General features: G+C 60.1%; 61 protein-coding genes (2 of these 61 cut by a window edge). 8 read left to right on the forward strand and 53 right to left on the reverse strand.

The annotated features are described in order from the left end of the window. From KP701_RS03700 to KP701_RS03715, 4 genes are all read right to left on the reverse strand, one after another. Positions 1-242 carry the 5' end (the start) of a DNA methyltransferase gene (locus KP701_RS03700; RefSeq protein WP_011251930.1) on the reverse strand. The gene continues 844 nt to the left of window position 1, outside the view, so 242 of the gene's 1,086 nt are visible here — the first part of the coding sequence; the start codon lies at positions 240-242; the stop codon falls past the left edge of the window. Beyond that, a complete protein-coding gene (locus KP701_RS03705) occupies positions 239-862 on the reverse strand; it encodes a ribonuclease HII (protein ID WP_215745788.1) in 624 nt (207 codons plus the stop codon). Before KP701_RS03705 ends, KP701_RS03700 begins: the two co-directional genes overlap by 4 nt. A 146-nt stretch (positions 863-1,008) precedes the next feature. Continuing rightward, complete coding sequence (locus KP701_RS03710) at positions 1,009-1,644, reverse strand: DUF4339 domain-containing protein (RefSeq protein WP_215745789.1); 636 nt, start codon at positions 1,642-1,644, stop codon at positions 1,009-1,011. A gap of 76 nt (positions 1,645-1,720) precedes the next feature. After that, the gene (locus KP701_RS03715; RefSeq protein ID WP_011251933.1) at positions 1,721-2,011 is read right to left on the reverse strand and encodes a CsbD family protein; all 291 of its coding nucleotides are present in this window, start codon (positions 2,009-2,011) and stop codon (positions 1,721-1,723) included. A 282-nt stretch (positions 2,012-2,293) separates the two neighbouring features. Between KP701_RS03715 and KP701_RS03720 the strand changes: the two genes are divergently transcribed. The 4 genes from KP701_RS03720 to KP701_RS03735 are packed head-to-tail and all read left to right on the forward strand — an operon-like array spanning position 2,294 to position 11,696. Continuing rightward, positions 2,294-3,637: an efflux RND transporter periplasmic adaptor subunit gene (locus KP701_RS03720; RefSeq protein WP_215745791.1), complete on the forward strand. Its 1,344-nt coding sequence runs from the start codon at positions 2,294-2,296 to the stop codon at positions 3,635-3,637. A 39-nt stretch (positions 3,638-3,676) separates the two neighbouring features. Further along, entirely contained in the window at positions 3,677-6,877 is a 3,201-nt protein-coding gene (locus KP701_RS03725) for an efflux RND transporter permease subunit (RefSeq protein ID WP_215745792.1), read from the forward strand. Beyond that, a complete protein-coding gene (locus tag KP701_RS03730) occupies positions 6,874-10,152 on the forward strand; it encodes an efflux RND transporter permease subunit (RefSeq protein WP_215745793.1) in 3,279 nt (1,092 codons plus the stop codon). The genes KP701_RS03725 and KP701_RS03730 overlap by 4 nt, the downstream gene beginning before the upstream one ends. Beyond that, positions 10,152-11,696, forward strand: a complete 1,545-nt coding sequence (locus KP701_RS03735) for an efflux transporter outer membrane subunit (RefSeq protein WP_215745795.1) — start codon at positions 10,152-10,154, stop codon at positions 11,694-11,696. Before KP701_RS03730 ends, KP701_RS03735 begins: the two co-directional genes overlap by 1 nt. Before the next feature lie 63 nt (positions 11,697-11,759). Here the strand turns inward: KP701_RS03735 and KP701_RS03740 are convergent, their stop codons facing one another. The 48 genes from KP701_RS03740 to KP701_RS03975 all read right to left on the reverse strand — a co-directional run bounded on the left by KP701_RS03740 (position 11,760) and on the right by KP701_RS03975 (position 54,164). Next, the gene (locus KP701_RS03740) at positions 11,760-11,930 is read right to left on the reverse strand and encodes a DUF1328 domain-containing protein (RefSeq protein ID WP_011251938.1); all 171 of its coding nucleotides are present in this window, start codon (positions 11,928-11,930) and stop codon (positions 11,760-11,762) included. A 61-nt stretch (positions 11,931-11,991) separates the two neighbouring features. After that, entirely contained in the window at positions 11,992-12,216 is a 225-nt protein-coding gene (locus KP701_RS03745; protein WP_215745797.1) for a hypothetical protein, read from the reverse strand. A gap of 106 nt (positions 12,217-12,322) precedes the next feature. Continuing rightward, on the reverse strand, positions 12,323-13,633 hold the full coding sequence (locus KP701_RS03750; RefSeq protein ID WP_215745798.1) for an MFS transporter: 1,311 nt from the start codon (positions 13,631-13,633) through the stop codon (positions 12,323-12,325). A 337-nt stretch (positions 13,634-13,970) separates the two neighbouring features. Further along, the gene (gene rplQ, locus KP701_RS03755; RefSeq protein WP_011251941.1) at positions 13,971-14,393 is read right to left on the reverse strand and encodes a 50S ribosomal protein L17; all 423 of its coding nucleotides are present in this window, start codon (positions 14,391-14,393) and stop codon (positions 13,971-13,973) included. A 27-nt stretch (positions 14,394-14,420) separates the two neighbouring features. Beyond that, a complete protein-coding gene (locus tag KP701_RS03760) occupies positions 14,421-15,440 on the reverse strand; it encodes a DNA-directed RNA polymerase subunit alpha (protein WP_011251942.1) in 1,020 nt (339 codons plus the stop codon). A 132-nt stretch (positions 15,441-15,572) separates the two neighbouring features. After that, positions 15,573-15,965 (reverse strand): 30S ribosomal protein S11, encoded by a 393-nt coding sequence (gene rpsK / locus KP701_RS03765; protein ID WP_011251943.1) that lies wholly within the window; start codon positions 15,963-15,965, stop codon positions 15,573-15,575. Between the two features lie 57 nt (positions 15,966-16,022). After that, positions 16,023-16,400 carry a 30S ribosomal protein S13 gene (rpsM, locus tag KP701_RS03770; protein ID WP_141351563.1) on the reverse strand — a complete coding sequence of 126 codons (378 nt, stop codon included), beginning with the start codon at positions 16,398-16,400 and terminating at the stop codon, positions 16,023-16,025. A 216-nt stretch (positions 16,401-16,616) separates the two neighbouring features. Continuing rightward, complete coding sequence (locus KP701_RS03775; RefSeq protein WP_062457593.1) at positions 16,617-17,198, reverse strand: adenylate kinase; 582 nt, start codon at positions 17,196-17,198, stop codon at positions 16,617-16,619. Further along, positions 17,195-18,568, reverse strand: coding sequence for a preprotein translocase subunit SecY (gene secY, locus KP701_RS03780; protein ID WP_011251946.1), 1,374 nt, complete (start codon positions 18,566-18,568; stop codon positions 17,195-17,197). The genes KP701_RS03775 and secY overlap by 4 nt, the downstream gene beginning before the upstream one ends. 97 nt (positions 18,569-18,665) lie before the next feature. Further along, positions 18,666-19,154: a 50S ribosomal protein L15 gene (gene rplO / locus KP701_RS03785; RefSeq protein WP_062448930.1), complete on the reverse strand. Its 489-nt coding sequence runs from the start codon at positions 19,152-19,154 to the stop codon at positions 18,666-18,668. 1 nt (position 19,155) lies between these two features. Continuing rightward, positions 19,156-19,344 carry a 50S ribosomal protein L30 gene (rpmD, locus tag KP701_RS03790; protein WP_011251948.1) on the reverse strand — a complete coding sequence of 63 codons (189 nt, stop codon included), beginning with the start codon at positions 19,342-19,344 and terminating at the stop codon, positions 19,156-19,158. Then, positions 19,337-19,912, reverse strand: a complete 576-nt coding sequence (gene rpsE, locus KP701_RS03795; RefSeq protein WP_011251949.1) for a 30S ribosomal protein S5 — start codon at positions 19,910-19,912, stop codon at positions 19,337-19,339. The genes rpmD and rpsE overlap by 8 nt, the downstream gene beginning before the upstream one ends. Before the next feature lie 12 nt (positions 19,913-19,924). After that, on the reverse strand, positions 19,925-20,287 hold the full coding sequence (gene rplR, locus KP701_RS03800) for a 50S ribosomal protein L18 (protein ID WP_011251950.1): 363 nt from the start codon (positions 20,285-20,287) through the stop codon (positions 19,925-19,927). Next, positions 20,287-20,823 (reverse strand): 50S ribosomal protein L6, encoded by a 537-nt coding sequence (gene rplF, locus KP701_RS03805; RefSeq protein WP_011251951.1) that lies wholly within the window; start codon positions 20,821-20,823, stop codon positions 20,287-20,289. The genes rplR and rplF overlap by 1 nt, the downstream gene beginning before the upstream one ends. A gap of 10 nt (positions 20,824-20,833) precedes the next feature. Continuing rightward, entirely contained in the window at positions 20,834-21,232 is a 399-nt protein-coding gene (rpsH, locus tag KP701_RS03810) for a 30S ribosomal protein S8 (RefSeq protein WP_011251952.1), read from the reverse strand. 12 nt (positions 21,233-21,244) lie between these two features. Beyond that, the gene (gene rpsN / locus KP701_RS03815) at positions 21,245-21,550 is read right to left on the reverse strand and encodes a 30S ribosomal protein S14 (RefSeq protein WP_011251953.1); all 306 of its coding nucleotides are present in this window, start codon (positions 21,548-21,550) and stop codon (positions 21,245-21,247) included. Positions 21,551-21,682: 132 nt separating this feature from the next. Continuing rightward, positions 21,683-22,246, reverse strand: coding sequence for a 50S ribosomal protein L5 (rplE, locus tag KP701_RS03820; RefSeq protein WP_011251954.1), 564 nt, complete (start codon positions 22,244-22,246; stop codon positions 21,683-21,685). 11 nt (positions 22,247-22,257) lie between these two features. After that, a complete protein-coding gene (gene rplX / locus KP701_RS03825) occupies positions 22,258-22,578 on the reverse strand; it encodes a 50S ribosomal protein L24 (RefSeq protein ID WP_011251955.1) in 321 nt (106 codons plus the stop codon). Continuing rightward, positions 22,578-22,946: a 50S ribosomal protein L14 gene (gene rplN, locus KP701_RS03830; protein WP_011251956.1), complete on the reverse strand. Its 369-nt coding sequence runs from the start codon at positions 22,944-22,946 to the stop codon at positions 22,578-22,580. Before rplN ends, rplX begins: the two co-directional genes overlap by 1 nt. 12 nt (positions 22,947-22,958) lie before the next feature. Continuing rightward, on the reverse strand, positions 22,959-23,231 hold the full coding sequence (gene rpsQ, locus KP701_RS03835; RefSeq protein ID WP_024717239.1) for a 30S ribosomal protein S17: 273 nt from the start codon (positions 23,229-23,231) through the stop codon (positions 22,959-22,961). A gap of 13 nt (positions 23,232-23,244) precedes the next feature. Next, on the reverse strand, positions 23,245-23,478 hold the full coding sequence (gene rpmC, locus KP701_RS03840) for a 50S ribosomal protein L29 (RefSeq protein ID WP_225198434.1): 234 nt from the start codon (positions 23,476-23,478) through the stop codon (positions 23,245-23,247). Further along, positions 23,478-23,894: a 50S ribosomal protein L16 gene (gene rplP, locus KP701_RS03845; protein WP_011251959.1), complete on the reverse strand. Its 417-nt coding sequence runs from the start codon at positions 23,892-23,894 to the stop codon at positions 23,478-23,480. Before rplP ends, rpmC begins: the two co-directional genes overlap by 1 nt. 57 nt (positions 23,895-23,951) lie before the next feature. Further along, positions 23,952-24,629, reverse strand: coding sequence for a 30S ribosomal protein S3 (gene rpsC / locus KP701_RS03850; RefSeq protein WP_011251960.1), 678 nt, complete (start codon positions 24,627-24,629; stop codon positions 23,952-23,954). 3 nt (positions 24,630-24,632) lie between these two features. Then, a complete protein-coding gene (gene rplV, locus KP701_RS03855; RefSeq protein ID WP_011251961.1) occupies positions 24,633-25,061 on the reverse strand; it encodes a 50S ribosomal protein L22 in 429 nt (142 codons plus the stop codon). 2 nt (positions 25,062-25,063) lie between these two features. Next, positions 25,064-25,342 carry a 30S ribosomal protein S19 gene (gene rpsS / locus KP701_RS03860; protein WP_011251962.1) on the reverse strand — a complete coding sequence of 93 codons (279 nt, stop codon included), beginning with the start codon at positions 25,340-25,342 and terminating at the stop codon, positions 25,064-25,066. A 16-nt stretch (positions 25,343-25,358) separates the two neighbouring features. Then, positions 25,359-26,189: a 50S ribosomal protein L2 gene (rplB, locus tag KP701_RS03865; RefSeq protein WP_011251963.1), complete on the reverse strand. Its 831-nt coding sequence runs from the start codon at positions 26,187-26,189 to the stop codon at positions 25,359-25,361. A 16-nt stretch (positions 26,190-26,205) separates the two neighbouring features. Beyond that, positions 26,206-26,502, reverse strand: coding sequence for a 50S ribosomal protein L23 (locus KP701_RS03870; RefSeq protein WP_172492046.1), 297 nt, complete (start codon positions 26,500-26,502; stop codon positions 26,206-26,208). Positions 26,503-26,543: 41 nt separating this feature from the next. Continuing rightward, positions 26,544-27,158 (reverse strand): 50S ribosomal protein L4, encoded by a 615-nt coding sequence (rplD, locus tag KP701_RS03875; RefSeq protein WP_011251965.1) that lies wholly within the window; start codon positions 27,156-27,158, stop codon positions 26,544-26,546. A gap of 11 nt (positions 27,159-27,169) precedes the next feature. Continuing rightward, positions 27,170-27,853 (reverse strand): 50S ribosomal protein L3, encoded by a 684-nt coding sequence (gene rplC, locus KP701_RS03880; RefSeq protein WP_215745800.1) that lies wholly within the window; start codon positions 27,851-27,853, stop codon positions 27,170-27,172. A gap of 10 nt (positions 27,854-27,863) precedes the next feature. Next, positions 27,864-28,172: a 30S ribosomal protein S10 gene (gene rpsJ / locus KP701_RS03885; RefSeq protein WP_007282720.1), complete on the reverse strand. Its 309-nt coding sequence runs from the start codon at positions 28,170-28,172 to the stop codon at positions 27,864-27,866. 119 nt (positions 28,173-28,291) lie between these two features. Beyond that, positions 28,292-29,482 carry an elongation factor Tu gene (tuf, locus tag KP701_RS03890; RefSeq protein ID WP_062368211.1) on the reverse strand — a complete coding sequence of 397 codons (1,191 nt, stop codon included), beginning with the start codon at positions 29,480-29,482 and terminating at the stop codon, positions 28,292-28,294. Between the two features lie 115 nt (positions 29,483-29,597). Then, positions 29,598-30,074, reverse strand: coding sequence for a 30S ribosomal protein S7 (gene rpsG / locus KP701_RS03895; RefSeq protein WP_011251968.1), 477 nt, complete (start codon positions 30,072-30,074; stop codon positions 29,598-29,600). Positions 30,075-30,086: 12 nt separating this feature from the next. Continuing rightward, positions 30,087-30,458: a 30S ribosomal protein S12 gene (gene rpsL, locus KP701_RS03900; protein ID WP_011251969.1), complete on the reverse strand. Its 372-nt coding sequence runs from the start codon at positions 30,456-30,458 to the stop codon at positions 30,087-30,089. A 375-nt stretch (positions 30,459-30,833) separates the two neighbouring features. Next, positions 30,834-35,153 carry a DNA-directed RNA polymerase subunit beta' gene (gene rpoC / locus KP701_RS03905; RefSeq protein WP_215745802.1) on the reverse strand — a complete coding sequence of 1,440 codons (4,320 nt, stop codon included), beginning with the start codon at positions 35,151-35,153 and terminating at the stop codon, positions 30,834-30,836. Between the two features lie 80 nt (positions 35,154-35,233). Then, entirely contained in the window at positions 35,234-39,406 is a 4,173-nt protein-coding gene (rpoB, locus tag KP701_RS03910; RefSeq protein ID WP_215745967.1) for a DNA-directed RNA polymerase subunit beta, read from the reverse strand. A 239-nt stretch (positions 39,407-39,645) separates the two neighbouring features. Beyond that, on the reverse strand, positions 39,646-40,020 hold the full coding sequence (rplL, locus tag KP701_RS03915) for a 50S ribosomal protein L7/L12 (protein ID WP_041110858.1): 375 nt from the start codon (positions 40,018-40,020) through the stop codon (positions 39,646-39,648). A 67-nt stretch (positions 40,021-40,087) separates the two neighbouring features. Continuing rightward, a complete protein-coding gene (gene rplJ / locus KP701_RS03920; protein ID WP_215745803.1) occupies positions 40,088-40,612 on the reverse strand; it encodes a 50S ribosomal protein L10 in 525 nt (174 codons plus the stop codon). Between the two features lie 309 nt (positions 40,613-40,921). Next, positions 40,922-41,614, reverse strand: coding sequence for a 50S ribosomal protein L1 (gene rplA, locus KP701_RS03925; RefSeq protein WP_011251974.1), 693 nt, complete (start codon positions 41,612-41,614; stop codon positions 40,922-40,924). 4 nt (positions 41,615-41,618) lie between these two features. Next, the gene (gene rplK, locus KP701_RS03930; protein ID WP_008852418.1) at positions 41,619-42,053 is read right to left on the reverse strand and encodes a 50S ribosomal protein L11; all 435 of its coding nucleotides are present in this window, start codon (positions 42,051-42,053) and stop codon (positions 41,619-41,621) included. Between the two features lie 99 nt (positions 42,054-42,152). Then, positions 42,153-43,823 carry an efflux transporter outer membrane subunit gene (locus tag KP701_RS03935; RefSeq protein ID WP_252345372.1) on the reverse strand — a complete coding sequence of 557 codons (1,671 nt, stop codon included), beginning with the start codon at positions 43,821-43,823 and terminating at the stop codon, positions 42,153-42,155. Next, a complete protein-coding gene (locus KP701_RS03940; protein ID WP_215745804.1) occupies positions 43,823-45,115 on the reverse strand; it encodes an efflux RND transporter periplasmic adaptor subunit in 1,293 nt (430 codons plus the stop codon). Before KP701_RS03940 ends, KP701_RS03935 begins: the two co-directional genes overlap by 1 nt. Beyond that, positions 45,112-48,279, reverse strand: coding sequence for an efflux RND transporter permease subunit (locus tag KP701_RS03945; RefSeq protein WP_215745805.1), 3,168 nt, complete (start codon positions 48,277-48,279; stop codon positions 45,112-45,114). Before KP701_RS03945 ends, KP701_RS03940 begins: the two co-directional genes overlap by 4 nt. Before the next feature lie 170 nt (positions 48,280-48,449). Beyond that, positions 48,450-49,880, reverse strand: a complete 1,431-nt coding sequence (locus KP701_RS03950; protein WP_215745807.1) for a HAMP domain-containing sensor histidine kinase — start codon at positions 49,878-49,880, stop codon at positions 48,450-48,452. After that, the gene (locus KP701_RS03955) at positions 49,867-50,592 is read right to left on the reverse strand and encodes a response regulator transcription factor (protein ID WP_371818884.1); all 726 of its coding nucleotides are present in this window, start codon (positions 50,590-50,592) and stop codon (positions 49,867-49,869) included. Before KP701_RS03955 ends, KP701_RS03950 begins: the two co-directional genes overlap by 14 nt. 69 nt (positions 50,593-50,661) lie before the next feature. Then, on the reverse strand, positions 50,662-51,894 hold the full coding sequence (locus KP701_RS03960) for a DNA recombination protein RmuC (protein ID WP_215745810.1): 1,233 nt from the start codon (positions 51,892-51,894) through the stop codon (positions 50,662-50,664). A 46-nt stretch (positions 51,895-51,940) separates the two neighbouring features. Then, positions 51,941-52,186 carry a hypothetical protein gene (locus tag KP701_RS03965; protein ID WP_024717246.1) on the reverse strand — a complete coding sequence of 82 codons (246 nt, stop codon included), beginning with the start codon at positions 52,184-52,186 and terminating at the stop codon, positions 51,941-51,943. A 122-nt stretch (positions 52,187-52,308) separates the two neighbouring features. Continuing rightward, positions 52,309-53,484, reverse strand: a complete 1,176-nt coding sequence (locus KP701_RS03970) for an aminoacetone oxidase family FAD-binding enzyme (protein WP_215745970.1) — start codon at positions 53,482-53,484, stop codon at positions 52,309-52,311. An 11-nt stretch (positions 53,485-53,495) separates the two neighbouring features. Then, the gene (locus KP701_RS03975) at positions 53,496-54,164 is read right to left on the reverse strand and encodes a glutathione S-transferase family protein (RefSeq protein ID WP_215745812.1); all 669 of its coding nucleotides are present in this window, start codon (positions 54,162-54,164) and stop codon (positions 53,496-53,498) included. 77 nt (positions 54,165-54,241) lie between these two features. Here KP701_RS03975 and minC point away from each other — a divergent pair, with 77 nt between their 5' ends. The 4 genes from minC to KP701_RS03995 all read left to right on the forward strand — a co-directional run bounded on the left by minC (position 54,242) and on the right by KP701_RS03995 (position 56,660). After that, on the forward strand, positions 54,242-54,970 hold the full coding sequence (gene minC, locus KP701_RS03980) for a septum site-determining protein MinC (RefSeq protein WP_215745813.1): 729 nt from the start codon (positions 54,242-54,244) through the stop codon (positions 54,968-54,970). Between the two features lie 148 nt (positions 54,971-55,118). Next, on the forward strand, positions 55,119-55,931 hold the full coding sequence (gene minD, locus KP701_RS03985; RefSeq protein WP_215745815.1) for a septum site-determining protein MinD: 813 nt from the start codon (positions 55,119-55,121) through the stop codon (positions 55,929-55,931). Between the two features lie 4 nt (positions 55,932-55,935). Beyond that, complete coding sequence (gene minE / locus KP701_RS03990) at positions 55,936-56,214, forward strand: cell division topological specificity factor MinE (protein WP_215745816.1); 279 nt, start codon at positions 55,936-55,938, stop codon at positions 56,212-56,214. Positions 56,215-56,252: 38 nt separating this feature from the next. Beyond that, positions 56,253-56,660 (forward strand): YidB family protein, encoded by a 408-nt coding sequence (locus KP701_RS03995; protein WP_371818886.1) that lies wholly within the window; start codon positions 56,253-56,255, stop codon positions 56,658-56,660. A 79-nt stretch (positions 56,661-56,739) separates the two neighbouring features. Here KP701_RS03995 and KP701_RS04000 read toward each other — a convergent pair whose 3' ends face one another. Next, positions 56,740-56,836, reverse strand: the final stretch of a protein-coding gene (locus KP701_RS04000; protein WP_215745820.1) for an L-dopachrome tautomerase-related protein. Its footprint extends 1,100 nt past the window's final position; the window shows 97 of its 1,197 coding nt (coding positions 1,101-1,197); its start codon lies beyond the right edge, outside the window; the stop codon is at positions 56,740-56,742.

Below are 56,836 nucleotides of genomic sequence, written 5' to 3' on the forward strand. Positions count from 1 at the left end.
CGGCGCGCTTCACTCAGCCACTCGCGCGTAAAATTGTCGTAGGTCGCGTAATCCGCGAACTTGTCCCAGTCATCGTCCACGCCATCCACGACGGTCTCGTCCGGGCGACGCAGTTCACCGCGCAACTGAAGGTTATACGGTGGGTCGGCGAAAATGCAGTCCACGCTCCCATCAGGAAGCGTCTTCATCGTCTCGATGCACTCTCCACGCAGGATCTGGTCGACGGGAAATTCACCGCTCATGCTGCGTGTGCCTCTGCTTCAATCATGTTTCGTATCGGCGCGAACCCGCGCCTGTGATGGGGTGTCACCCCCCGGAGCTTCAGTCCCTGCAGATGCGCGGCCGTGCCGTAACCGGCATTGCGCTCCCAGCCATAGGCATCATGCCGCACGGCCAGACGCGCCATCAGACGGTCCCGCGTCACTTTTGCGATGATGGAGGCTGCGGCGATGGACAGGCTGATCCCGTCTCCACCGATCACCATTTTTATGGGGCATGGCAGCTTCGGGGCATGTTTGCCGTCCACAAGCGCCAGATCGGGAGTGCGTCCCAGACGGGACAGAGCGCGCCGCATGGCCAGATAACAGGCCTGGGCGATGTTGATCCGCTCGATTTCCGCGACGGATGCGGCGCCGACACCAATCAGGGCCTGCTCATCGGCCATCAGGGCCTCATAGGCCAGCATCCGGCGTCGGGCCGTCAGCTTCTTGGAATCATCAAGGAGAGAAGACAGGGTTTCTGACGGGGGAGCCGTAAATGCTACGGCAGAAGCCACCACCGGCCCTGCCAGAGGACCACGCCCGACTTCGTCGATCCCGACGACCAGCCCCCCATGGGCAGCTTCCAGGGCGTAATCCGGCATTTCTGAGCATTCTCCCCGACAGACACCCCGAAATCAGGTGACCGAATCGGTTTTGAATCATGGCGACTCGAAAGGGAAGCCCCAAAATGCACATTCTCCAAGTTTAATCTGTCAAGTGTGGTGGGAAAGACTCTTTCCCATCGCCGTCAGAGTTCTTCCTGTTCGTTGTCCTGACCCGAGGCTGGCGGGGTTGAAGGAGCATGCTGATTCAGCTGTCCCTGCCGGGTCTGAAGCTCGGTTTCGATCTGTGGCAGCTGATAGATTTTTTCCGTCACGTTGGCTGCCAGCAGCACGAGACTGACGATCAGGAGCGACAGTCCGCGCCCGACAATCTGCCGCCGTCTCCAGAAATATCCGGGCAGAAACAGCCACCACCAGAAGCCCGGCGGGGTCTGTCCACTTTCACGGATGGAGTTCCGGTCCAGCATGAAGGACGTAAAGAACAAGGCAAGCGCCATCATTCCGACAATGGAAAAAGTCCCCATCCGCTCGCTGTCAGGGATATGTCGCCAGTCCAGGACGAGAAGCGCCAGGCGCTGGATCAGCCATGGCCCGACCAGCAGGACCCAGGCCCAGTGCTCCGAGATCCCGGCCGACATGCGCAGCAGCCCCGTAAGCGGAGACACCAGCCCCGCCGCACTGGCCGGCTTCCAGACGTCTCCGAATTCCGACGTCCAGACAAGCGTCTCAGGTCTGATGCGCTGCTGCATGATCAGACGCAGAATTTCTTCACGGGAGACGGGACCGGCCTGCTGCCCGTTATTCTCGTAAAACCATTCCATGCAAAAAGCCTCCCGGATTACTCCGGGAGGCTTCTAGCACAAAGACGTCGTTGTGGTCGAAGCGCCTCTTGCTCCCTCAGGAGCTTTTGCGGCCGAACATCAATCCGCCCACGATCATTCCCACGACCGTCGCGATCACCAGCGAGATCAGGGGGCGATCCTGAACGAATGCCGTCGCGGCTTCGAGCTTGGTTTCACCCTCGTCGTACAGGTCAGCGAAATCCTGCTGCGCCATGCCGGAAAGCTGGTCGAACTTGCCTTCGGCCTGAAGCTTCGCATCGCCCGTCAGACCGCCGAAACCGTCCTTGACCTTGCCCTTGGCTTCGTCCAGGAGGCCCTCGGCCTTCGTCTCAGTTGTATCAGCCATCTTGTTCTCCTCTGTCCGGATAGACCTGTGTCTGCATTCAAACGCGCGACGGGAGCATCCGGTTCCTGTCCGATATGATCCCTGAGCACAGAAGAGACAAGCCCCGGGAAAAGGTAACGAAGCGTATCATTTTGCGTTCTTTTTGATTTTCATTGTCAAAACTGAACAGGATTTAAGGTCGCGTCATGGCAGGCGTTGGCCTCCTGCCTTATAGGTATGAAAACACACAGCATCGCCGCCTGAGAGCCCTGTGCTCTGGTATACGGGAAAGACAGAACCACCATGGATCAGCAGACGGCCGGCTCAAACGACCGCCTTACGAACAGCACAGCCCAGTCCTCCCCCCCCCCCGCACGCTCCCGTCGGCGCTGGGTCCTCTGGGGAATTGTCGTTCTGGTCGCTCTTCTGATCCTGTTCGCAGTTTTCCGCCCCCATGGCGCAACGCACAAGCATGCCCGCGGGGCAGCCGCTGACGGAAGCGTGCAGCCCGTCGCCGTCGCAACCGCCCATATCGGCGACATGCCCGTCATTTTCCAGGAAATCGGCACGGTCGTCCCGGTCACCAATGTGACGATCACACCGCGCGTCAACGGCCATATCGCGGCCGTCTATTATCAGGAAGGCCAGCACGTCCATAAGGGTGACGAGCTCGAACTGATCGATCCGCGCCCCTATGAGGCCACGCTCGCCCAGTATCGCGGCACGCTCGCAGCCGACATCGCGCAGCTTGAAAAGGCCCGCGTGGACAACGCCCGTTATCAGCGCCTGATCAAGCAGAACTCGACCTCGGCGATGACGGCCCGGGATCAGGAATTCACGGTACAGCAGCTTGAAGGACAGGTCGAATATGATCGTGCCAATGTCCGCAATGCCGAGCTGAACGTGATGTACTGTCATATCATCGCGCCGGTCGATGGCCGTGTCGGTATCCGCGTGCTTGACGCAGGCAACTATGTCACCGCAGGTCAGTCCGGTGGCCTGACGATCCTGACTCAGATGCAGCCGATCTCCGTGATTTTCACGGTCCCGCAGAACCAGCTTGGCGAGGTCGCGACCCATCTGCGTGAATCCGGCGAACTGACGGTCGAAGCCTGGAACAGCGACAACACCCAGAAACTCGCCACCGGCACGGTGAAGGCCCTCGACAGCCAGATCGATACCTCGACCGGAACGGTCCGGATGCGTGGCATTTTCGCGAACGAGGATGAACGCCTCTTCCCGAACCAGTTCGTCAATCCGCATCTGCTGGTCACGACGCTGCATAATGCCCTGCTCGTCCCCGGAAATGCACTGCAGACCGGTCCGGACGGACGCTTCGTCTACCGCGTCAAATCCGACATGACCGTGGAAACCGTTCCCGTTACCGTGGGCGCCACCGACAGCACGAACGCGGTGATCCAGAAAGGCCTGAACGACGGTGACCGTGTCGTGACGGACGGCGTCAGCCATCTGCGCCCCGGCCAGAAGGTCTCGATCCCCGATACGTCTTCGGCAGCAAAGCAGACCTCGGAAGCCGAACAGCAGACCGCTGGTCAGCACCGCCGTCACCGCAACGGACAGCAGAGCTCCGAAGCACCGCAGAAATCCAACGATCCGTCCTCGCCCGCCGATACCGGCAACCACTGATCGCCGACCAGAACAGCAAGATTAGGGAACAGCAAGACCGTGAATCCGTCCCGCCTGTTCATCGAGCGCCCGGTTGCCACCAGCCTTCTGATGTTCGCCATCCTGCTGAGCGGCCTGCTCGGTTATCACTTCCTGGCCGTATCAGCCCTGCCGCAGGTCGAATACCCGACGATCACGGTCTCGACCTTCTATCCGGGCGCCGGCCCGGACGTGATGAGCACGTCCGTGACCGCTCCTCTGGAAACCCAGCTTGGCCAGATGGCCGGGCTGGACCAGATGACGTCCCAGTCCTCGGGAGGCGCTTCGGTCGTAACCCTGCGTTTCGGGCTCGACATGTCGATGGACGTGGCCGAACAGGAAGTCCAGGCGGCGATCAACAACGCCACCTCCCTGCTCCCCAGCGATCTGCCCGCACCGCCGATCTATGCGAAGGTCAATCCGGCGGACACCCCCGTCCTGACGCTCGGCATCACGTCCAAGACGCTGCCGCTTCCGGAGGTCGAGGATTACGTCAACACGCGCCTTGAGCAGAAGATCAGCCAGATTTCCGGCGTCGGCCTCGTCACCCTGTCGGGCGGCAACCGCAAGGCCTACCGGATCCAGGTCAACATCCCGAAGCTGACCTCCTACGGCATCGCGATTGACACGCTGCGCACCATCATCAGCACGGTGAACGTCAATTCGCCGACCGGTACGTTCGACGGCCCCAAGCGCTCCACCTCCCTGCGCATCGACGGCCAGATCCAGTCCGTCGAACAGCTCATGAACCAGGTGATCGCGTACCAGAACAACGGTCCGATCCGCGTGCGTGACATCGCGACCGTCGTCGAAGGTGCCGAGAACGCACAGCTCGCTGCCTGGGCCAACCGCACGCCCGCGCTGATCCTGAACGTGCAGCGCCAGCCCGGCGCAAACGTCATTGGTGTCGTGGACAACGTGCTGCGTGTCCTGCCGCAGCTCAAGCTCGATCTGCCCCCCGGTATTGACGTCACGCCCCTGACCGACCGCACCACGACGATCCGCGCCTCGGTCAATGACGTGGAATACGAACTCGCTCTGGCCATGCTGCTGGTTGTGGGCGTGATCTTCGTGTTCCTGCGGAATATTCCGGCGACGATCATTCCCAGCCTCTCCGTTCCGCTGTCGCTGATCGGCACGCTGGCGGCGATGTATCTGCTGGGCTTCTCGCTCGACAATCTCTCGCTGATGTCCCTGACCATTGCGACCGGCTTCGTGGTCGATGACGCCATCGTGGTGATCGAGAACATCGCGCGTTATGTCGAGGCTGGCGAAGACCGCTATACCGCTGCGCTCAAGGGCGCGGGCGAAATCGGCTTCACCATCATCTCGCTGACGGTCTCGCTGATCGCCGTGCTGATCCCGCTGCTGTTCATGAAAGATGTCGTCGGGCGTCTCTTCCATGAATTCGCGATGACGCTCTCCATCACCATCATCATTTCCGCCGTTGTCGCCCTGACGCTGGTCCCGATGATGTGCGCGCGCCTGCTGTCCGATACACACGCGCCCTCCACGAAAAACACGGTCTGGAGCCGTCTGTCCAACAGCACAGAACGCGGCATCAATGCGCTGATCGCGGGCTATGGCCGCTGGCTCGACGTGGTGCTGCGCTTTCGTGTCACGACTCTTCTGGTCACGGTCGGCACGATCGTCCTGACGGGCGTTCTGGCCTGGACCATTCCCAAGGGCTTCTTCCCGACACAGGACACCGGCGTCATCCAGGGCATCTCCGTGATGTCGCAGGCCATTTCGTTCGAAGGCATGAAGGAGCGTCAGGCCGCGCTTGGAGACGTGATCCTCAAGGACCCGGACGTCGCCAGCATCTCGTCCTTCGTCGGGATCGACGGCCAGAACATGACGCTGAATGTCGGCCGCTTCCTGATCAACCTCAAGCCGCGCGAACAGCGGACGAGTGACCTTCAGGCAATCCTGCGTCGCCTCTCTTCCGTCGGGCAGCAGGTGACCGGCGCCGAACTCTATGTCCAGCCGATCCAGGACCTGTCGCTGGATTCTTCCATCTCCGCCACGCAGTACCAGTTCATGCTGGAAAACCCGGATTACGACACCTTCAAGACCTGGGTGCCGAAATTCGTGGATGCGCTGCGCAAGGAGCCGTCCCTGACGGATGTGACGTCCGATCTTCAGGCCGAGGGACTGGTTGCCCAGCTCTCGCTCGACCGCCCGACCGGCGCGCGATACTCCATCACGCCGCAGACGATCGACAATCTTCTGTATGACAGCTACGGCCAGCGCCAGATCACCACGATCTACACGCAGTCCAACCAGTACCGCGTCATTCTGGAAGCCGATCCGAAGCTCCAGACCGACCTGACGTCCCTGAGCCAGCTCTACCTGCCGGGCATCTCGTCCGAAGCCGGCGCCAGCACGTCCGGCCCGACCCGCCAGCCGACATCCGGTCTCGTGCCGCTGTCGCAGGTGACGACGATCACCCATGCGCTCTCGCCGCTTCTGATCAGCCATTACGGGCAGTTCCCCGCCACGACCGTCTCGTTCAACGTGGCCAATGGCTATTCGCTGGGAACCGCGACCGACGCCATCGAGCGCGTGGAAAAGCAGATCGGCCTGCCGCCCGAGTTCCAGACTGCCTTCCAGGGCACGGCCGCGGCGTTCCGCTCGTCGCTGTCCAACGAGGTCTGGCTGGTCATGGCGGCCGTGATCGCGGTCTATATCGTGCTGGGTATTCTCTATGAGAGCTATGTCCACCCCATCACGATCCTCTCCACCCTGCCTTCGGCCGCCATCGGTGCGCTGATCGGGCTCTATCTGTTCGGGATGGATCTCGACATCATGGGCATCATCGGCATCGTGCTGCTGATCGGCATCGTGAAGAAGAACGCCATCATGATGATCGACTTCGCGCTCGAAGCCGAACGTCTGGAAGGCCATACGCCCCTTGAGTCCATCAAGCGCGCGGCCATGCTCCGTTTCCGTCCGATCCTGATGACCACGCTGGCCGCCCTGTTCGGCGCGCTGCCCCTGCTGCTTGGCACAGGCGTCGGCTCCGAACTGCGCCGTCCGCTGGGTGTGGCCATCGTTTTCGGCCTGATGATGTCGCAGCTCCTGACCCTGTTCACCACGCCCGTCATCTATCTGTTCATGGACGAACTCGGCACGCGGAGCCGTGCCTTCATCAAGCGTCACCGTCGCAGCAGCCCACCTTCGCCGAACCAGCCCTCGAACCCCCAGACAGGCGCTCCGTGAATCTGGTCCGCCTCTTTGTCCTGAGGCCCGTCGGCACGACGCTGCTGGCCGTCGCTCTCGTGATGGGCGGCATCATGGGGTATTTCACCCTGCCGGTCGCCGATCTGCCGGACGTGGATTTCCCGGTCATTATGGTGACCGCGAACCAGCCCGGCGGATCCCCGTCCGAAATCGCGAGCACGATCGCCGGACCTCTGGAACGGCATCTGGGCGCGATTTCCGGCGTGACCGAAATGACGTCGGAATCCACGGTCAACCAGACGCGCATCACGCTGCAGTTCGATCTATCGCGCGATATCAATGGCGCGGCACGTGACGTGGAAGCGGCGTTGCAGGGGGCGCGGCAGGATCTGCCGACAACCCTGCGCAGCAACCCGACCTACATGAAGGCGAACTCGAACGGGCCGCCCGTTCTTGCGCTGACGCTGACGTCCAGCACCCGGACGCCGCAGGAACTCTACGATTTCGCCAGCAACATCCTCATCCCGCAGCTTAGCCAGATCGAGGGCGTGGGTGATGTGGACATCCGTGGCGCCTCGCTGCCGGCCGTGCGGGTCGAGATCAATCCGCTGCGCCTGTTCCGTTACGGGATCGGCTTCGAGGATCTGCGCGCGGCCCTGGCGTCCGCGAATGCGCACACACCCAAGGGCTTTCTGGACGCCAATGGAGAGCGCATGATGCTCTCCACCAATGATCAGGCCACGAAGGCCGAGGAATACCGTGACCTGATCATCGCCTATCGCAACAGCCAGCCCGTCCGTCTTACGGACGTTGCGGAGGTCAATGACAGCGTCGAGGATCTCCGTCAGGCTGGCTACCTGAATGGTCAGGCCGCCATCATCTGCACCGTGTTCACCCAGGGCGGGGCCAACGTCATCAAGACGATCGACGGCATTCGCAGTCGCCTGCCCGTGCTCCAGTCCGCCCTGCCCGGCAACACCGATATCTCGATCCTGATCGATCGCTCCAAGACGATCCGGGCCTCGCTGGACGATACGAAACAGACGCTCATCATCGCTGTCGTGCTCGTTGTGGCGGTCGTCCTGCTGTTCCTGCGCAGCCTATCGGCCATCATGGTTCCGGCCATCGTGGTTCCGGTCTCGATCATTGGCACGTTCGGCGCCATGTCGCTGATGGGATACCAGCTCGACAACATGTCATTGATGGCCCTGACGATCTCGACCGGCTTCGTGGTCGATGACGCCATCGTCGTTCTGGAAAACATCGCCCGCTACATGGAGATGGGTTACGAGCGGCAGGAAGCCGCGATCAAGGGCACGACCGAGGTGGCCTTCACCGTCGTCTCGATCACCGTCTCGCTGATCGTCGTCTTCGCGCCGATCATGCTGATGGGCGGCATTGCCGGACGCCTGTTCCATGAATTCGCGATGACCATGGTCATCACGCTCTGCATCTCGCTGGTCCTGTCCCTGACGCTGACGCCCATGATCAGCGCCCAGCTTCTGACCCATACGGACGATCTGGGTCCAGGCCTGTGGAAGAAGATCGGCCGCTTCCTCGAACGTTCGATCAACGGCATTACCGCAGGTTACGGGCGCTCCCTCGACTGGGCGCTGGGGCACCAGTTCCTGATCGCTATGTCCCTGCCCGCCACACTGGTTCTTGCGGGTGTGCTGTATGTGAAGATGCCCAAGGGCTTTTTCCCGTCCGAAGACACCGGACAGATCATGGGCCGCGTCGTCGCCGACCAGTCGATCTCGTTCCAGGCGCTCCAGAAAATCGTGGTCCAGGCCATGAAAGCCGTCGCATCCGACCGGGACGTCGTGGGCGTCATGGGCGGTGTGGGCGGGCGTTCGGCCAACTCGGCCAACATGTTCGTCGCCCTCAAGCCCAAATCCGAGCGCACGGACGATCTTGCCACGACCATTCAGCGCCTGACCCGCCGGTTCTCCCACGTCCCCGGCGCGCAGCTTCGCCTGATGGCACCGGGCAGCGTGAGGATGGGCGCACGTCCCGGTGATGCCGCCTATCAGTATTCGCTGGAAGGCCCCTCCGCCGAGGACCTGTTCGAATGGACTCCCAAGATCGTGGCCGCGCTCTCGAAGCTGCCGGAACTCATGGACGTCACCTCGGACGTGGAACAGGGTGGACAGGGCATCAACATCGCGATCAACCGCGATACGGAGGCCCGATACTCCGTCACGCCGCAGTTGATTTCCAACACGCTCTATGATGCGTTCGGCCAGCGCTCGGCATCCATCATCTACGGCAATCTCAACCAGTATCGCGTCGTCATGGAAGCAGCCCCCCGCTACTGGCAGGATCCGTCGATGCTGGATCAGATGTGGGTCAGCATCTCGGGCGGGACAGCCGCGGGCGGAACGGCGTCCAACAACATCCGCGTCAAGGCCACAACCACGACCACCACCCTGTCCGAGAGCGAGATCTCCTATCAGAACTCGGTGGCCAACGCGCTCGCCGGCGGCAAGTCAGCCTCAAGCGGCTCTGCTGTGGCCACGAGCGCATCCACGATGGTGCCGCTCTCCGTCGTCTCACGTCAGCGCAACACCAACACGGCCCTGACCGTCAGCCATGACGGACAGTCCGTTGCGACGACCATCTCCTTCAACCTTGCCCCGGGCGTCTCGCTTGGTCCGGCTGTCGATGCCGTTCAGGCCGCCATGGTCAAACTGCATGTTCCTGCGGATATTCATGGCGGGTTTGCCGGCAACGCGGCGGTCTTCCAGAAGTCGGTCGGCAACGAAGCCCTGCTGATCCTCGCAGCACTCGCGGCCGTCTATATCGTGCTGGGCATTCTGTATGAGAGCCTGATCCACCCCCTGACGATCCTCTCGACCCTGCCGTCTGCAGGTGTGGGCGCCATCCTGGCCCTTCAGGTCTGCGGTGAGGAGTTTTCCCTCATGGCTATGATCGGCGTGATCCTGCTGATCGGTATCGTCAAGAAGAACGCCATCATGCTGATCGACTTCGCCCTGGTGGCGCAGCGTGAGGGCCTGTCCCCCACGGAGGCCATCCGTCAGGCAAGCCATCTGCGCTTCCGTCCGATCCTCATGACATCGCTGGCAGCCGCGTTCGGCGCCGTGCCCCTGATCATCGGCAACGGATATGGCTGTGAACTGCGGCGTCCGCTGGGCATTGCCATCCTTGGCGGTCTCGTGGTCAGCCAGCTTCTGACCCTCTACAGCACACCTGTCATTTTCCTGTATCTCGACCGGTTCGGGCGCGCCATGGGCCGTCTGCGGGCCCATATCGCCTCCTTCTTCCATCTTTCTTCCCGGGAAACACAGTCCTGATGACCGCCCTCCGTAAGTCTACCCTGCGCACTGCCCTGCTGGGGGCAGCGACCCTGCCTTTCCTGAGCGGCTGCATCGGCGGCATGGTCGGGCCGAACTATCATCGCCCGAAGGCCATCATCTCTGCAAAATTCAAGGAAGCGCCCCCGCCCCCCGGCTGGCAGGTTGCCGCCCCGGACCTTGCGAAGATGCCCAAGGGAGACTGGTGGACGGTCTTCAACGATCCTGTCCTGAACGATCTTGAGGAGCGGGTTGCCACATCCAATCAGAGCCTGAAGGAATACGAGGCGCAGTACCGCAAGGCTGCCGCCACGATTGACTCGATCCGCGCGCAGCTCTTCCCCACCCTGAGCGGCAAGTTCAGCTTCAACCGTAACTCGGAGGGCGGCAGCACCTCGAATGCCAGCAACGGTATTCCCTACACGTCCAGCCAGTCCTACACGTCCAACACATGGACCACCGGCCCCTCCGCAAGCTGGACCGTGGACGTCTGGGGCATGATCCGCCGTCAGGTGCAGGAACAGGTCGCCGCGACACAGGCTGACGCGGCACTGGTTGCGAACATGCGCCTGTCCTATCAGCTTCAGCTGGCTCAGGATTATTTCGATCTGCGTTATCAGGACAGTCTGATTGCGCTCTACGCCCGCAATGTGGACCTGTATCGTCACAATCTGGAGATCCTCCAGAACCAGCTCGAAGCCGGTGTCGCCGATCCCGCAAGCGTGCTGCAGGCCCGGTATCTCCTGCAATCGACACAGGCCAGCCTCTCCAACGCGCATATTGCCCGCTCGCAGTACGAACATGCCATCGCGATGCTGACGGGCCGTGCTCCGGCAGAACTCACACTGGCGCCCTCTCCCCTGCCCGAAACGATCCCCCCGGCGCCTGTTGCGGTCCCTTCCATGCTGCTTCAGCGCCGTCCGGACGTGGCGCAGGCCGAGCGCAACATGGAATCCTATAATGCGGAGATCGGATACGAAATCGGGGCCTTCTTCCCACAGGTCACACTCTCCGCATCCTACGGCTACAGCGGCAATCCGCTCGAGCAGCTGATCCAGACCGCCACCCGGACCTGGAGCCTTGGCGCCGCGGCCACCGAAACCATCTTCGAGGGCGGCTCGCGCTCCGCTGCTGTGCGCAGTGCGGAAGCCGATTACGACAACGCCGTCGCCACCTACCGTCAGACAGTCTTGGCCGCGCTGCAGGACACCGAGGATCAGATGTCAGGGCTGCATTACCTCGATCAGCAGCTGGCCCTGCAGAATGCTGCAGTGAAATCCGCGGAGGCTGCGGTTCAGGTTTCGATGAACGAATATCTTGCCGGAACGCAGATCTATACGACCGTCATCACGGCCGAGCAGAATGCCCTGCAGTATCAGGAGACCCAGCTCAGCGTGCGGCAGCAGCAGTTCCTTGCCGAAGTAAAGCTGATAACGGATCTTGGCGGTGGCTGGAGCACTCAGCAGCTTCCCAGCAAGAATTCGCTCCAGACGGATAATCCGCTGCTTCCATCCTTCATCCAGCGGGACAAGAACGGAAACTGAAGCACAGAAAAAGGGCGGGGCCATTGGCACCCGCCCTTTTCATATCCGCCCCGTCTGCCGAAATCAGAGAGCGTGCAGCCCCGCGACACCTGCGAGAATGGCCAGCACTGCCAGGACCAGGAAGACGATGAAGAACAGCTTGGCGATCCCAGCCGTTGCGGCCGAAATACCAGAAAAGCCGAAAACACCGGCAATGATGGAAATGATAAAGAAAACAATCGCATAGTGCAGCATGACGCAGGCTCCTCGCCCAAGAGTTCGTGGTCATGTCGTAACGTGACGCGCCTGCGGAAGTTTAACTTTTCCGAAAAAGACCTTTTCCCAACAAAATCCCGATGAAAAATGAGGTCAGCAACCAGAAAAGCGGCTGATCCACCATCAAATCGCTGACAAGTGCCTCTGTTTCTCTTGCAGCACTGGAAACTTTTTTCTCAAACCCGTTCATCCAGGGGCAGGTGCTGGCATCGCCCTGCAACCGCCCTACCCCTGCCTCCAGATACTGTTCCAGATCGGCGTCCATAGCTCTTCTCCTTGACATGACTGCCTCCCAACGCGGAAGGGGGCAGCCCGATCCCGGACTGCCCCCTTCTTTTACAGTGTCAGGGCGATGACGGAATGCCCTGAACTCAGTGCCCAACCACTGGAGCGTTCTCGCCCCGTGCCGCAGCTTCTTCGCTGTAGCGACGAGCTTCCGGTGAGATGGTCAGAGCCATCGTCATGCCGGCAGAAGCCAGATAGATCACGGCAAAGGTCCAGATCACATACTGCATGCCCGGACCGAAAACAGCCTCACAGCCAGCCACAACTGCCGGACCAACCCAGGTGGATGCACCTGCACCCAGACCCAGAATGGACAGGGCAGCAGCTTTCTCACGCGGACAGATCTGCGGCATCAGGCCGGACAGTGGAACGAACGCCGCCACGGTCGCACCATAGAAAATGCCTGCGGCGGCCACGGCCCAGAAGTTTCCGGGGAACCACAGCGGGACATAATAGAACAGCGGAATGGCGATAAAGCCGCCAATGCCACCGAACACGGCCACAACGAACCGGTGCCCAAGGCTATCCGCCACCATACCGGAGACGAGATTGAACAGGATGTTGCTCAGGAAGATGAGCGACAGCAGGTTCAGCCACTGGCCCAGGGAAAACCCGAGATGGTCCACGAAGAACGCCGGCATGATTGCCAGAAAAGCATATTCCGAAGACGTGTCGATCACGCGGACAATGCCAGCGATCAGCGTCTTCGGCTCACGCCACATGATGCTCATGGAACCAAAGAAAATGTCCTTGGTCGGAACATGGTCCGGCAGAAGGCGCTTCTTGCCGGTCGGCTCATGTGTAAACAGCAGAGCGACAAGACCACCAATGATCACCAGTCCGAGGGAGCACCAGAAGGTCCGAAGCTCACCGATCTGCGGAATGGCAAAACGGGCGAACTGCGAGCCAAGCGTCGGCAGGCCGGCAGAGAAGGAAAACCAGAACCAGCCTGCAGCCGAACCCAGCATGGCGGTCGGCGTGGCGGCGGCAATCCAGACAAGGAAACCATACGCAAAGAGCGGATAGGCAAAACCGCGAAGCGTATAGAAAAGCAGGATCATCGGTCCGCTGTTGGGTCCAAGACCCAGAGACAGGAAGCCCACTTCAAGAATGGCCCACAGGATGAGACCAAGCCACATGACTTTCTTCGGCCCCATGAGATCCGACAGCGGCCCGGAGAACCAGGCGGCGATCATCACGGTGATCCCGTAGAAAGTGAACATTTCGTTCACGAAACCCTGCGTATGGCCGTGATGGAGCATGTAGGTATCAAGATACCCCGCCTCCACGCCATCACCGACCATGAACAGGAGTTGTCCCACAAATGCCCAGAACAGGGCTCTGGGTATCCCAAGGGCTTCCGCAAGCCCGTGCTTGGGGGGGGAAGATTCGGACATTATAACGCTCTCCAAACGCTAGACGCATCACGAACCCATCCGGGCCTCATTGCCGGGATACATATTCGATGCGTCGTGGCAGGCCCTACGAGAGTGCTCGGACCTGTTTCTCAGAATTGTGCAGACCCACCGCGAAGAACGGCGGAACGTTCTCCAAAAGGGCGGCAACCGCTCCCGTGAGGAAACGGAATTTCACGCTGTCCCGACACAGGGCAGGAATGGGTCTGCAAAGAGTGGGGAATGCATATCACACAACATCGTGGCAAAGAAACCACGAATCAAAAAAGGCCGGGGCATTCCTGCCCCGGCCTTTTTCAAAGCTTCGAAAACAGGAGCCTCAGGCGGCTTCCTGCTCCTCTGCAACGTTCTGCTTCGGTCCGCTGTCCTGACCCTTTGCAGCGACGTCACGATCGACCAACTCGATCACGGCCATATCGGCATTGTCGCCATAACGGACGCCAGCCTTCAGGACGCGGGAGTAGCCACCGGCACGTCCCTTGTAGCGCTCGGCAACAGCCGAGAACAGCTTCGTCACGACGGCGTCGTCACGAAGCTGTGCGAAAGCCTGACGACGGGCGTGCAGATCGCCACGCTTGCCGAGCGTGATCAGCTTCTCGACCACCGGGCGAAGTTCCTTCGCCTTCGGCAGCGTCGTCGTGATCTGCTCGTGCTTGATGAGAGCCACGGCCATGTTGCGGAACATGGCAGCGCGGTGAGAAGAGGTGACGTTGAGCTTACGCCCGCTCACACCATGACGCATTGCTAGTTTTCCTTACCTTGAAAGTTCTCAGAACGTCTCGTCGAGACGCTTGGCCAGATCCTCGATGTTCTCGGGCGGCCAGGCCGGGACGCTCATGCCGAGCGACAGCCCCATACCGGTGAGAACTTCCTTGATCTCGTTGAGCGACTTGCGCCCGAAATTAGGCGTGCGGAGCATTTCCTGTTCGGACTTCTGCACCAGATCGCCAATATAGACAATGTTGTCGTTCTTGAGGCAGTTGGCGCTACGCACCGACAGCTCGAGTTCGTCAACCTTGCGGAGAAGATTGCGGTTGAACGGCAGGTCATCCTGCGGCTCTTCATGCTGGACCGGACGCGGCTCATCGAAGTTGATGAACAGCTGCAGCTGATCCTGAAGAATCCGGGCTGCAAGAGCCAAGCTGTCTTCCGGCGTCACCGCACCGTTGGTCTCGACCGTCAGCAGCAGCTTGTCATAGTCAGTGACCTGACCGACACGCGTCTGCTCGATCTTGTAGGAAACCCGACGCACCGGCGAATAGATCGCATCGATGGGAATCAGGCCAATCGGAGCATCTTCCGGACGGTTTGCTGCTGCTGCAACATAGCCCTTGCCCATATTGACGGTGAATTCCATGCCGAGCTTCACGCCGTCATCGAGCGTGCAGATCACGAGATCAGGATTCATGATCTCGATGTCATGACCCGCCTGGATCTGACCAGCCGTCACTTCACCCGGGCCGGTGGCCGTCAGGATCATGCGCTTGGGGCCTTCACCATGCATGCGCAGGGCAAGCTGCTTGACGTTCAGGACGATGTCCGTGACGTCTTCGCGAACACCCGGCACGGCGGAGAACTCATGCAGCACGCCATCGATCTGGATGGCGGTCACGGCAGCGCCCTGCAGCGACGACAGGAGAATACGACGCAGTGCGTTACCGAGCGTCATGCCGAAGCCGCGTTCCAGAGGCTCGGCCACGACAGTGGCAATGCGCGAGGCAACCGGTCCGGGCTCGACTTCAAGCTTCTCCGGCTTGATGAGGGACTGCCAGTTTTTCTGGAGAACCAAGGTCGTGGCCTTTCAAACAACGAAGCACGCCAAGGGAAATTGGCGGCACCTGGGCCCGCACCAGAGGTGCGGCAAAAGATGCAATCACTTACAGATGCTGCGTATCGCACGCGATACGCAGCAAAGCATCACTCAGACGCGACGACGCTTCCGGGGACGGCAGCCATTGTGCGGCACGGGCGTCATGTCGCGGATGGACGTAATGTTGAACCCTACGGCCTGAAGGGCACGAAGCGCGCTTTCACGCCCCGAACCCGGACCGGAGACCTCGATCTCAAGCGTTTCCATGCCATGCTCGCGTGCCTTGCGGCCGGCATCTTCTGCAGCGACCTGAGCAGCATACGGCGTGGACTTACGGGAGCCTTTGAACCCCTGCGCACCCGACGACGACCAGGCAATCGCGTTGCCTTGTGCGTCAGAAATGGTGATCATGGTGTTGTTGAACGTGGAAAGCACGTGAGCAACACCGGAAATGATATTTTTGCGTTCCTTTTTACGGATACGCGGAGCAGCGGCCTTGGCCATGAGAGAGGTCGTCCTAAAAGTTTAACGAAAAACGTCGATGAATATGTCAGGCGCGGATTAGCGCGTGACCTTCTTCTTGCCGGCAATCGCCACGGCCTTGCCCTTGCGGGTACGGGCATTCGTGTGCGTGCGCTGACCGCGGACCGGCAGGCCACGACGGTGACGAAGACCACGGTAGCAACCGAGGTCCATCAGACGCTTGATATTCATTGCGGTCTCGCGACGGAGGTCGCCTTCAACGCGCAGTTCGGAATCGATCAGCTCGCGGATCTTCACGATCTCATCGTCAGACAGCTCGTTGACGCGCTTGGCATCGGGGATTTCGAGCTTGCTGCAGATTGACTGCGCCGTCGACGGGCCGATGCCGTAGACATAACGCAGGGCAATGACGACCCGCTTGTTGGTCGGAATGTTTACGCCGGCAATACGTGCCACGCCTGTTACTCCCATTGGAACGGCTCAGGGCCGTACCAGACTGTTACGTGCCCGGCCGTGGCCAGGTCGATTATCTCGCAGCCGGACCTGTCACCTGCCGATTCCGGCATGCGCATACACGGCCTGACTGCACCTGTGTCGAGGGCGCGCAATATACTGCCCACCCTACCTGAGTCAAATGATAGAGATCACTTTTTCGTGATTCTGTCAGAATACTCAGTGTTTCTTCGCTGCCGCAACGATGGCATCGATCTCTTTGCCAACGCTCTCAACATCTTTCATGCCATCGACATGCAGCAGGCGGCCGGCCTTCTCATAATAAGGAAGGATGGGCGCGGTCTGCTTGCGATAGACATCCAGACGGGCACGGACCACATCGGGATTGTCATCCGGGCGCCGTGTTCCATCCTCGCCCCGGCGGCTGGCGATCCGCTCAACGAGTTCCTCTTCGTTGACATCCAGAAGGATAACGGCATCGATCGTCAGACCGCGCGCGGACAGCATGGTGTCCAGCGCCTCAGCCTGACTTTCGGTCCGCGGAAAGCCATCAAGAATAAAGCCCCGCTCGCAGTCCGGCTGTGCAATCCGGTTCTGGATCATGGCGACGATGATCGGATCGGGAACAAACTGCCCCTTCTCCATGATCGCCTTGGCTTCGTTGCCAATCGCCGAACCCGCAGCGACTTCAGCCCGCAGCATGTCGCCGGTGGAAATCTGCTTGAAGCCATAGAGAGCTTCAAGACGTTTGGCCTGGGTTCCCTTGCCTGCCCCCGGCGGCCCAAGAAGAATGATGTTCATCGACGCTTCGAGCCTCCCGGAATGCCACCACGGGAACCGCGGCTACGCTGTTTGCGGATCAGGCCCGAATACTGGTGCGCCACCAGATGGGACTGAACCTGTGTCACCGTATCAATCGTGACCGACACGATAATGATCAGGCTGGTGCCACCGAAATAGAACGGCACGTTATATTTGCTGATCAGGATCTGCGGCAACAGGCACACCACCACAAGATACATCGCACCAATCGCCGTCAGACGGGAAAGGATCTTGTCGAAATACGTTGCAGTGCTTGCGCCTGGACGAATACCCGGGATGAAGCCCCCCTGCTTGCGCAGGTTTTCCGCAGTTTCCTCGGGATTGAACGTGATCGCCGCATAGAAATAGGAGAAGAACAGAATCATCGCTGCATAGAACAGCATGTACAGCGGCTGACCCTGCCCAAGCTGCTGGCCCAGAACCGAGAGCCATCCCGGCATCGAATGCCCGTTCATGAAGCCGGAGATGGTCACCGGAATCAGGAGAACGGAGGACGCAAAGATGGGCGGGATGACGCCAGCAGTATTGACCTTCAGCGGCATGTGAGTGGAATCACCGCCAAAAATGCGGTTTCCAACCTGACGCTTCGGATACTGGATCACGACGCGACGCTGTGCCTGTTCCATGAAGACGATGAAGCCGATGACTGCAATCGCCAGAACAAGAAAGATCACAACGAAAATGGGCGAAAGAGCCCCCGTCCGTCCCAGTTCGAAAAGACTGGCCAGGGCATGCGGCAGGTTCGCCACGATACCCGCGAAAATGATGAGGGAAATTCCGTTCCCGACGCCGCGGGACGTGATCTGCTCTCCAAGCCACATCAGGAACATCGTACCGCCCACAAGCGTTACGACGCAGGATGCAATGAAGAACATCCCCGGAGCCACCACAGCATTCGCACCATGCGCCGTCATGTTCTCAAGCCCCACGGCAATGCCATAGGCCTGAAAAAGGGCGATGAAAACCGTAAGATAGCGCGTGTACTGATTGAGCTTCTTACGACCCGCCTCACCTTCCTTCTTCATTGCTTCCATGGAAGGAAGCGCCGTGGAAAGAAGCTGGATGATGATCGAGGCACTGATATACGGCATGATGTTCAGCGCGAACACGGTCATACGCCCAAGCGCACCACCCGTGAACATATCGAACATTCCCAGGATGCCACCCTGATGCTGGGCCAGAAGCTGCCCCATCACGGTCGCATCCACGCCGGGAACCGGAATATACGTGCCAAGCCGATAGACGATCAGCGCACCCAAGGTGAACCAGATGCGCTTCTTGAGTTCGGTCGCCTTGGAAAACGAACTCATATTGAGATTGGCGGCGAGCTGCTCTGCTGCGGAAGCCATCCACCTGTCCTTTCATGAAAACAGCGTCACCGCACGAAAGCACGGGACGCTGTTCACTATCCAACCCTATTCCGGGCCGAAGCCCGGAGAAGAAATATCAGGCGTCAGCCTGAGCTTCCTTCTTGGTTTCGAGCACCTTGACGGTGCCGCCAGCCTTCTCGACAGCAGCCAGAGCTGCAGCGGAAGCGCCAGCCACTTCGATGGTCACACCATGCGAAAGCTCACCATGGGCAAGAAGACGGACACCGGCCAGCTTGCTACCGTTGACGAGACCAGCCTTGCGCAGGGACTCCTCATTGACGGTTGCAGCCTTGTCCAGCTTTCCGCTTTCGATGGCCTTGGAGATCGCACCGAGGTTCACCGGAGCATATTCCTTGCGGAAGATGTTCACGAAGCCACGCTTCGGCATACGACGGTATAGCGGAAGCTGGCCACCCTCGAAGCCGTTGAGGGACACGCCCTCACGAGCCTTCTGACCCTTGACGCCACGGCCCGACGTCTTGCCCTTGCCGGACCCGATGCCGCGCCCGAGACGCTTCTTGCGATAACGAGAGCCCTCGTTGTCACGAAGTTCGTTGAGGTTCATTTCAACCCTCCACCTTGATGAGGTGGGCAACCTTGCGGATCATTCCACGCACGGCCGGAGTATCCTCCAGCGTACGCGTGGAACCAATTCCACGCAGACCAAGACCGGTGATGGTCTCAGCCTGGCCCGGTTTACGACCGATGACCGATGCGATCTGCGTAACCTGGACGGTCTTGCCGTTCTCAGCCATTTGTCACCTCCGCTTCCGTCTGGCCCTGCTCGCGCTTGCCAAACAGTTCTGCAGCCTTCTTGCCGCGACGGGAAGCAACATGACGCGGGCTGCTGGCTTTCTCAAGCGCAGCAAAGGTCGCCTTAATCATGTTGTGCGGGTTCCGCGTACCGAGGCTCTTGGCCACAACGTCATTGACGCCGAGGCTTTCAAACACTGCACGCATCGGGCCACCCGCGATAATACCCGTACCGGCTTCAGCCGCACGGACAACAACCTTGCCAGCACCGTAGTGACCGAACGTATCGTGATGAAGGGTACGCCCCTCCTTCATCGGTACGCGGATCATCGTGCGCTTCGCGCGCTCGGTTGCCTTGCGGATTGCCTCGGGAACTTCACGGGCCTTGCCCGCACCGTAACCAACGCGTCCCTTCTGGTCACCAACAACCACGAGGGCAGCGAACGCAAAACGGCGACCACCCTTCACGACCTTGGCGACACGGTTGATGGTTACGAGCTTGTCGACCAGATCATCGCCCTGCTCGCGCTCACGACCACCACGGCCGCCTTCTCTTGGCTCACGTGCCATGTGTGATCCTCCTTAGAACGAGAGTCCGCCCTCACGGGCAGCCTCTGCCAGGGCTTTGACCCGGCCATGATACAGATAAGAGCCGCGGTCGAACACGACGGTCTTGACGCCAGCGGCAACACCGCGCTCGGCAATCAGCTTGCCGATAACCGTAGCCGCAGACACGTCGGCGCCGGTCTTGCCAGCGTCGCGGAGCGTCTTTTCCAGCGTAGAAGCGCTGGCAAGTGTGCGGCCCTGTGCATCGTCGATGATCTGGGCGTGAATATGCTTGCTGGAACGGAAGACCGACAAACGCGGCCGGCCGCCGCTCTTGCGACGAAGCTGGAAGCGCAGCCGCTGACGGCGACGTTCCTGCAATCCTTGCTGCGATGCCATTACTTCTTCTTACCTTCCTTACGACGCAGAACCTCGGTCTCGTACCGAACACCTTTGCCCTTGTAAGGCTCAGGCTTGCGGAAGCTGCGAATATCGAGCGCAACCTGACCAACACGCTGCTTGTCGTTACCTTCAACGACAATCGCGGTCGGACGCGGAGTGGTGATCTTGATGCCTTCCGGAATCGGATAGACAACATCGTGCGAGAAACCGAGGTTCATCACCAGGTTGGAGCCCTGAACAGCAGCACGGAAACCCGTACCCTGAATTTCAAGCCCCTTGGAGAAGCCGTCGGACACGCCCTTGACCGTATTGGCGATCAGAGCGCGGGTCGTTCCCCACATGGTCCAGTTTTCGCGGGAGCGACGACCGACAGGAGCGACGGAAACGTTGCTGCCCTCGATCTTGACTTCCACGTGACGGGACACTGGAACGGTCAGTTCACCGAGCTTGCCCTTGGCCTTGAAAAAGCCATCAGCAACGGAAACCTGTACGCCAGCCGGAACTTCGACGGGATATTTACCTACGCGAGACATGCGATCCTCCTTAGAAGACGCGGCAGAGGACCTCGCCGCCAACGTTGGCAGCGCGAGCCTCGACGTCCGACAGGACGCCACGCGGGGTGGACAGGATCGACACACCAAGGCCGGCATAAACGCGCGGAAGTTCCTTGATCTTCGAGTAGACGCGACGGCCGGGCTTGGAAACGCGATGGATTTCCTTGATGACCGGCTGGCCTTCTACATACTTCAGCTCGATGCGGAGCTGTGCAACACCCTTGCGGAGTTCTTCGGCTGCGAAGCCACGGATGTAGCCCTCACGCTTCAGAGCTTCCAGAACGCTTGCGCGCAGCTTGGATGCAGGCGCAACGCAGACAGCATGACGGGCACGCTGCGCATTGCGGATCCGGGTCAGCATATCGCCCAGTGGATCAGACAAAGACATTCGATCTACCCTTTACCAGCTCGACTTGACCATGCCAGGAATCTGGCCGGCGGAGGCAAGATCACGCAGAGCGATACGGCTCAGCTCGAACTTGCGATAGTTGGCACGGGGGCGACCAGAAAGCTTGCAACGCAGACGGACGCGCGTAGCGGATCCATTACGCGGCATCTGGGCCAGCTTGAGGGTCGCATCAAAGCGGTCTTCAACCGACAGTGTGCGATCCTTGATGATGTTCTTGAGAGCGGTCCGCTTTTCCTTGTCGCGCTTCACCAGGGCAGCGCGATGGTTATTACGGTTTACCGCTGAGACCTTCGCCATCTCGAATTTTCTCCCGGAACCTGTCAGGCCTATCCCGACGGTTTTCCAATCAGCGTGTCTATAAAGGAAAGCGGCCTTCCAATGGAAGGCCGAATCCTGATTTTAACCGTGATCGGTCTGAAAAATTATGGATCAGCCGTTGAACGGCAGATCAAAGGCCTTCAGCAGGGCCTTTGCTTCAGCATCAGACTTGGCGCTGGTCACGAAAATGATATCCATGCCGCGGACGGCATCGATCTTGTCATATTCGATCTCAGGAAACACGATCTGTTCCTTGATGCCCATGGCGAAGTTGCCATGTCCATCAAAGCCCTTGTTTGCCGGCAGACCGCGGAAATCGCGGATACGCGGCATGGCGATCGTCACCAGACGGTCAAGAAACTCGTACATGCGGGCACGACGAAGCGTAACCTTGCAGCCGATGGGCAGGCCTTCACGGATCTTGAAACCGGCAATAGCCTTGCGGGCCAGGGTCTTGACGGGCTTCTGACCGGAAATGACAGTCATTTCCGCAACAGCAGCATCAAGCTTCTTCTGGTCGCCTGCGGCTTCACCAACACCCATGTTCAGCACGATCTTCTCGAGCTTGGGAACCTGGAGTTCGTTGGCGTAACCGAACTGCTCACGCAGCTGCTTCTTCAGAACGTCTTCGTAGCGCTGGTGCAGACGCGGCAAAGCGTTTTTATATTCGCTCATTGTTGCGCTCCTCAGCCTTCGATCACTTCGCCGGTTGCCTTGGCAACTCGAACCTTGCGACCGTCTTCCAGAATACGGAAACCAACGCGCGTCGGCTTGCCGCTCTTCGGATCAACCAGCTTCAGGTTGGACAGGTGGATCGGCATTTCGCGCTCGATGATCCCACCTTCTCCGCCCATGCGGTTAGGCTTCGTGTGACGCTTGGCAACGGCCACGCCACGCACAACAGCCTTCTCGGCCTTCGGCATCACAGCGAGGACTTCGCCACGAACGCCACGGGACTTGCCGGAGAGGACCAGAACCTGGTCACCCTTCTTGATACGAGCAGCCATTACAGCACCTCCGGAGCCAGCGAGATGATCTTCATGAACTTGCGCGCACGCAGTTCACGAACCACCGGGCCAAAGATACGTGTACCAATCGGCTCCTGCTGCTTGTTCAGCAGAACGGCAGCATTCTTGTCGAAGCGGATGGCGGAGCCATCTGCACGACGGACCGGGTAGGAGGTGCGAACGATAACGGCCTGATGGACGTCACCCTTCTTCACCTTGCCGCGGGGAATTGCTTCCTTGACGGACACGACAATGACGTCGCCGACCGAGGCGGTCTTCCGCTTGGAACCGCCCAGCACCTTGATGCACTGCACCCGACGTGCGCCGGAGTTGTCGGCGACGTCCAGGTTGGTCTCGGGATGAATCATGTGCCTACCCCCTTATGCGCTGACGGAAGAGGAGGCAGAAGCCAGATCCTCTCCGTTGCGCGACACGACAGACCACGTCTTGCGCTTGGAGATCGGTGCGCATTCTTCAATGCGGACCAGGTCACCCGTCTGGCAGACGTTCTCTTCGTCATGAGCCGCATACTTCTTGGAGCGGCGAATAAACTTCTTGTAGAGCGGATGCATGATGCGACGATCGACAAGAACGGTAACCGTCTTGTCCATCTTGTCGCTCGTGACCCTACCCGTCAGGACGCGCCTTGGCATCGTCCGTCTCCTCTCAGGACTTAGCGGCGGACGTTTTGGCGCCCGCACGGTTCTTCGATTGATGAGCCAGTGTCTTGATACGTGCTACTGCACGGCGCACGACCTTGACGCGGCTTGTGTTCTCCGACTGCCCGGTGGCAGCCGAAAAACGGTGATTGATCTGTTCGCGTTTGAGATCGAGCAGAAGAGCGTTCAGCTCGTCCTCGCTCTTCACGCGCAGATCGGCAGGCTTGTACGTGTCGGCCATTACGCGTCTCCGATACGCTGAACGAACTTGGTCTTGATCGGAAGCTTTGCAGCGCCCAGACTCAGGGCCAGCTTGGCAACCTCAGGCGGAACGCCTTCGATCTCGAACAGGATACGACCCGGCTTGACACGTGCTGCCCAGTACTCGGGGTTACCCTTACCGGAGCCCATACGCACTTCTGCAGGCTTTGTCGAGACCGGAGTGTCCGGAAAGATACGAATCCACACACGACCGGCACGCTTCATGGCACGCGTGATCGCACGACGGGAGGCTTCGATCTGGCGAGCGGTGATCCGCTCCGGCTCCAGCGCCTTCAGGCCGAAGGCACCGAAGTTCAGCTGGGTTCCGCTTTTCGCCAGACCGTGAATGCGGCCCTTGTGGGCCTTACGAAACTTTGTCCGCTTCGGGGAAAGCATGTTGTTAAATCCTCAAATCAGCACCAGCAATGGAACTGTGAGCTTTCGCTCACAGTCTTAGCGCTGGGGAGCCTGCTCCGCAGCACGACGATCCTGTGCCAGCGGGTCATGAGCCAGGATCTCACCCTTGAAGATCCATACCTTCACACCGCAGGTGCCATACGTTGTCTTGGCAGTTGCCGTACCGTAATCGATGTCGGCGCGAAGCGTATGCAGGGGAACGCGTCCCTCACGATACTTTTCGGCACGAGCGATTTCAGCACCACCCAGACGACCACCGCAGGTGATCCGGATGCCCTGGGCACCAAGACGCATTGCGGACTGAATTGCGCGCTTCATGGCACGACGGAAAGCAACACGACGTTCCAGCTGCTGAGCAATGTTCTCGGCAACGAGGGTCGCATCGATTTCCGGCTTGCGGATCTCGACGATGTTCAGCGCCACGTCGGTCTTCGCCATGCGGCTCAGTTCCTTGCGGAGCGCGTCGATGTCCTGACCCTTCTTGCCGATCACGACGCCCGGACGGGCGGCGTAGATCGTCACGCGGGGCTTCTTGGCCGGACGCTCGATAACAACGCGGGACACGCCTGCGCCGGACAGCTTGCGACGCAGGAATGCACGAAGCTTCAGGTCTTCATGCAGCAGACGTGCGTAGTCTTGACCAGCGTACCAGCGGCTGTCCCAAGTACGGTTGACGCCGAGCCGAAGCCCGATCGGATTGACCTTGTGTCCCATGGATCAGGCTGCCTTCTGCTCTTTGTTGGTTCCGCGAGACGGCTTCGTCTCTTCCGGTGCTTCTGCACGCTCGGCAACAACAATCTTCAGGTGGCTGAAGAACTTCTCGACGCGAGCGGAACGACCACGGCCACGAGCGTGGAAACGCTTCATAACGATGGACTTGCCCACTTCTGCCGTCTTGACCACCAGCTGATCGACATCGAGCTGGTGATTGTTCTCAGCATTGGCCACGGCGCTCTCAAGAGTCTTCTTGACCTGCTGCGCGATACGACGACGCGAGAAGGTCAGAGCGGCGATAGCCTTGTCAGCCGGCTGGTTGCGGATCATCGCCGCGACCAGGTTCAGCTTGCGCGGGCTGACGCGGATGTTGCGGGCAACTGCCTGCGCTTCCGTATCAGCGAGCGTGCGGATGTGCTTCGGCTTGCTCATTTTCAGCCCCGCTTCGACTTCTTGTCAGAGCCATGACCGGTGTAGGTCCGCGTCGGCGAGAACTCACCGAACTTGTGACCGACCATGTTCTCCGTGACCTGCACAGGCAGGAACTTGTGACCATTATAGACGCCGAACGTAAGCCCGACGAACTGCGGAAGGATCGTCGAACGACGCGACCAGATCTTGATCACTTCATTACGACCCGAAGCGCGGGACGCTTCAGCCTTACCGAACAGATACCCGTCAACGAACGGGCCCTTCCAGACGGAACGTGCCATCTCTGTTTGCCCCCTCTTACTTGCCGGACTTACGGCGACGGATGATCAGGCTATCCGTCTTTTTGTTAACACGCGTCTTGTAACCCTTGGTCGGAACACCCCACGGCGTAACCGGATGACGGCCACCAGAGGTCCGGCCTTCACCACCACCATGCGGATGGTCAACCGGGTTCATGACAACGCCACGGTTATGCGGGCGACGTCCGAGCCAGCGGGAACGACCGGCCTTGCCCATGTGCTGGTTCATATTGTCCGGGTTGGACACGGCACCAACGGTTGCCATGCATTCACCGCGAACAAGACGCAGCTCACCGGACTGCAGCTTGACCTGTGCGTAGCCGGCATCCTTGCCAACCAGCTGGGCATACGTGCCAGCGGAGCGGGCCAGCTTGCCACCAGCGCCCTGCTTGAGCTCGATGTTGTGCACGATCGTTCCGACCGGCATTGCACCCAGCGGCATGGCGTTGCCAGGCTTGACGTCCGTATGGGCGCCGGAGATGACGCGATCGCCAACCTTCACGCGCTGCGGAGCAAGGATGTAGGCGAGCTCGCCATCTTCATACTTGATCAGCGCAATGAACGCCGTGCGGTTCGGATCGTATTCGAGACGCTCGACCGTTGCGGCCACATCGAACTTGCGACGCTTGAAGTCGACATAACGATAGGACTGCTTGTGCCCGCCGCCACGGAAACGAACCGTGGTGCGACCGTGATTGTTACGGCCGCCCGACTTGTTCTTGCCTTCCGTCAGCTGCTTGACCGGCTTGCCCTTGAAGAGCTCGCTGCGGTCAATCAGCACGGTGCCGCGTGTGCTCGGCGTCGTGGGATTAAAGTGCTTGAGTGCCATGGTATCCTACCCCGCGTCAGCCCAGCTTGGCTGTAAGGTCAATGGACTGACCTTCAGCAAGCTGTACATACGCCTTCTTGATGTCCGAGCGACGGCCGGGACGACCCTTGACGCGCTTGACCTTGCCCTTCTGGACCAGCGTGTTCACGCCGGTAACCTTCACATTGAAGAGCTTCTCAACCGCAGCCTTGATCTGAGGCTTCGTCGCACCGGGAGCGACCTTGAACACCACCTGGTTACGCTCGGAAAGAAGCGTAGCCTTTTCGGTGATCAGCGGTGCACGGACCACGTCGTACAGGGCTTCCTGCGACATGTTCTGTGCCGTCTTGTGTGCGTTCATGACGGTATTGGTGGTCATGCCAGACGCTCCTTAAGACCCTCAAGACCGGCGCGGGTGATGACCAGCACGTCGTGGTTGAGGATGTCATAGACGTTTGCACCAATGGTCGGCAGAACGTCGATCTTCGGCAGATTGGCGATTGCGCGAGCGAACTGCTCGTCAACAGCGCCATCAACGATCAGCGCGGACGTCCAGCCCAGGGCCTTGATCTTCGCTGCGGCTTCACGGGTCTTGGTGACACCGTTGGCTGCATCGAGAACGATCAGCTTGCCCTCGGCTGCCTTCTGCGACAAGGCGCAGATCAGGCCGAGACGACGGACCTTCTTGGGAAGGTCATAGCCGTGGTCGCGAACGACCGGACCATGGACAACGCCACCCGTACGGAACTGCGGTGCACGCAGGGAGCCCTGACGGGCAGAACCCGTGCCCTTCTGGCGGTAAGGCTTCTTGGTCGTGCCAGAAATCTCACCCATGCCCTTCGTACGGTGCGTACCGGCACGGCGCTTTGCGAGCTGCCAGTGCACAACACGTGCCATGATGTCAGAGCGCGGAGTGACCGCGAAAATCTCTTCCGGAAGCGCGACAGAGCCTGCGCTACCATTATCGAGGGTCTTGATATCGTATTCCATGCCCCTCGTCCTCAACCGGCGGCCGCCACTGTTGCTGCCGGATACGGCGCATCAGCATGGCGAGCCTTCTTGATTGCATCGCGAATCAGCACAAGGCCGTTCTTCGCACCAGGAATTGCACCCCTGACCATGATCAGGTTGCGCTCTTCATCCACGGCAGCGACCTCAAGGTTCAGCGTGGTAACACGCTCGTCACCCATGTGACCTGCCATCTTCTTTCCCTTGAAGACCTTGCCAGGATCCTGGCGCTGGCCTGTAGAACCATGGGAACGGTGGCTGATGGAGACGCCGTGGGACGCTTCGAGACCTGCGAAGTTATGACGCTTCATAACACCCGCAAAACCCTTGCCCTTGCTCTGGCCCGTGACGTCAACTTTCTGCCCCACAACGAAGTGAGCAGCGGACAGCTTGGTTCCAGCTTCCAGCAGGGCGTCTTCAGAGACGCGGAACTCCGCCAGATGCTTCTTTGGCTCGACCTTGGTCCGGGCAAAATGGCCACGGTTTGCCTTGGTGACATTCTTCACCTTGGCATTACCAAGTCCGAGCTGAATGGCGGTGTAGCCATCGCGCTCGTTCGTGCGGGCATCCACAACCTCGACATTGTCAAGGTGAAGGACCGTCACAGGCACATGCGTGCCATCTTCCTTAAACAGCCGGGTCATTCCCAGCTTCTTTGCAATCAATCCGGTTCGCATCGTCTGGACCTTAGAGTTTGATCTCGACGTCCACGCCAGCGGCGAGGTCGAGCTTCATGAGGGCGTCCACGGTCTGCGGGGTCGGCTCGACAATGTCGAGCAGCCGGCGGTGAGTCCGAATTTCGAACTGTTCGCGGCTTTTCTTATCCACGTGTGGCGAGCGGTTCACCGTGAACCGTTCGATATGCGTCGGCAGCGGGATCGGACCCCGAACCCGCGCACCCGTACGCTTCGCCGTGTTTACGATCTCCTTGGTGCTGTTGTCCAGCACGCGATGATCGTACGCCTTAAGGCGAATGCGGATGTTCTGGTTGTCCATGTTCTTGTTCGTCCAACTCAAAAATTCGGGTGTCGTCCTACTGCCATTGCCCCTGAAAGGGAACCCCGGTCAGAAAAAATCTGACCGGGGCTGTCAAAGCCAACGGCTAAACGCAGGACTTAGGCGGTGATGGAAGAAACCACACCGGCACCCACGGTACGGCCACCTTCACGGATAGCGAAGCGCAGGCCTTCGTCCATGGCGATCGGAGCGATCAGCTCCACATCCATGGCAACGTTGTCACCCGGCATGACCATTTCCGTGCCTTCCGGCAGCGTCACGACGCCCGTGACGTCGGTCGTACGGAAATAGAACTGCGGGCGGTAGTTCGTGAAGAACGGCGTGTGACGGCCACCCTCTTCCTTCGTGAGGATGTAAGCCTCAGCCTTGAACTTCTTGTGCGGCGTGATGGAGCCGGGCTTTGCCAGAACCTGGCCACGCTCGACGTCTTCACGCTTCGTGCCACGAACCAGTGCACCGATGTTGTCACCGGCTTCACCGCGATCGAGCAGCTTGCGGAACATCTCGACGCCCGTAACGGTCGTCTTGACGGTGTCCTTCAGGCCAACGATTTCGACTTCGTCGCCCACGTTGACAACGCCGCGCTCGACACGACCCGTGACAACCGTACCACGACCCGAGATCGAGAACACATCTTCGATCGGCATCAGGAACGGACGGTCAACCGGACGCTCCGGCTGCGGGATGTAGGCATCAACCTGCGTCATCAGTTCGAGAACGCGGTCTTCGCCGATGGACGGATCGCCATCTTCCAGCGTCACAAGAGCGGAGCCCTTGACGATGGGGATATCGTCGCCCGGGAACTGGTAGGAAGACAGAAGCTCACGAACTTCCATTTCCACGAGCTCGAGCAGCTCCGGATCGTCAACCTGGTCAACCTTGTTCAGGAACACGACCAGTGCCGGCACGCCAACCTGACGGGCAAGCAGGATGTGCTCGCGGGTCTGCGGCATCGGACCATCAGCAGCGGACACGACGAGGATCGCGCCGTCCATCTGAGCTGCACCCGTGATCATGTTCTTCACGTAGTCAGCATGGCCCGGGCAGTCGACGTGAGCGTAGTGACGGTCAGCCGTCTCGTACTCAACGTGAGCCGTGGAAATGGTGATACCACGGGCGCGCTCTTCCGGAGCCTTGTCGATCTGGTCGTACGCGCTGTAGGTGGCGCCGCCGGTCTTAGCCAGCGTCTTGGTGATTGCAGCAGTCAGCGAGGTCTTGCCGTGATCGACGTGACCGATGGTGCCGATGTTGCAGTGCGGCTTCGTCCGCTCGAATTTAGCCTTTGCCATCGTCTTTCTCCAAAACCCCGCTCCACCTGGAACGGGAGTAAGACTGAAAGTTCAAACCAGTCAGTGCCCGACCCAGAGATCGAGACACTGCCGGAAGCCCTTTAACCGGTTCTGATTACCAGCGATAGTGGCTGAATGCCTTGTTGGCTTCAGCCATACGGTGCGTGTCTTCGCGCTTCTTGACAGCGGAGCCACGGTTGTTGACCGCATCCATCAGTTCGTTGGACAGACGCTCCTGCATCGTGTTCTCGCCACGCTTGCGGGAGGCATCGATCAGCCAGCGGATCGCGAGGGCCTGACGGCGCTCGGCGCGGACTTCAACCGGAACCTGATAGGTTGCGCCACCGACGCGACGCGAGCGGACTTCAACCGCAGGCTTCACGTTGTCCAGAGCCGAGTGGAACATGGCCACCGGATCTGCAGTCGTGCCGCCGCGACGGCGCATGACTTCGAGAGCACCGTAAACGATGCCTTCGGCAGTGGATTTCTTACCATCGTACATCAGCGCATTCATGAAGCGCGTAATGACGACGTCTCCGAACTTCGGATCGGGAAGGATCTCGCGCTTTACAGCGCGGTGACGGCGACTCATTCCAAATACCTCTTACTTCGGACGCTTCGCGCCATACAGCGAACGACGCTGACGACGCTTGGCGAGACCCTGTGTATCAAGCACACCACGCAGGATGTGATAACGGACGCCAGGAAGATCCTTCACGCGGCCACCACGGATCAGAACAACACTGTGTTCCTGAAGGTTGTGGCCTTCACCCGGAATGTAGCTCACGACCTCATACCCGTTGGTCAGACGCACCTTGGCGACCTTACGCAGAGCGGAGTTCGGCTTCTTCGGCGTTACGGTATACACACGCGTGCAAACGCCGCGCTTCTGCGGGCAGCCCTGCAGTGCGGGGACCTTGTTCCGCTTTGCGGCCGGCTCACGGCCGTTCGCGATCAACTGGTTGATGGTCGGCATGCGCCCTTCCCAATCCTTGTCCTATTTCAGACAGCAACATTGCTGTTTCTGTCGTGACATTTGTTCCAACCGACATGCGGTAGGACCGCCTGCCATTTCCACATCGTGAAAAGGAAACAGCCTGAGCTGTTCCCTTCTCTCTTTAGCGTGCGGCCTTGGCATTTCCTCCTGAGAGAATAGCGGCACCGCATGCGATTCTTTAAACTTCGTCGGCTTTTTCAGCCTTCCGGGAAGGCAGTAGCCGAGGGCGCGGAACCTACGAAGGGTTCGACGCCAAGTCAAGTGGTTCAGCCGAAATGGCCCGATTCTGCAAAGAAAGTTTCCGGAATCGGGCGAGCCGGATCCCCGCCTCATTCAAAAGCGGGGATCCCTTTCTCATTCCGCTGCGTCTTCGACGGCCTTCGGAGACGTTCCACCGACACGCTGACGGTCCTGGCTGGCAGCGATGCCCCGCAGACGGTTCATCACACTGCCCGTTCCTGCCGGGATCAGACGCCCGACAATCACGTTCTCCTTCAGACCGTTGAGGGTATCCACCTTGCCCGACGTCGCCGCATCCGTGAGGACACGGGTGGTCTCCTGGAAGGAGGCCGCCGAGATGAAGGACTGCGTCTGCAGAGACGCCTTGGTGATACCCTGCAGAACCGGCATGGCCTTTGCAGGCGTATCCCCGTTCTCCATGAGACGCTGGTTTTCACCCTCGTACTCGATACGATCTACCGTCTCGCCGATCAGATAGGTCGAATCACCCGGCTCAAGGATTTCCACCTTCTGCAGCATCTGACGAACAATGACTTCGATGTGCTTGTCATTGATCTTCACGCCCTGCAGTCGATAGACGTCCTGGATCTCGTTGACGAGATAGTCGGACAGGGCCTCGACACCCATGACCTTGAGAATGTCATGCGGCACGCGCGGACCGTCGACCAGCGGATCGCCCTTCTGGACAAAGTCGCCTTCCTGAACGGAAACGTGCTTGCCCTTAGGGATGAGGTACTGGGTTTCTTCACCCGTATCGTCGTTCTTGACGATGACGCAGCGCTTGGACTTGTAGTCCTTCCCGAATTCGATACGGCCCTCGCCTTCGGCGATGATCGCATGATCCTTCGGACGACGTGCCTCGAACAGTTCTGCCACACGCGGCAGACCACCCGTAATATCACGCGTCTTGGACCCTTCGCGAGGAATACGGGCCAGCACGTCACCAGCGTTGACTTCTGCTCCATTCTCCACCGACAGAATACTGTCCGGCGAGAGGAAGTAGCGGGCATCATTGCCATTGGCGAGCTTGACCACGTTGCCGGAAGCATCCTTGAGCTGCAGGCGCGGACGCAGATCCACACCCTTGGCTGCCTGCTTGTAGTCAACGACGACCTTCGAGCTCAGACCCGTGACTTCATCCATGCGCTCAACGAGCGTGATGCTGTCGATCAGGTCGAGATACTCGACGGTACCAGCCTGCTCGGTGATGATCGGCAGGGTGTACGGGTCCCACTCGGCCATCTTCTGGGTCCGCGTCACCGCTTCGCCTTCGGAGACCATCAGACGTGCACCGTAAGGCACACGGTAACGGGCACGTTCCACACCGTTTTCGTCGGTCAGCAGGATCTCGCAGTTACGCGACATCACCACCAGAACCTTCTGCGAATTCTCGACGACGTTGCGGTTCTTGATCGTCACGATACCATCGCGGGACGCTTCGACCATGGACTGCTCGGCACCACGCGTTGCCGCACCACCAATATGGAAGGTACGCATCGTCAGCTGGGTGCCCGGCTCACCGATGGACTGCGCCGCGATAACGCCGACAGCCTCACCGATATTGACCGGCGTACCGCGGGCCAGATCACGGCCATAGCAGTGAGCGCAGATACCGACGCGGCTGTCGCAGGTCAGGACAGAGCGGATATCGACGCTTTCCACACCAGCCTTTTCGATGAGCTCGGCCTCGGCTTCCTCGATCAGCGTGTTACGCGGCAGGATGACATCCTGCGTCACCGGATGGATCACATCCTTGGACAGGGTACGACCCAGGATACGCTCGGACAGAGAGGCAACGACTTCGCCGCTATCCATGACCGCACGGATCGTCAGGCCACGCTCCGTACCGCAATCCGGCTCGACAATGATGCAGTCCTGCGCCACGTCGACGAGACGACGCGTCAGGTAACCCGAGTTCGCGGTCTTCAGCGCCGTATCCGCGAGGCCCTTACGGGCACCGTGGCTGGACGTGAAGTAATCGAGAACCGACAGGCCTTCCTTGAAGTTCGCGATAATCGGCTGCTCGATGATCTCGCCCGACGGCTTCACCATCAGACCGCGCATACCGGCGAGCTGCTTCATCTGTGCCGGCGACCCACGGGCACCGGAGTGGCTCATCATCCAGACCGAGTTCGTCGGCTTACCAATGACCTGCTTGGAGATCTCCTTGAGCATCGCAGCCTGGACTTCGTCCGTGCAGCGTGACCAGGCATCAACCACCTTGTTGTAGCGCTCGCCAGCCGTGATCAGACCATCCTGATACTGCTGTTCGAATTCCTTGACCTCTTCCGACGTCTTACCAACCAGCGTTGCCTTGGCTTCTGGAATGATCATGTCATCCTTGCCGAAGGAAATGCCGGCGCGGGCCGCATGACGGAAACCAAGCCCCATCAGGCGGTCACAGAAGATCACGGCTTCTTTCTGACCACAGTGACGATAGACCGTGTCGATCACGTCGGACACGTTCTTCTTCGTCAACTGCTTGTTGATCAGGCTGAACGGAATGGCCTGGTGCTTCGGCAGGATCTGCGCAATCAGCGCACGACCCGGCGTGGTCACGATCGTCTGGCGGACCGATTTGCCGTCTGCATCGATCGTCGGCAGACGCAGACGGATCTTGTCATGCAGCTTCAGCGAACCCGAAAGCATGGCGCTCTCGATTTCGGCGACATCCGAGTAAGCCGGCGGAGCTGCCGTGACAATCTTGCCGTCCTTGATGACGGCTTCGTCAGGCGTCTCGCGGTATTCCGGCACTTCAAGGCTCAGGTAATACAGACCCAGAACGATATCCTGAGACGGCACGATGATCGGTTTGCCGTTCGCGGGGCTGAGGATATTGTTCGTGGACATCATCAGCACGCGGGCTTCAAGCTGGGCTTCAAGCGACAGCGGCACGTGAACGGCCATCTGGTCACCGTCGAAGTCGGCGTTGAAGGCGGTGCAGACCAGCGGATGAAGCTGAATGGCCTTGCCTTCGATCAGCGTCGGCTCGAATGCCTGGATACCCAGACGGTGAAGCGTCGGCGCACGGTTCAGCATGACCGGGTGCTCGCGGATCACCTCTTCCAGGATATCCCAGACTTCCGGACGCTCCTTCTCCACCATGCGCTTTGCAGCCTTGATGGTGGTGGCGTGACCATACTTCTCGAGCTTCGAGTAGATGAACGGCTTGAACAGCTCAAGCGCCATCTTCTTCGGAAGACCGCACTGATGCAGCTTCAGTTCCGGACCAACCACGATGACCGAACGACCGGAATAGTCGACGCGCTTTCCGAGGAGGTTCTGACGGAAACGTCCCTGCTTGCCCTTCAGCATGTCGGACAGCGACTTCAGCGGACGCTTGTTGGCACCCGTGATGGCACGGCCACGGCGGCCGTTGTCGAACAGGGCGTCAACAGCTTCCTGCAGCATGCGCTTTTCGTTACGGACGATGATGTCCGGTGCACGCAGCTCGATCAGCCGCTTCAGACGGTTGTTACGGTTGATGACACGGCGATACAGGTCGTTCAGATCGGACGTCGCGAAACGACCGCCATCCAGCGGCACCAGCGGACGCAGTTCCGGCGGAATGACCGGAACGATGTCCATGATCATCCAGTCCGGACGCGAGCCACTTTCCACGAAGGCTTCGACCAGCTTCAGACGCTTGACGAGCTTCTTACGCGCGGCTTCCGAGGTCGCCTTGCGCAGCTTCTTGCGCATCATGGTCTTCTCGGAATCGCCCTCCATGACGTCAGCATCATAGTCGAACGGATCCGGCAGGCCCTTTTCCTTCGCCGCAAGGCTCAGGTCGCGTTCCTGGTCGTTCGGAATACCCCAGTCATAGCTGGACAGCGCGCGCTTGATGGCTTCCGCACCGATTCCGACATCGATACCGGCATCGGGATATTCATCCAGCAGGTCTTCGCAGCGGATTTCGTCCAGCAGGTACTGGTCGCGCTTCTTGCCGTTCTTGTAGGAATCGATCTGGTCGGATTCACAGACGCCCTTGTCGAGCACCAGGAACTTCTCGAAATACAGAACCGGCTCGACGTCCTTGAGCGGCAGATCCAACATCGTGGCGATGCGGCTCGGCAGGGACTTCAGGAACCAGATATGTGCAACCGGGGAAGCCAGTTCGATATGGCCCATGCGCTCACGGCGCACCTTGGCCAGCGTGACCTCCACACCGCACTTTTCGCAGACAATGCCGCGGAATTTCATCCGCTTGTACTTGCCGCAAAGGCACTCGTAATCCTTGATCGGGCCAAAGATACGAGCACAGAACAGACCGTCACGCTCAGGCTTGAACGTCCGGTAGTTGATGGTCTCCGGCTTCTTGATTTCGCCGTAAGACCACGACCGCACCTGCTCGCTGGAGGCAAGCTGGATCTTGATCTGGTCGAAGGTCACCGACTGGCCGGTCTGACCCAGGATCTTCATGAGTTCGTTCATGCGCCGAAACCCCAATGTGTACCGCGGCGTCCCGCGGACACCTTAAAAATGAACCGTGGCGAGAAGGAGGGAGCGGGCAATTAAAGCCCGCTCTGCTCGAGTTCGACGTTCAGGCCGAGCGACTTCAGTTCCTTGATCAGAACGTTGAAGCTCTCCGGAATGCCGGCTTCGAAATCGTCCTGCTCGCGAACGATTGCCTCGTAGACCTTGGTACGGCCGGACACGTCATCCGACTTCACCGTCAGCATTTCCTGCAGCGTGTAGGCTGCACCGTATGCCTCAAGGGCCCACACTTCCATTTCACCGAAGCGCTGACCACCGAACTGCGCCTTACCACCCAGCGGCTGCTGCGTGACGAGCGAGTAAGGACCGATCGAACGTGCATGGATCTTGTCGTCGACAAGGTGATGCAGCTTCAGCATGTAGATGTAGCCAACCGTCGTCTGACGCTCGAACGGCTCACCCGTACGACCATCGATCAGCTGCGACTGGCCCGACTTGTTGACGCCGGCCTTCTCGAGCATCTCTTCGATGTCCGGAATGGAAGCACCGTCGAACACCGGCGTTGCGATCGGCAGACCCTTGCGAAGGTTGTTCGCAAGCTCGATCAGCTGCTCGTTCGGCAGGGTCGCCACATCTTCGTTGAAGATGACATCGCCATAGACTTCATGCAGGCGATCCAGCAGTTCCTGCTTGCGCTCACCGGTCCGCTGATACTCGTCCACCATATCGCCGATGCTTGCGCCGATATTGGCACAGGCCCAGCCCAGATGGGTCTCGAGGATCTGACCGATGTTCATGCGCGACGGCACACCCAGCGGGTTCAGCACGATGTCAACAGCCTGACCGTTCTCAAGGAACGGCATATCCTCGACCGGGACAACGCGGGAGACGACACCCTTGTTACCGTGACGACCGGCCATCTTGTCACCAGGCTGAAGCTTGCGCTTCACGGCAACGAAGACCTTGACCATCTTCATCACACCAGGTGGCAGCTCGTCACCGCGCTGCAGCTTCTCGACCTTGCTGTCGAAACGCGCATCGATCCGGCGGGTCGCTTCCTTGAACTCACCGCGCAGCTTTTCAAGCTCCGCCATGACTTCGTCGGAGGTGACCGTGATGCTGGCCCAGGTCGCACGATGATGCTCGTCCAGAACCTCTTCGGTGATCGGCGTACCGGAGCGGATACCCTTGAAGCCAGCACCGGCCATCTGGCCAACCAGACGCTCACGCAGACGGTTGTAGAAGCTGCGCTCCTGAATACCACGCTCGTCGTCACGGTCCTTGGTGAGACGCTCGATTTCGGCGCGCTCGATGGCCATCGCACGCTCGTCCTTGTCCACGCCGCGGCGGGAGAAGACGCGAACGTCGACAATCGTACCCGTCGTGCCAGGCGGCAGCTTCAGGGACGTGTCACGAACATCAGAAGCCTTTTCACCGAAGATGGCGCGCAGAAGCTTCTCTTCCGGCGTCATCGGGCTTTCACCCTTCGGCGTCACCTTACCGACAAGAATGTCACCCGGGTTCACCTCGGCGCCGACATAAACAATACCGGCTTCGTCGAGGTTGCGCAGGGCTTCCTCACCGACATTTGGAATGTCGCGCGTGATTTCTTCCTGACCCAGCTTTGTATCGCGAGCCATGACTTCAAACTCTTCGATATGGATCGAAGTGAAGACGTCATCACGGGCAATACGCTCGGAGATCAGGATGGAATCTTCGAAGTTGTAACCGTTCCAGGGCATGAACGCGACGAGCACGTTGCGACCCAGCGCCAGTTCACCAAGTTCGGTGGACGGACCATCGGCGATGATGTCGCCGGCATGAACCGTGTCACCGACCTTCACCAGCGGACGCTGGTTGATGCAGGTGGACTGGTTGGAACGCATGTACTTGCGCAGACGGTAGATATCCACACCCTGCGTGGCACCGGCCTCGTCCGTCGCACGCACCACGATACGGGCACCATCGATCTGGTCGATGACACCACGACGCTTGGCAACGATGGTCGCACCAGAGTCATGCGCAACAGCAGCTTCCATGCCGGTACCAACCAGCGGGGCATCAGCCTTTACCAGCGGCACAGCCTGACGCTGCATGTTCGCGCCCATCAGCGCACGGTTGGCGTCATCGTTCTCAAGGAACGGAATGAGCGCGGCAGCAACGGAAACAAGCTGCTTCGGCGAAACGTCACAGGCTGTGACCTGCTCCGGCGGAACGACGCGGAAGTCACCGGAACGACGGACGGAAACGAGTTCATCCGTCAGACGCCCCTGATCGTCCTGCTTGGCATCAGCCTGGGCAACGACGAGCTTCTCTTCTTCCATGGCGGAAAGATATTTCCAGCCATCCTGAAGAACGCCCTCTTCCACCAGACGATACGGCGTCTCGATGAAGCCGTATTTGTTCACCTTGGCATAGGTCGACAGCGAGTTGATCAGACCGATGTTCGGGCCTTCCGGCGTCTCGATCGGGCAGATACGGCCGTAATGCGTCGGATGAACGTCACGGACTTCGAAGCCTGCGCGCTCACGGGTCAGACCGCCCGGACCCAGCGCCGAGAGACGACGCTTGTGCGTCACTTCGGACAGAGGGTTCGTCTGATCCATGAACTGGCTGAGCTGCGAGGATCCGAAGAACTCACGCACGGCAGCCGCAGCCGGCTTCGCGTTGATCAGGTCATGCGGCATGACCGTATCGATGTCGACGGAACCCATACGCTCGCGGATGGCGCGCTCCATGCGGAGCAGACCGACGCGATACTGGTTTTCCATCAGTTCGCCGACAGAGCGGACGCGACGGTTACCGAGGTTGTCGATATCGTCGATCTGGCCGCGACCGTCCTTAAGTTCGCACATGATCTTGATCGTGCGCAGGATGTCTTCCTTGCGCAGAACGCGCAGGGTATCCGGAGCATCGACATCGAGACGCATGTTCATCTTCACACGACCGACCGCAGAAAGATCGTAGCGGCCCTGGTCGAAGAACAGACCATGGAACATGGCTTCCGCCGTTTCCTTCGTCGGCGGCTCGCCAGGACGCATGATACGATAGATGTCGATCAGAGCTTCATCACGACAGCTGTTCTTGTCGGCAGCCAGCGTGTTGCGGATCCAGGGACCGTGCGAACCGTCAACGGACAGCAGCGGAAGCTCCGTAATGCCCATTTCCTCAAGTGCTGCCAGACGGTCTTCCGTCAGCTCTTCGCCTGCTTCACCATAGATCTCGCCGGTATTCTCGTTCACGAGATCATAGGCCAGGAAGCGTCCGAGAATATCGAGGCGCCCGACCTGCACGACGCGGGTCTTTTCCGCGATTTTGCGGACCATGCGTGCGGTCAGCTTGGCATCGGCCTCGGCGACCACTTCGCCCGTATCAGCATCCACCAGCGGGCTGAGCAGTTTCAAACCACGGAACGCATCCGGATCAAACGGACGCGCCCATTCGCCACCCAGACGCGTGAACGGCACGGCTTCGTAGAAATAGGACAGGATTTCGTCCTGATCCATACCGCGGATATCGAGACCCTCGACATCGCCACCGTCCGCAATCTTCTGCTCACGCTGCGCGAGGTAGTTTGCCCCCTCAAGCGCATAAAGAAGCGTGGTGACCGGCAACTTACGCTTGCGGTCGATACGGACATAGATCAGGTCCTTGGCATCGAATTCGAAGTCGAGCCAGGAACCACGATACGGAATAACGCGGGCAGCAAAGAGGTATTTGCCCGAAGAATGCGTCTTGCCCTTGTCGTGATCGAAGAACACGCCCGGGCTACGATGCATCTGCGAGACGATGACACGCTCGGTGCCATTGATGATGAAGGTGCCGTTATCGGTCATGAGCGGCATGTCGCCCATGTAAACCGGCTGTTCCTTCATGTCATGGATCGAGCGCGAACCCGTATCCTCGTCGATGTCCCACGTCGTCAGGCGAAGAATGACCTTCAGCGGCGCTGCATAGGTCAGACCGCGCTGAATGCACTCTTCGACATCATATTTCGGATCCTCGAATTCGTAGGACATGAAGTCCAGACGACCGCGACCCGCAAAATCGTTGATCGGAAAAACCGAACGGAAGACTTCCTGCAGCCCGGCATCCTGCCGGCTGTCAGGGCTCACGTTCATCTGCAGGAATGCCTCGTAGGAGGCGCGCTGCACGTCGATCAAATTGGGCATCGGCGCAATTTCGGGAATACGCCCGAAACTTTTGCGGATCCTTTTGCGTCCCGTGAACGATTTGGTGATCGCGTTCATCTCTTCTGCCCTCTGCACCAGACCTTCGAGTCGCCCGTAAACGGCGCTGGGAAACTGGCCCAGCATTGCGGACGACCGGAACGACCGGCCATTATGAAATTTTCAGTACGTGGCGAGCCGCGCACTATACGCCCGTTTTGCTCCAACGGCAAATCGGGCGGGAACCGCATGCGATCCCCGCCCCATCTGTCTGCCAGGCAGAGACTGCTCCGCGAGCGAAGCAGCCTGAAGTCAGTGAATTACTTGACTTCGACCTTGGCGCCGGCGTCTTCAAGAGCCTTCTTGATCTTGGCAGCTTCGTCCTTGGACGCGCCTTCCTTGACGGTCTTCGGTGCGCCTTCGACCAGGTCCTTGGCTTCCTTCAGACCCAGGCCCGTGATGCCACGGACTTCCTTGATCACGTTGATCTTCTTGTCGCCGGCGTCAGCCAGGACAACCGTGAATTCGGTCTGCTCTTCAGCAGGGGCAGCAGCAGCGCCACCGGCAGCAGCAGCAACTGCAACCGGAGCAGCAGCGGAAACGCCCCACTTCTCTTCGAGCATCTTGGAGAGTTCTGCAGCTTCCAGAACGGTCAGAGCGGACAGCTCTTCAACAATCTTTGCCAGATCGGCCATGGTCTTATCCTAAATTGATGTACTGTTGATCAGGTTCAGGCCTACGCCGCAGCGCAGACCTTCATTCTCAGGCGGCTTCTGCGTCGCCGGCCTTGGCATAGGCGCCAAAGACGCGAGCAAGCTGGCCAGCCGGCGCCTGGACAACACCTGCGATACGCGTGGCCGGGGTATTGATCATACCCACCAGCTTCGCGCGCAGCTCGTCCAGCGACGGCAGCTCGGCGAGGGCCTTGATTCCATCGACGCCAAGCGTCTGGGAACCGAGGGCGCCACCAAGCACCACCAGTTTGTCGTTCGTCTTGGCGAACTCGACGATCACCTTTGCCACCGATGCCGGGTCTTCAGACCACGCAAGCGCGGTCGGTCCCTTGAGCAGCGGCGCGATGCCGTCGAATTGGGTCCCATCCAGAGCACGGCTGGCCAGCCGGTTCTTCGCAACCTTGTATGTCGCCCCTGCCGCACGAATGCGTCGACGCAGTTCCGTCACATCGGCAACCGTCAGACCCTTGTTCTGGGTGACGACAACCATGGACGTGCTGCCAAACACATCGGCGAGGAACTCAACAAAGGCCCGTTTTTCCGTACGGTCCAAAACCTGTCTCCTCGTCAGCCCGGCTTTCACCGGACCAGGTTACCCATGGAACCGCTTCTTTCGAAGCAGTCCCGCTCGCCTGTCCACAGAAGTGAGCGAACCCAGCACATCGCAGCAGAGCCACAAAAATACTGTCGCCCCGTCTGACGCCCGCGATCCCGAAAAGATCCTTAAGGCCCCGAAGGTCCACGTGCGGTCTTGGACAGGTTTGGAAGCGATCCACCGAAGTGGACCACCCCTCAGCCATCACACCCGAAGGCGTGACGTCATTTCGTGGTGGTCTTTCCCAGAAGGAAGACCACCTGTCAATCAGGCTTCAAAGCTCGCAACGTCAACGCGAACGCCCGGACCCATCGTGGAAGACAGGGCTGCCTTCTTCAGATACGTACCCTTGGCACCCGTCGGACGAGCCTTCTGAACGGCATCGACCAGAGCGTTGATGTTCTCAACCAGCTTTGCTTCGTCGAAGGAAGCCTTGCCGACGCCGGCATGGATGATACCGGCCTTCTCGGCGCGGTATTCGACCTGACCGGACTTGGCTGCCGTAATGGCACCCTTGACGTCCATTGTCACCGTGCCGAGACGCGGGTTCGGCATCAGACCACGCGGGCCGAGGATCTTACCCAGACGACCTACCAGAGCCATCATGTCCGGCGTCGCAATGCAGCGGTCGAAATCGATTTCGCCAGCCTGGATCTTTTCAGCCAGATCCTCCGCACCAACAACTTCCGCACCGGCGGCCAGGGCTTCTTCAGCCTTCGGGCCACGGGCGAAAACGCCAACGCGGAGGGTCTTGCCCGTGCCGTTCGGCAGGGAGATCAGACCACGGACCATCTGGTCGGCATGACGCGGGTCAATGCCGAGGTTCAGCGAGATTTCGATCGTCTCGTCGAACTTTGCCTTGGCGTTGCTCTTCACCAGAGCGACAGCCTCGGACAGACCGTACGGCTTGTTACGCTCGACAGTTGCCTGTGCGGCGGTCAGACGCTTGTTCTTGGCCATGATATCAGCCCTCCACCACGTTCAGGCCCATCGACTTGGCAGAACCGGCGAGCATGCGCACGGCACCGTCAATGTCGTTGGCGTTCATGTCCTTGAACTTCGTCTCAGCAATCTCGCGAAGCTGAGCCGTCGTCACGGAACCAACCGCAGCGGACTTGCCGACCGTCTGGCTGCCCTTGGAAATCTTGGCAGCCTTCAGCAGGAAGTACGTGTTCGGCGGCGTCTTCGTGATGAAGGAGAACGTGCGATCCGCATAGGCGGTGATGACCACCGGGATCGGCATGCCGGGCTCGAGCTGCTGCGTCTTGGCGTTGAACTCCTTGCAGAACTGCATGATGTTCAGGCCGCGCTGACCCAGAGCCGGACCAACCGGCGGAGAAGGATTGGCTTTACCAGCCGGGATCTGAAGCTTGATGTAGCCAACAACTTTTTTGGCCATATCCGGGACTCCCCTGTTTGTCGTTCCCGAACCGCGGTTCAACGGAGTCGGCCACGCCAACTCCTCCCGCGTTCGAAGTGAGGCGGACCCCTAGACCAATCAGGAGCGTCCCGTCAAGCCTTGCGGGCCATTCTCCGACACGCGATCGCCGCGCAGATCATTGTCCAGCGGGGACGCATGACTGTCGATACCGTTCACGGGCTTCGGCGTCCGCAAGTCCTTGTACTGGAGCGGGCCAAACGGATCGATCTGCTTGATGCCCGGCAGGTCACTGGCGCTCCAGCCACCACCCAGGGCACGGACCAGACGCACGGAGGACTGGACCTGTGCCGTCTGGACCTCGACCTCGGCCAGACGCGCCTGAAGGGCATCCTGCTGGGCCACGAGGGCATCAAGATAGTTCGACAGACCGCCCGTATAGAGCGCCATGGTCATGCTCTGCGTGCGCAGCGCCGCATCCACCGCTTTCTGCTGCTGATCCTGGGCGATCTTGAACTGGCGTGTCTGGGTCAGGCCATCTTCGACATCCTGGAACGCGGACAGGACGACAGAGCGGTAATTGTCCACCATGCTCCGGTACTGCGACCAGGAGCGCTGAAGCGCTGCACGCCGCAGACCACCGGTAAAGGCCGGCTCGACCGCCTGAACTGCGATCTTCCAGAAGGCCCGGGAGATGCTGGCGAGATCGAAACCCCCGTCCTCAAAACCGCCTTCGGCACTGAAAGTGATATGCGGGTAGAACGCGGCGCGTGACACACCGATGGCCCGTGCTGAAGCAGCCATCTGCCGTTCTGCAATGGCGATATCGGGACGGCGTTCAAGAAGCGACGCGGGCAGTCCCGCATTGATCTTCACCACCCCGAAATGCATTTTCACGTCCTTGACGGGCGCGATATGGAAACCTGCGGGGGCCGTGTTGAGCAGAACCGCAATCGCGTGCTCCATGACGTTGCGCCGGGCGATCAGATTGCTCTTGCCTGCCTGCGCGGAATAGAGCTGGGTCTCTGCACGCGAAACATCCAGCCCGGCACCGATCGAACCCGCCTGACGCAGTTCCGTGATCTCGACCGCGGCCCGGAAGTAGCGGATGGAGTCATCATAAACCGCGTTCTGGGCATCAAGCCCGCGCAGGGCAATATAGTCGGACGCCAGTTCCGCTTCCAGACTCAGCCTTGCCAGCGCGTACTGGCCAGCCGAAGCCTGCGCCAGATTTTTCTGCATCCGCGTGGTGTTACGGATCGAGTTCCAGAAATCCGGCTCCCAGGTCGCAGCACCGCTATAGGCCTGATTGGACTCATAAACGAGACTGCTGCTCGTGGCCGGGTTGTTATACAGTCGGCCGATGGAGCCCTTGTTGTCGCTCATGTGAGCCGCGCCAGTCACCTGCGGATACAGACGGCTTTCCGTCTCGCGGGCTACATCGCGGGCCTGCGTGAAGGCTTCAGCGGCAGCCTGCAGATCGGGATTGACGGCCAGCATACGCTTTTCGAGCCCATCGAGAATGGGATCGTTGAACATGGTCCACCAGTCACTGCGGACAACGCCATCCGCGGGCTGCGCATTGACCATCAGCCCCTTCCCTTCCCATCCTTCGGGATAGAGAAATTTCTGGGGATGATATTCAGGCGACAGATCACATGACGCCAGTCCGATCGAGAACACGCCGGCCAGAGCCGTCGTGATTCGCCACTTGGAGCGGTTACGTCTGGAAGAAGCCGTGGCGGACGGAGATGACTGGAGCGGGGATGACTGGGAACATTCCGGTTTCATCAGCGAGATCCGGCCTCCTCAGGGTTTGCATCATGCTGACGGACAGGCTGCTGATCTGCATCCTGCTGCGCTTTGCTCGGCGTGTTGTATCCCGGCGTGGTCGGGACGATCTTGACTTCGTCCCCTTCCAGCAGATCAGCAGTAGGGTTGGCAACCACACGGTCGTCTTTTGTAATACCGCTGAGGACCTGGACTGTTGTGCCAAAGTTGATGCCGACGGTCACATTCACCAGATGGGCGTGGTTATTGATGACCTTGGCCACCTGTGTTCCCTCGGCCCTGAAGATGATCGCGCCTTCCGGCAGGATCAGGATGTTCGGATTGCCCGGGGCAGAAATATGCGCCGTCGCATAGGAGTTCGGCCACAGCAGATTATCGCTGTTATCCAGCGTCAGCTCGGTCGTAACCGTACGGGTCGCGGCATTGAAGGCGTTGGCAGTTGCGAGGAACGTCGCCCGGAAGTGGCTTCCCGGATACTGCGGCACCGTCAGCTCGGCTTCGATCTTCGGGGAAATGACGCTGGCGAAATCCTGCGGGACCGACACGAACACGCGCATCCGGTGCACATCAGCGACCGAGAACAGTTCGGACGCCGTGCCCCGTGAATTGAGATTGCCTCCGCCTGCGTTCACGTAGTCGCCCACGTTCACCAGACGCGATGTCACGATCCCATCGAACGGCGCGACGATCTTCTTGAAGTCCTCCAGGGCCTGGAAGCGGTCCACATCATGACGCGCGGCTTCAAGCTCGGCTTTCTGGGCGGCGGCATTGGCGGCCTGCACGTCCACTTCCTGACGCGACACGGCCTGTGTTCCCTTCAGGGCCGTCCAGCGTTTGGTCGTGATCAGAGCCAGATTATACCGCGCCAGAATGACGTTATAATGCGCCTTGGCTGCCTCGAACTGGGCGTCAATGCTCGGAGTGCTGATTTCAGCCAGAACATCGCCGCGTTTCACATGCGCGCCGTAGTCCTTGTACCACATCTTCACATAGCCCGAGACCTGCGCGTAGATCGGCGCCTCATACCAGGCCGCGAGATTGGCCGGAAGATCGACCTGCCGCGTCTTCGGACCCGGCTGCGGCGCAATCAGGGTGACGGGCGGAATGGCCGCGTCTTCTGTCGCGCCTGTCAGGGAATGATAATGCGCTCCCCGCTGCACGATCCCCCAGGCCGCCAGTGCGATCGCCAGCAGGATCACCACCAGCAGGACGAGCTTGCCGCGTGTTCCAGAACCCGTGCGTGCCGGATGGTTTGTCGGAGGCACCTGCCCCTGATCCGCAGAATGGCTCACGCGCGGTCTCCTTCAGGCCCAGCAGGCCGCTTGTAATGAATAAGGGCAAAAACGCAGGGAACAAAAAGCAGGGTGGCAACGGTTGCCACGAGAAGGCCGCCGATCACCGCCTTGCCCAGCGGCGCATTGTCGGAATTGCTGATGGACATCGGGATCATGCCGATCATCATCGCCAGCGCTGTCATCAGAACCGGGCGGATACGTTCATAACCCGCTTCCAGCGCCGCCGTGATGGCATCGCCGTGATGATCCATCCGCTCCCGGGCAAACGATACCACAAGGATGGCGTTGGCCGTGGCCGTTCCCATGCACATGATCGCACCCGTCAGGGCTGGGACCGACATGGCGGTATGGGTCAGGAACAGGCTCCAGGAGATACCACCCAGAGCGCCCGGCAGGGCAGTGATGATGACGAACGGATCGAGCCAGGACTGGAAGTTCACGACGATGATCAGATAGACCAGCACAATCGACAACGCGAGCCCACCGATCAGCTGGACATAGGCGTCATTCATCGTCACGGCCTGACCGCGGACCACCATGCTCGAGCCATGCGGCAGCAGCTTGCGCTCATGGTTCACGATCCGGTTCACCGCCCGCGAGACAGTCCCAAGATCCATGTCTTCAGGCGCGGCATAGATATCGAAGACCGGCATGATGTTATAATGCGCGATTTCCGACGGTGTTCCGGTCTGCACCAGCGCACTCAGGCCACCCAGAAGCTGCGGCGTCTGGTTGGTCGGGTTGCCGTCTCCCTTGTCGATCGGGAGGATTTCCAGATCGTTCATGGTCTGCAGATAGTTCGCAGGCGCCTGAACGTCGATCAGCTGCGATGTGCCCTGCGCATTCAGGTAATAGGTCTGCCCCACCTGCCCACTGCCGGACAAAGTGACAAGCGCATTCAGAGCCACGTCCCGTTCGGTGATGCCCGTTCCGAGCGCGAAGCTTCGACGGTTGTTCACCATGATGGTCGGCTGCGTCATCGGCTCCTGAATGGAGACATCCGTGATACCCGGAATATGGCGCAGTTTCTTGGCAAGCTGCGTTGCAAAGCGGAAGTTGTCGCTCAGATCACGCCCCACCACCTGCACGTCAATCGGGGACGGCAGACCGAAGTTCAGGATCTTGGCCGTAAGATCACCCGGCTGGAACGTGAAGATGGTTCCCGGGAAATCATTGGTCAGCCCCTTGCGGAGCGTCCTGCGATATTCGGCGATCGGACTTTCGGAATTGCGAAGCTGGATCGTGATGTCGCAGTCCTGCGACCCCACGGTCGGAGACGGGATCATGGCCTGGTTCAGCTGACTGAACGGCAGACCGCAGTTGTTCACAACATTGACCACCTGGCCCGGCAGCAGGCTGCGGATCCGGCGCTCGGCCAGCCCGGCGATCTTGCCGGTTTCTTCAAGACGGCTGCCGATCGGCGCGCGCATGTGCATCTGCAGCGTGCCGGATTTGATTTCCGGAAAGAAGTCCTGCCCGATGAACAGCAGCAGCGCCATGGACGAGACCGCTGCCAGCAGGAACAGCGTCACGAAACGGCCACGGATCGAGATCAGGGTCTCGAGGATCGTTTTGTAATGCTCACGGAAGCTGGTGAACCGCGCCTCGAAACCCCGTTGGAAGCGACCGAAAATGCTCAGCTTGCGGTTATGCCATTCCGGATCGCGATGCATCCGGACCTGCGCCGCCAGCATCCAGTTCGCCATGGTCGGAACCAGTGTCCGCGACAGGATGAAGGACGCGATCATCGCGAAGATGATGGCCTCGGCCATCGGCATGAACAGCCAGCCCGAAATGCCCGTCAGTTCGAACAGCGGCAGCCACACGATACAGATACAGGTCGTGGACACGAAAGTCGGAATGACGATCTGGTTCGCCGCATCAATGATAGCGTCTTCGAGTTCCTTGCCGGTCTCGAGATGCGCATCGATATTCTCGATCATGACGGTCGCGTCATCCACGAGAATACCGACCGCCAGCGCCAGACCGCCCAGCGTCATCACGTTGATGGACTGACCGGCAATACTCAGCCCGATGATCGAGCACAGCATCGCCAGCGGAATGGACGTCGCCACGATCACGGTCGAGCGCCACGAGCCCAGGAACAGCATGACCGTCAGACTGGTCAGGATCGCGGCCGTGATCATTTCACGCACCACGTCCACGACCGATTCCTTCACGAAGCTCGACGCATCGGTCAGGATGCTCACCGTCGTCCCGGCCGGAAGCGTTGCCTGAACCTGCGGCAGAAGCTTCTTGATACCACTCACGACAGACAGCGTGGATGCATCACCGCTCTTGAGGATGACAATCAGAACCGCCTGCTGCCCTTTCACAAGGACCGCATTGATCTGCGGTGGCCCTCCTCGATGAACCCACGCGACATCGCGCAGATAGATCACAGAATTGCCGACCTGCTTGACCGGCATCTTGTTGAATACTGCCAGATCAAGGGGCGTCGAATTCGTCTTCACCATCCAGTCGAGCTGGCCGATCCGCTGGTCACCGGCCGGAAGAACGATGTTCTGCAGGTTCAGCGCCGCAGCCACGTCCTCAGGCGAGAGCCTGTGCGCAAGCAGCTTGATCGGATCGATATCCACCATGATGTCCGGGGCCAGACCACCATAGGGATTGGGAATGGCCGCCCCGGGCACGGAAATCAGCTCCGGCCGGATCAGGTTGGAGGCCATGTTGTAGATTTCCGACCCGGACATGGTCGGATTGTTGACCTGCAGCGTCAGGACCGGAACGGAAGACGCATCCATCGCCAGAATCAGCGGGGGCGTGGCGCCGTTCGGGAGCTGCTTGATGACCGTCTGCGAGACCGACGTGATCTGCGTCTGCGCCACCGCCGTATTGGTGCCCGGCTGGAAGAAAATCTTCACAATGCCGCGCCCGTAATAGGACGAACTTTCAATATGTTCGATGTTGCTGACGGTCGCTGTCAGGGCACGTTCGTAATAATAGACGATACGTCCGGACATGTCGTCAGGCATCAGGCCCGTATAGGACCAGATGACGGCCACAATCGGGATCTTGATCGAAGGAAAGACATCCGTCGGCGTGGAAACGATGGCCCTGACCCCGAAGATCAGGATCATGATCGACAGAACAACGAAGGTATAAGGCCGCTTCAGCGCGGTAACGACAATGGCATTCATGCGGTCAGACAACCCCTTGGGGCTCTTCCTGGTCCGGTCATTCTCAACGGGTGTCCCCTTGCAAATTGATCCGAGTCATATCCATCGAGACTCAGACGACAAGGAAAATTCTGTTTAAATATCAAGACACATGGCAAACATTGACATGATACGACACATTCAGGCGCTTTTCAGACAGAGGCTGGCGGCGCGAAATGAATGGTGAAAACCGCTCCGGGCAGCGCCTGGCCGGGATGGGCGGACACGATATCCACTGAAGCTCCATGCAGCCGCAGGATCGCCGACACCAGACTCAGCCCCAGACCACTTCCCGGGACATGCCGACTTTTATCCGAACGATAGAACCGGCCCATGACGGCCTTGCGCTCGTCCTCGGCAATACCGATCCCCGTATCGGCCACCTGAAGCCAGGTTGCCCCGTCAGGCCCCTGCCCCGCACTCAGCCGGACCGTTCCCGGCTCAGGTGTAAACTTGATCGCATTGTCCACGAGATTGGCCAGAACCTCGTTCAGCAGGTCCTTGTCTCCGAAAAGCGGCACCGGTTTGTCCGAATCCATCACCTCCAGCATAACACCTTCGGTTTCGGCGATGGGTTCATAAAGATCCACCACGCCCGCCAGCAATTCGCGCAGATCCAGCATCGCAAATCCCGCCCGGCGACGACCGTTCTCGATTTCGCCGATCCGCAGCAGAGCCGTGATGACGGAAAAACACTGTTCCAGATCCAAAGCCGCCCGCTCGATCGCCCCCTGAAGCGCGGCCGGATCATTCGTGATGGCCGAAACACGCTCCAGCCGCGCCTTCACCCGCGCCAGAGGGGTCCGCAGATCATGGGCAATGTCGTTGCCCACATCCCGGATCTCGTCGAGCAGATGTTCCAGCCGGTCCAGCATCCGGTTGACCGAGACCGCCAACCGCTCGATGTCGTCGCGCTCGCGACCGGTCGGCAGGCGCTCATGCAGATCGCCATCCATGATGCGGTCAATCGCCTCATGCATGTCCTTGATCCGCCCCAGCGCACGGTGGCTCAGGAAAATCCCGGCCATCAGGGCGAACGCCACGACCGGCACCACGGACATCAGCGCCGCGCGCTTGGTGATGTAACGCAGTTCATTCGCCATATGCAGCGAGCGGGCCAGAACGAGAATACGGTCGCGGTTGCCGTTCGTCCCCTCGACCTCGACGGCCAGATACCGCATTTCGTAGGGCGTATCCCCCGGCGGCGCATCCCAGAGACGCTGCGTCTTGGGAGAGACCTCAAGCCCGACCGGCCATTTCTTGATGTCCCCCGCAATCCGGTTGCGGCTCATGTCGAACAGGGCCGCCCCGTTCAGGATCACGCGCAGATCGGTCTTGCTGCGCTCACGGACTTCATATTCAAGCTCGGCTGGCGTCTCGTGAACCAGCAGCGCCGCCTCACGCTGGAGCAGATCGGTCGAGCGCTGCTGCTCGTATCCGCTCATCTGGCCGTAAACGAGCCCGAACTGCAGCGCCATCCCCGCGATGATCGCCACGACAAAAGCCAGTGTCAGCCGGAACGTGGCCGTTCGGAAAAGATCGGCCCGGAAGAGTTCGGAAAAGCGCAGTTCAGCCCGGGACACGCAGACTGAACCCGGCACCGCGGATGCTGTGAATGAGCGGCGGCTCGCCGGGAACGTCAATCTTGCGCCGCAGTTTCCCGATATGGACATCCACCAGGTTCGTCTGCGGAACGAACCGGTAGTTCCACACATCCTCAAGCAGCATGGTACGCGTCAGCACGGTGTCGGGACGGCGCATCATGTATTCCAGCAGCCGGAATTCGCGCGGCAGGAGATCGATTTCCTGCCCGTTGCGAAACACCCGGCGCTCGATCAGATCCATTTCAAGCGGGCCGACCCGGAGCATCGTCACGCGGCTGTCCGTCGGACGGCGCAGCAGCGCTTCCAGGCGGGCCGCCAGCTCTTCCATGGCGAAGGGCTTGGTCAGATAATCGTCCCCGCCTGCCTTGAGACCGCTCACCCGGTCATCCACCGCCGAAAGCGCGGAGAGCACCAGAACCGGAATGTTGATCCGCTGGGCGCGCACGCTTTCAATGACAGTCAGCCCGTCCAACTCCGGCAGCATGCGGTCCACGATCATGAGATCAAACTGCCCGGCACAGGCATGATCCAATCCTTCAACGCCTGTTGCGGCGCGCGTCACGTCATAGCCGCGCGTCGTCAATTCCTCGGCGACCTCGGCCGCAATGCTGTCGTCATCCTCAATCAGCAGAAGCCGGGGAGAGGGTTCGGGAAGGCGCTCAGGCGCCCCGGATTCATGTGCGGACGTCATGCTCATAATCTTCACATGGGGCAGCGCCCCATGTCATCCAATTAAAATCGCTCTTAAAGGTGCCGAGGCTCAGGGCAGGGACGTCTCGTCCAGCACCTCTTCCATTTCGTCCGCCGTTCCGTCCAGCGCCCGCAGACGCCGCCCAAGCACACGCGTCCGGCGCCGGGCCTCTTCGATCGTGTTGCCCATGGTCCCGGCATTGCGATGCAGCTTTTCCAGAACCTGATCCATCCGCAGCATTTCCTGCCGCGTCGCTCCCAGAAGCCCCGCAATGGCTTCCGTCCGCTCCTCAAGCGTCAGCGTGACATATCCCAGATGCACCGTCCGCAGCATCGCAGGGAGAAGCGACGGTCCCATCACCATAACCCGATACAGCCGGCCGATCTCGTCAATCACGCCGGGCATGCGGGCGATTTCGGCATAAAGCCCGTCCGTCGGCAGATACAGCACGGCAAATTCGACCGTCACCGGCGGCAGGATATATTTGGAGGCGATCTTCTTCGCTTCGAACCGGATGACGTTTTCAAGCTCGCGCCGGGCCTGACGCTCCGCCAGCGCATCGCCTGCTTCCGCAGCATTCAGCAGCCGCTCATAGGCTTCGGTCGGGAACTTGCTGTCGATTGCCAACCGCGGCGGCGTCTCCGTTCCGCGCATTGGCATCTTTACAGCGAATTCCACATTCTCGCCCGCCGTCCCGAGACGGAAATTCGTGTCGTAGCTGCCTTCGGGCAGGATATCGTCCAGAATGGCCCGGCACTGTGCTTCGCCCCAGCCTCCCCGCGTCTTCACATTGGAGAAGAGACGCTTCAGGTCCCCGATCTGCGCCGTCACACTCGTGACTTCACCCAGCGCCTTCTGCATGACGCTGAACTGCTCCACCACACGCTGGAAGCTGGTCTGCATCTGCTTTTCGACAGCACCGTGAAGCTGTTCGTTCACAGTCGCGCGGATCCGTTCGATCTGTTCGTTCTGGCTCTGCGCCATCTCCCGCAACGCATCAGACAGCAGGAGGCGTCCCTCGGCCTGATCCTGCCCCAGATTGCGGGCCAGCGTACTCAGACGCTCGCTGGTCTCCAGCCGGAACTGATCCAGCCGCCCCGACAGCACCCGCTCGACTTCCGACAGATGTGCCCGGTGATACTCAACGTCCTGTGAGCGCTCCTGTGCCTCACGCTCCAGCAGGCGCTCGAACCGGCCGCCGCCATTGCCGCCCCGCAGAACAGCCAGAAATGCGACCAGCAGCGCGACCGCCGCCACGATCCAGGGAAGAAACTGCGCCATTCCGGAAATATTCTCCTGCATGGCGCAGTCCTACCCGCTCAGCACAATACGGCCAATGCCGTCTGTATTACGGCTGATGGATATTGCCGTAAGACGCGGCACCAAGACCCGGGCACGAGCACGGCGCACCCAGCGGAACCTGCGTCGGCATCTTGCAGGTATAGATCCCCGCCTTGCAGGTATAGCCATACCCCGCGATCGGTGTGCCCGGCGCCACGGGACCGGAAGCCGCCGTGCCGACACAGGCGCCAAGCCCCAGAAAGGAGAGACCGGCAGCAGCACGCAGAACATGACGGAAAACGGAACGAGACATTTCGATGTGTCCTTGATCGGCCAGTTTCAGAAAACCGGAATTGGAAAAGCGGAAACGGATCGCCACCTCATCGGTTGCCGCGTGATCGGACGTCAGGATGGCAATCCTGTGGCAAAGAGCATCTAGCGATGTCCGGCCGCCGCCTGCCCCGCCGCAACACCACTCGCCCAGGCCCACTGGAAATTGTGACCACCCAGCCAACCCGTCACATCCACGGCCTCGCCGATCGCATAAAGTCCCGGAACATCACGGGATTCGAGTGTCTGGGACGACAGATCCCGCGTATCGATCCCGCCCCGCATGACCTCCGCCTTGGCATAACCTTCCGTACCGGCGGGGCGAAGCTGCCAGTTCGACACACGCTCGGCCAGCGCCTTGATCGCGCGGTCCGGCTGGTTCGCCAGCATCGTGTCTCCCAGCCCCACAGCCAGAACGCGGGCCAGTCGCTGGGGAAGCGCTTCCAGCAGACTCGGCGGCAGAGCCTTCGGACGGTCTTTCTTGACCTTCAGCAGCACATTCAGCGCATTCTGCCCCGGCAGAAGATCGATCTGCGCCGCATCCCCGGCTTCCAGATAGGATGAAATCTGCAGAATCGCTGGGCCGGACACACCACGATGGGTAAAGACCATTCCGTCTTCAAACCGCGGCCCCTTCTTGCCCACGCGCGCTACGATCGGCAGCGATACGCCTGCAAGTTCCGGATCGGCATCCGCCAGAACCAGCGGCACGAGTGCGGGTGCTGGCGGCACAATCCCCAGACCGAATTTCCGCGCCAGCCGCAGCGACAGATCCGACGCTCCGAGCTTGGGAATGGACAGCCCACCCGTCGCGAGGATCACCGCCCCGGTCCGGATCTCGCCCCCATCCGTGACGATGATGAAGCCGTGCTCCGCCTGCCGCACATCAAGAATGCGGGTCTGCATCCGCAACTCACATCCGGCGGTCCGGCACTCCGAGACCAGCATGTCCACGATCTGCCCCGCCGAGCCATCACAGAAAAGCTGCCCCCGCGCCTTCTCATGCCAGGCAATACCGTGGCGGTTCACCAGCTTGAGAAAATCCTGCGGCGTGTATCGTGCCAGTGCGGAACGCGCGAAATGGCGGTTCTGCGAGATGAAACAGTTGGGCCCGGTCTCGAGATGCGTGAAATTGCATCGCCCCCCGCCCGAAATCAGGATCTTGCGCCCCGGCTCCGGACCATGGTCCAGAACTAGGACCCGCGCCCCGTTCTGACCGGCCGTCGCCCCAGCCATCAGCCCCGCTGCACCGGCTCCAAGCACAATCACATCGGGGTTCATCATGGCGGCTCTCAGAAATCCAGATTGGCGTAATGCGCCGGCGGCGTGATGCCACTGACCTTGTCAGACAGCAGCCCCCGGAAACAGGGGCGCGACTTCACCCGCGCATACCAGTCCTTCGCGGCAGGTGCCTTGGACCAGTTCACGTCACCGATGAAATCCAGCGCCGACAGATGGGCCGCGGCTGCGAAATCGGCGAGCGACAGCGCAGGCCCCGCAAGCCAGGAGCGCGTCTCCGCAAGCCAGCCGATATAATCAAGGTGAAAGCGCATGTTCGCATAGCCCGCTCGCAGCGCATTGCCGTCCGGGTGACCGCGTCCGAACTGGCGCTTGTCGACCTTTTCGCCGAGCAGGTTCCGTGTGACCTCATGGGCGAAGCGGGTGTCGAACCAGTCCACGAGCCGTCGCGTCTCGACGCGGTCGGCGAAAGTACGCCCCAGAAGCGGTGTATCGGGATAGGCGTCTTCAAGATATTCGCAGATGACACGCCCGCCCGGCACGGCCAGACCATTTTCCTCAACCAGCACGGGAACCTCGCCCGCGGGATTGAGATGCAGGAATTCCTCACGCTGTTCCCAGACCCGCTCAATGACAGGTTCGAACGGGAGTCGCTTCTCGCTGAGGGCGAGCCTCACGAGACGGCATTGCGGAGAAAGTGGAAGGTGATGCAGGATACGCATTGCCACTTTCTAAGTCAGCCGATACCCGCTCACAAGAGCCTCACCGACTGCCCGACACAGGTCCGACGATTTTCACGATGCCCGATCCCGTTTCCGCTACCACATCGAACACCCCCATGCGCATCCGTGCGCGCGGCCGCTCCTTCTTGGCGCTCGTCCTGTCCCCCGAGGCGCCCCTTCCCCTCTGGCTGGAAGGTCTCGACTATCAGATCGCCCGTTCAGGCGGTCTTTTCACCGGAAAACCGGTCATTCTGGACCTCGGCCTCCTCAGCGAAACCACACCGGGTCTGGCGACGCTACTGGACGATATCCGCAGAAGAGGTGTCCGGATCATCGGCATCGAGGGCGGGAGCCGTCACTGGCCGGCGGTCGCGCACTGGGACTGGCCCGAAACCCTTGATGGTGGCCGTCCAGCCGGGGAAGTCGAGATCCCGGAAGATCCGTCTGCAAGCGCGGCGGGGCCCGTGTCCGGTGGGGGGACGCTCATCATCGAGCAGACCGTCCGCTCCGGGCAAAGCATACAGCACATGCAGGGCGACGTGATCATCCTCGGATCAGTCTCGTCCGGCGCCGAGATCGTGGCCGCAGGGTCCATCCATGTGTACGGAACGTTGCGGGGCCGGGCGATCGCCGGGGTGGGCGGACAGTCCCAGAGCCGGATTTTCGCAAGCCGGATGCTGGCCGAACTGCTGGCCCTCGACGGATATTACGCCGTGACGGAAGACATCGATCCTGCGATCCTCGGACAGGCCGCGCAGGCTACCCTGGACGAGGACCGCGTCCGCGTCCTGCCTCTGACGACATGAACTGAACTGCGAATTGATGGGGTCTGCCACGAAAGCGCCCCTATTCGCAGGTTGCCGCAGGGTATAAAACTTTCATAGAATGGGAAACCGGTTGCGGTAACCCGTCACAGGCAGACGCCGACCGCAGAGACGTTTTTTTGGAGTATTCATGGCCAAGGTTCTGGTTGTCACTTCCGGCAAGGGTGGCGTCGGCAAGACGACATCGACCGCCGCGCTCGGCGCCGCTCTCGCCCAGAGCGGGCAGAATGTGGTGGTGGTTGATTTCGATGTCGGGCTGCGGAACCTCGACCTGGTCATGGGCGCCGAACGCCGGGTGGTTTTCGATCTCATCAACGTCGTGCAGGGCGATGCCCGCCTGTCGCAGGCCCTGATCCGCGACAAGCGCTGCGAAACGCTGTCCATCCTTCCGGCATCCCAGACCCGCGACAAGGACGCCCTGACCTCCGAGGGCGTGGCCCGCGTCATGGACGAGCTTCGCGAGAAGTTTGACTGGGTCATCTGCGACAGCCCGGCTGGCATCGAGCGTGGCGCGCAGCTGGCCATGTACCATGCCGACATGGCCGTGATCGTGACCAATCCCGAGGTCAGCTCGGTCCGTGACTCCGACCGGATCATCGGCCTGCTCGACAGCAAGACCAAGAAGGCCGAACAGGGCGAGAAGGTCGACAAGCACCTGCTCCTGACGCGCTATGACCCTGCCCGCGCCGCGCGCAAGGAAATGCTGAGCGTCGAGGACGTTCTCGAAATCCTCTCCATCCCGCTGCTCGGCATCGTGCCCGAAAGCGAGGATGTGCTGAAGTCCTCCAATGTCGGTGCGCCCGTCACGCTGGCCGCGCCCACGAGCCTTCCTGCCCGCGCCTATTTCGAAGCAGCCCGTCGCCTGAGCGGCGAGAAGCTCGAGGTCTCGGTTCCAGTCGAGAAGCGCGGTTTCTTTGACTGGCTCTTCAAGAGGGACGCATGAGTTCATGAGTTTTCTCTCAAACATCTTCGCCCGGCGCCAGCAGTCCAGCAGCGTCGCCAAGGACCGTCTGCAGATCCTGCTTGCGCATGAGCGCGGTGCGGGTGAGGCCGGTGAGTCCGATCTGATCCGCCAGCTTCACAAGGAAATCATGGAAGTGATTGCCCGCCATGTCGCTGTTGATCAGGACAAGGTGCAGATCAAGGTCGACCGTGGCAGCGGGTGCTCCATGCTCGAAATCGACGTCGAGGTTCCGCAGGAACTCAACGGCAAGCGGGGTTCGTGATCCGGAGCCTTTTCCGGACACAACCCAGTTTTAGAGATATCAGGTGCGGTCTTGATGCCGCATCCGCAAGAGACGGAACAATACGGATGAGCGGCTTTCTCGGAAACCTCATGAACCAGGCTGTCGGCGCCATCGGCGGACAGCTGGGCGAAAAGTTTGGCGGCAGCATTGGCGATTTCCTCAAGGGAGATGGCCTTAACATGCTCATCAACCAGGCCCAGAGCGCTGGCCTGACCGACAAGATCCAGTCCTGGATCGGCCATGGCGAAAACCTGCCCATCACAGCGGATGAGCTGCGCAGTCTCCTGACGGATCAGCAGATCCAGACGATCGTCGCCAAGACGGGCCTTCCCGCTGGCACAATCCTGCCAGCACTGGCGCAGCTTCTTCCTGCTGCCGTCGACAAGCACACGCCCGAGGGCCAGGCTCCGTCAACGACGGCCTGAGTTACTGCCCCGGTATTCAGTGCCTGTAAAAAAGAAAGCCCCGGTGGATGGTTCCGCCGGGGCTTTTTCGTATCAGGGATCAGGATTTCTGTCCCGGGGGCAGCGCATTATAAGGCTGCGACTGTTCGATCGGGAAACGGATCAGAAGATAGGGTGTGACCCTGCGATCCGTACCA

Source organism: Gluconobacter sp. P1C6_b (genome assembly GCF_018811945.1).
In the GTDB taxonomy this organism is placed as follows: Bacteria; Pseudomonadota; Alphaproteobacteria; order Acetobacterales; family Acetobacteraceae; genus Gluconobacter.

Bases quoted from the DNA above. Each gene is read 5' to 3' on its own strand.
- KP701_RS03705 (WP_215745788.1), bottom strand. From the start codon at position 862: ATGCCGGATTACGCCCTGGAAGCTGCCCATGGGGGGCTGGTCGTCGGG.
- KP701_RS03710 (WP_215745789.1), bottom strand. From the start codon at position 1,644: ATGGAATGGTTTTACGAGAATAACGGGCAGCAGGCCGGTCCCGTCTCC.
- KP701_RS03715 (WP_011251933.1), bottom strand. From the start codon at position 2,011: ATGGCTGATACAACTGAGACGAAGGCCGAGGGCCTCCTGGACGAAGCC.
- KP701_RS03720 (WP_215745791.1), top strand. From the start codon at position 2,294: ATGGATCAGCAGACGGCCGGCTCAAACGACCGCCTTACGAACAGCACA.
- KP701_RS03735 (WP_215745795.1), top strand. From the start codon at position 10,152: ATGACCGCCCTCCGTAAGTCTACCCTGCGCACTGCCCTGCTGGGGGCA.
- KP701_RS03740 (WP_011251938.1), bottom strand. From the start codon at position 11,930: ATGCTGCACTATGCGATTGTTTTCTTTATCATTTCCATCATTGCCGGT.
- KP701_RS03745 (WP_215745797.1), bottom strand. From the start codon at position 12,216: ATGGACGCCGATCTGGAACAGTATCTGGAGGCAGGGGTAGGGCGGTTG.
- KP701_RS03750 (WP_215745798.1), bottom strand. From the start codon at position 13,633: ATGTCCGAATCTTCCCCCCCCAAGCACGGGCTTGCGGAAGCCCTTGGG.
- rplQ (WP_011251941.1), bottom strand. From the start codon at position 14,393: ATGCGTCATGGTGTGAGCGGGCGTAAGCTCAACGTCACCTCTTCTCAC.
- rpsK (WP_011251943.1), bottom strand. From the start codon at position 15,965: ATGGCCAAGGCCGCTGCTCCGCGTATCCGTAAAAAGGAACGCAAAAAT.
- KP701_RS03775 (WP_062457593.1), bottom strand. From the start codon at position 17,198: ATGAACATCATTCTTCTTGGGCCGCCGGGGGCAGGCAAGGGAACCCAG.
- secY (WP_011251946.1), bottom strand. From the start codon at position 18,568: ATGGCTTCCGCAGCAGAGCAGCTCGCCGCCAATCTCAATATGAGTTCG.
- rplO (WP_062448930.1), bottom strand. From the start codon at position 19,154: ATGAACCTCAACGAACTTCGTGACAACGAGGGCTCTCGTTATCGCAAG.
- rpmD (WP_011251948.1), bottom strand. From the start codon at position 19,344: ATGGCTGAGAACGGCAAGACCGTCCAGGTTACGCAGATCGCATCGGTC.
- rpsE (WP_011251949.1), bottom strand. From the start codon at position 19,912: ATGGCACGTGAGCCAAGAGAAGGCGGCCGTGGTGGTCGTGAGCGCGAG.
- rplR (WP_011251950.1), bottom strand. From the start codon at position 20,287: ATGGCATCGCAGCAAGGATTGCAGGAACGTCGCCGTCAGCGGCTGCGC.
- rplF (WP_011251951.1), bottom strand. From the start codon at position 20,823: ATGTCTCGCGTAGGTAAATATCCCGTCGAAGTTCCGGCTGGCGTACAG.
- rpsH (WP_011251952.1), bottom strand. From the start codon at position 21,232: ATGTCTTTGTCTGATCCACTGGGCGATATGCTGACCCGGATCCGCAAT.
- rpsN (WP_011251953.1), bottom strand. From the start codon at position 21,550: ATGGCGAAGGTCTCAGCGGTAAACCGTAATAACCATCGCGCTGCCCTG.
- rplE (WP_011251954.1), bottom strand. From the start codon at position 22,246: ATGAGCGAATATAAAAACGCTTTGCCGCGTCTGCACCAGCGCTACGAA.
- rplX (WP_011251955.1), bottom strand. From the start codon at position 22,578: ATGGCTGCTCGTATCAAGAAGGGTGACCAGGTTCTGGTCCTCTCCGGC.
- rplN (WP_011251956.1), bottom strand. From the start codon at position 22,946: ATGATTCATCCCGAGACCAACCTGGACGTCGCCGACAACTCCGGCGCA.
- rpsQ (WP_024717239.1), bottom strand. From the start codon at position 23,231: ATGCCAAGGCGCGTCCTGACGGGTAGGGTCACGAGCGACAAGATGGAC.
- rpmC (WP_225198434.1), bottom strand. From the start codon at position 23,478: ATGGCCGACACGTACAAGCCTGCCGATCTGCGCGTGAAGAGCGAGGAC.
- rplP (WP_011251959.1), bottom strand. From the start codon at position 23,894: ATGCTTTCCCCGAAGCGGACAAAGTTTCGTAAGGCCCACAAGGGCCGC.
- rpsC (WP_011251960.1), bottom strand. From the start codon at position 24,629: ATGGGACACAAGGTCAATCCGATCGGGCTTCGGCTCGGCGTCAACCGT.
- rplV (WP_011251961.1), bottom strand. From the start codon at position 25,061: ATGAGCAAGCCGAAGCACATCCGCACGCTCGCTGATACGGAAGCGCAG.
- rpsS (WP_011251962.1), bottom strand. From the start codon at position 25,342: ATGGCACGTTCCGTCTGGAAGGGCCCGTTCGTTGACGGGTATCTGTTC.
- rplB (WP_011251963.1), bottom strand. From the start codon at position 26,189: ATGGCACTCAAGCACTTTAATCCCACGACGCCGAGCACACGCGGCACC.
- KP701_RS03870 (WP_172492046.1), bottom strand. From the start codon at position 26,502: ATGTCGCAGGAAGCCCTGTACGACGTGGTCCGTGCACCGCTGATCACC.
- rplD (WP_011251965.1), bottom strand. From the start codon at position 27,158: ATGGAATACGATATCAAGACCCTCGATAATGGTAGCGCAGGCTCTGTC.
- rplC (WP_215745800.1), bottom strand. From the start codon at position 27,853: ATGCGAACCGGATTGATTGCAAAGAAGCTGGGAATGACCCGGCTGTTT.
- rpsJ (WP_007282720.1), bottom strand. From the start codon at position 28,172: ATGGACAACCAGAACATCCGCATTCGCCTTAAGGCGTACGATCATCGC.
- tuf (WP_062368211.1), bottom strand. From the start codon at position 29,482: ATGGCAAAGGCTAAATTCGAGCGGACGAAGCCGCACTGCAACATCGGC.
- rpsG (WP_011251968.1), bottom strand. From the start codon at position 30,074: ATGAGTCGCCGTCACCGCGCTGTAAAGCGCGAGATCCTTCCCGATCCG.
- rpsL (WP_011251969.1), bottom strand. From the start codon at position 30,458: ATGCCGACCATCAACCAGTTGATCGCGAACGGCCGTGAGCCGGCCGCA.
- rpoC (WP_215745802.1), bottom strand. From the start codon at position 35,153: ATGAACGAACTCATGAAGATCCTGGGTCAGACCGGCCAGTCGGTGACC.
- rpoB (WP_215745967.1), bottom strand. From the start codon at position 39,406: ATGAACGCGATCACCAAATCGTTCACGGGACGCAAAAGGATCCGCAAA.
- rplL (WP_041110858.1), bottom strand. From the start codon at position 40,020: ATGGCCGATCTGGCAAAGATTGTTGAAGAGCTGTCCGCTCTGACCGTT.
- rplA (WP_011251974.1), bottom strand. From the start codon at position 41,614: ATGGCCAAGAACAAGCGTCTGACCGCCGCACAGGCAACTGTCGAGCGT.
- rplK (WP_008852418.1), bottom strand. From the start codon at position 42,053: ATGGCCAAAAAAGTTGTTGGCTACATCAAGCTTCAGATCCCGGCTGGT.
- KP701_RS03935 (WP_252345372.1), bottom strand. From the start codon at position 43,823: ATGAAACCGGAATGTTCCCAGTCATCCCCGCTCCAGTCATCTCCGTCC.
- KP701_RS03945 (WP_215745805.1), bottom strand. From the start codon at position 48,279: ATGAATGCCATTGTCGTTACCGCGCTGAAGCGGCCTTATACCTTCGTT.
- KP701_RS03955 (WP_371818884.1), bottom strand. From the start codon at position 50,592: ATGACGTCCGCACATGAATCCGGGGCGCCTGAGCGCCTTCCCGAACCC.
- KP701_RS03960 (WP_215745810.1), bottom strand. From the start codon at position 51,894: ATGCAGGAGAATATTTCCGGAATGGCGCAGTTTCTTCCCTGGATCGTG.
- KP701_RS03965 (WP_024717246.1), bottom strand. From the start codon at position 52,186: ATGTCTCGTTCCGTTTTCCGTCATGTTCTGCGTGCTGCTGCCGGTCTC.
- KP701_RS03970 (WP_215745970.1), bottom strand. From the start codon at position 53,484: ATGAACCCCGATGTGATTGTGCTTGGAGCCGGTGCAGCGGGGCTGATG.
- KP701_RS03975 (WP_215745812.1), bottom strand. From the start codon at position 54,164: ATGCGTATCCTGCATCACCTTCCACTTTCTCCGCAATGCCGTCTCGTG.
- minC (WP_215745813.1), top strand. From the start codon at position 54,242: ATGCCCGATCCCGTTTCCGCTACCACATCGAACACCCCCATGCGCATC.
- minD (WP_215745815.1), top strand. From the start codon at position 55,119: ATGGCCAAGGTTCTGGTTGTCACTTCCGGCAAGGGTGGCGTCGGCAAG.
- minE (WP_215745816.1), top strand. From the start codon at position 55,936: ATGAGTTTTCTCTCAAACATCTTCGCCCGGCGCCAGCAGTCCAGCAGC.